This is a genomic window from Aestuariivirga sp., assembly GCF_020252395.1.
In the GTDB taxonomy this organism is placed as follows: domain Bacteria; phylum Pseudomonadota; class Alphaproteobacteria; order Rhizobiales; family Aestuariivirgaceae; genus Aestuariivirga.
In genome coordinates, this window is sequence record NZ_JADCDB010000014.1 from 1 (window position 1) to 55,372 (window position 55,372).

Consider the following 55,372-nt stretch of genomic DNA (forward strand, 5'->3'; position numbering starts at 1 on the left):
GTCGATCAGGGATCGGGCCTGATCCGGGCGCGCCGGCTGACGGGCGCCAAGACCTATGAGAGCGAAGTGACCGGCGATCTCATCATGGGCGGCGAGAAGGCGGTCTATGCCGGTAAGGCTTATCACAAGCGGACCCGCCGCGAGGCCCTCAAAGCCCGCGGCATCAAGGATCGCATCCAGCATCGCCGCAACAAGCATCAGAAGGTGCTGCCGCACTGGCAAACCGTGCGCAACAAGCTGATCGGCAAAGTCAGGTGCAGCGGCCGCGGGGTCGGCCGCCTCGCGCAGCTCGCGCATCGTCGGGAAGGTTGCGGTGACATTGACCAGCCGGTCGCCGTCGCGCTTCACCACGCAGGGTCCCCCACAACCGGGCTCCACATGCGCCCCGCCAGCAGGCCATCGGCCGGAAGGGAGGATGAGGAAAGATAGTTTGCAAGCGGCGGCATGGATCGAACCCCCGGCTTAAGTGAGGGGCGAAGTCTATCGCTCAGCTAAGCGCGCTGTCGAGGTCGCTGCGCTCCAGCGGCATCAGGAATTCCAGGGCGAAGCCGTCCGCGAAGTGGCGCACCACGCGGCCCTTCATCCGCCCCAGCGTGACGGGCGAGCCGATCGATGGCAGCATCCGGCTCCTGATGCCGGCGCCGGACAGCGAAATGTCGATCACCTCGCAGTGCTGCTCCCTCCTGCCGGGCAGCATGAAGCGGGCCTGCCGGTTGCGCGGCTCGAAGCGGGTATGGCGGCGCTCGGCCGCGGCAAGGCCATGGTCGCGGCGGATCAGCCAGCGCAGGTGGCGGACGAAATGCGGCTGGCGGTTGCCGGCGAAGCTGAAATTGACCCAGAAGCCGTGCTCGGCGGCCTCGCCCGCCACGCCATCGACGCGGCCGATCTCCTCGATATAGGCGGCGAGCGGCGTACCCTCCGGCACCTGGTCCTCGCAAAGGAACAGGGCGCTGTCGGGGTCGATGGCCGTCACCGCGCAGTGGCGCTCGCTGCCGTCTGTCAGCAGCAGCCTGGCGGGGAAGCTCTGTGGCATAAGGGCGGCGGATTCGGCTGCGCTGGCCAGCCTTTTGCCGAACTGTGTCACGCGTGGTCTCCGGCGCGGGAAGTGTCAGGGTCGATCAAGTCCACCCGATATCAGGCGGAACTTGCGGGGGGCCTGCGCAGCGTTTGCCACCTCCATTTCGCCGGTGTCGCCCGCGAACAATCGGATACCGGCGAGGCCGGAAGGCGCCAGCTGGTCATAGTTCCAGAGTTCCGGGCTGCCATGCGGGAAGAGTCCGCCCAGCACATGCACGGCCTGGCCGTCGCGTGCCGTTATCGGCAGGGCCATCATGTCGGCGCTGATCTTCTGCCCCCGGTCCGTCAGATAATGGATACGGAAATGCGCCGGCTGAAACCTGCCCGTCACTCCGCCCAGCGCGCGTGCGATGGCGCCGCGCTCGAAGTGCCCCCAGCCGGCGAGAAAGCCGGTGCCGGTGATCTCGTGCCGCATGAATCCGCAAATGCCCGTCCCCGCCAGGCGATAGGTGTAGCGATCGGCCTCGCCCCCGAGGGACAGGATGAACAGCCACGGCGCCTGCCGGCGTAACTGTCTCAAATCAAGATCGCCGCGCGACGGCGCGGGGCGTCCGCCCTTCAGCGCCAGCCAATGGCCCAGAAGCAGGCGGGCGCCCGGATGTAGGATGAAATCCTCTTGGCTTGCCGGCGCCTCCCCGCTAACCCTCATGCTCAACCCTCTCCGGGCCGTCATGCCCCGGTGTCCCAAATTGATCTCACGAGGCTCGGATCTGCAGCCTTCGTGCCAGGAGAAAGAACCAGGCATGCCGGAGCAACTTCCCCCGCGCGGCAACTGGGCCAGGGCCAAGGCGCCGCCGGCCGTCAACGTTCCCGCCATCGTCGCCGCAGTCGTTGCGGTGCTGGTGGCCATGCATGTGGGCCTGTGGTTCCTCGGTGAGGACTGGCAGGTGTGGTCGCTTTATGCGCTCGCCCTGATTCCGGCACGTTTCACCACGGCGGACTATCCCATGCCATGGGGTGCGCAATACTGGTCGCTCGCGACCTATATGCTGCTCCACGGCAGCTGGACGCATCTCGTGCTCAACTGCGTCTGGCTCCTGATTTTCGGAACACCCGCAGCGCGTTACCTCGGCAATGCCAGGTTCCTGCTGCTCGCGCTCGTCTCCGGTGTCGCCGGCGGCCTGTGCAGCCTCGTCCTGCACTGGGGGCAAAATACGATCATCGTCGGCGCTTCGGGCGGGGTCATGGGGCTGATGGGGGCCGCCATCCCGCTGATGTATAGCGAGCGCCTGCCGCATGGCGGCTGGCGCCCCGCGCGTCTATCCGAACTTCTTCGCAACCGGCAGGCGCTGGTCTTCACCGCGGTTGTGCTGGCCATCACGCTGTTTTCAGGCGGCACCGGCTGGACGGGCAACAGCTTCCCCGCGGAAGGTTCCATCGCCTGGGAAGCCCATATCGGCGGTTTCATCGCCGGGATTATCGCCTTCTATGTGCTTGCGCCAAGGATGCACTCGGCCTGAAACCGTGGTAACCTTTCCGTCATTCACTTGCAGGAAGGAGACTCCAGAATGGCAGTAGCTCACATCCTCAGGCAGAAGGGCACCGCGGTGGTGACCGTTGCTCCCTCGGATAACGTCCAGTCCATCGTCGACACATTGGCCCGTCACCGCATCGGCGCGGTGGTGGTGCTCGATGCCGAAGACGCGATCGCTGGCATCGTGTCCGAGCGAGACATCGTTCGCGCCATGGCGGGCGATGCCGCTGGCGTCGTTCACAAGACCGCAAGGGACATCATGACGGCCAGGGTCCGCACCTGCACGCCGGCCGATTCCGAGACGGAGCTGATGCAGCTCATGACCGAGCACCGCATCCGCCACTTGCCCGTGGTGGCGCACGGCAAGCTCGCCGGCATGATCTCGATTGGCGACGTGGTCAAGCTCCGCATGGAATCAATGGAGGCGGAGGCCGATCAGATGAAGATTTACATTGCCTCGGCGGGCTGAGCGTCTCAGGCGCAGGTCACGGCGCAGGCGTCAGTAGACGTCGCCCGGATCGAACAGGCGTTGCGCGTCGATGAGGACGAGCGCATCGCCGTCGACGCGGCGATAAAAGCAGCTGCGCCGGCCCGTGTGGCAGGCCGCACCCTTGCCCTCGGGAATGGCCTTCAGCAGCAACACGTCCTGGTCGCAGTCGGTGAGGATATCGGTCACCTTGAGCGTCTCGCCGGACGTCTCGCCCTTCCTCCACAGCGCCTGGCGCGAACGGCTCCAGAAATGCGCGATGCCTGTTTCCTGCGTCAGGCGCAGGGCCTCGGCATTCATGTGGGCAACCATCAGCACCGTTCCGTCACGCACATCGCTGACGACGGCGGTGATCAGGCCTGATGAATCAAACCTCGGCTGAAACCCGCCGGTCTCGTCGGGGTCCGAGCTCATCTAGAGGGAGAACCCGTTGCCCGGCGCGCGCACGAGTTCCATGAAGCGCGCCTGCAGCACCGGGTTGGTCTTGAATTCGCCGGTGAACTGGGTGGTGATGGTGGCCACGTTGCGCTTGCCGATGCCGCGCATCGACATGCAGGTGTGCACCGCCTCCACCAGCACGGCCACGCCGCGCGGGGCGAGCGCATCCGAAATGGCGTTGGCGATCTGCGCCGTCATCGTCTCCTGCGTCTGCAGGCGGCGGGCGAAGATCTCCACCACGCGGGCAAGCTTCGAGATGCCGACGACCGAGACCTTCGGCAGATAGGCCACGTGAACGCGGCCGATGAAGGGGGCGATATGGTGCTCGCAATGCGAGTTGAACTCGATGTCGCGCAGCATGACGATGTCATCATAGCCGCCCACGTCGGTGAAGGTGCGCGACAGGGCTTCCGCCGGATCGTCCTCGTAGCCCGAGAAATATTCGCGGAAGGCCTTGGCCACGCGCTTCGGGGTGTCGAGCAGACCCTCGCGGTCCGGGTTGTCGCCGGCCCAGGCGAGCAGCGTGCGGACCGCCGCCTCCGCCTCTTCCTGCGTGGGGCGCTTCACGGGCTTTGCTGGGATCTTCTTGACGACGGCTTCCATGATCCAGACTTCGCTTTCCGCATGACAGGCCGGACTTGCGCCCGGGTGCAAGCCGCCCCCATATCATGGGGCAGGGTCTGCTGGCAAACCGCCAAACGGCGGTTTCGGGCCACAGGCGGATGGGCTAGGATGCCGGAATGATTAACGAGATTTACAACCGCCAGATCTTGGCCCTCGCGGCAGACATACCCCGGCTGCAACGCCTGGCCGCCCCGGATGCCACGGCCGTCGCCATTTCGAGGCTTTGCGGCTCCAAGGTGATGGTCGACGTCAACATGAAGGACGGGGTGGTCTCGGACTTCGGCCAGGAGGTCAAGGCCTGTGCCCTGGGGCAGGCATCCTCCTCGATCATGGCCCGCCACGTGGTCGGCTCGACGCCCGGCGAGCTCCGGAGCCTGCGCGACCAGATGTACAGGATGCTGAAGGAGGAGGGGCCGCCCCCCTCCGGCAAATGGGCCGACCTCGAAGCCCTGCTGCCGGTCCGTGACTTCAAGGCCCGCCATGCCTCCACACTTCTCGCCTTCGATGCGGTGGTCGACGCGGTGAACCAGATCGAGGCAAAGCAAAGGGAAGCCGCCCATGGCTGAGCCCATCAAGGCGCTGGACCTTCCGGCCCGGACGAAGACAATCTACCCGCCGCCCTATGCGGCAGCCCTCGAGGGCCGCGCCAAACGGGCGCTGGGCGACGCGTTCAACCTCACCCAGTTCGGCGTGAACCTCACCGTGCTGGCCCCCGGCTCGTCCTCCGCCCACCGCCACTGGCATGAGAGCGAGGACGAGTTCGTCTATGTGCTCGAGGGTGAGGTGACGCTGGTCGATGACGAGGGCGAGCATGTGCTCACCCCCGGCATGTGCGCCGGCTTCAAGGCCGCGGTGCCCAACGGCCACATGCTGGTCAACAGGTCGGCCGCTCCCGCCATGTACCTCGAAGTCGGAACAAGGTCGGAAGGCGACCGCGCGCATTACCCGGACGCCGACATGCTGGCGGTCAAGGAAGGCGGCAAGTACCGCCTGACGCACAAGGACGGCACACCATATTGATATTGATGTAGCTATGGCGTCTTCCCGGCGAAGGCCGGAGGGGAGCAGCGCCCCTCACGTCCGCCGCTTGTCTTCGATGTCCGGCGCCTGCGGATAGCGGGACTTCAGGTCCCGGTCCGTCACACTCATGTGGTTCCTCGTATACTGCTCGGAGGCATCGCGCAGCGGCTGGAAATCCCAGGGGAAGCGGCTGCCGTGCTTCAGCGCCTCGAACATCATGTGCCGAGCCTGCTGGCTTTCGAGCACTTGCGCGTTGATGCGCGCAATGTCGAATTTCGCCTCCACCTCGGCGCGGAACTGTTTCGCAATCGGATGAGACCCCGTGAGGTTCTTTACTTCGAGCGGATCGTCCTCGAGATTGTAGAGCTGGTCCGGGTCGGCCGGCGAATGGATGAATTTCCATGGGCCCCGCCGCAGCATGTGGATGGGCGCAATGGCGCCCTCGGCCAGATACTCGCCCCAGGCCGTGCCCTCCGGGGTTTCCGGAGCGCCCGTCAGCAGCGGATAGAGCGAACGTCCGTCCACCGGCCGCGCCAGCTTTGCCTTCCCGTCATTGCCGATATCCACCAGCGTCGGCAGGATGTCGGCGAGCGTCACCGGCTCCTTCACCCGCCGCGCCTTGAAGCGCTTGGGGTTCCACACCAGCATCGGCACGTGCGCCGAGGGTTCGAGATAGCTCATCTTGTACCAGAGCCCGCGCTCGCCGAGGAAGTCGCCGTGGTCGGAGGTGAACACGATCACCGTGTCATCGAGTTTTCTGGACGCCTCCAGCGCCGCGATCATCTGCCCAAGCAAGTCATCGACATAGGAGATATTGGCATAATAGCCATGGCGCGCCTTGCGCAAGTCATCCTCGGTGACGGTGTAGTCGTCTATCGCCGAGACGTCATAAAGCCGCTGGCTGTGGGCATCGAGCTGAGAGCGCTCCATGCGCGGCACGGCGGGCAGGTCGATGTCCTCGTCGCGGTAAAGGTCCCAGAACTTCTTGCGCGCTGCGTAAGGGTCATGTGGGTGCGTGAAGGAGGCCATCAGGCAGAAGGGCTTGTCCGGGTCGAAGCGCACATAGTCATAGATCTTGCGGATCGCCAGGAAGGCAACCTCGTCGTCGAATTCGAGCTGGTTGGTGATCTCGGCGATGCCGGGCTGCAGCACCGAGGTCATGTTGTGGTACCACCAGTCAATGCGCTCCTGCCGCAAGCGCCAGTCCGGCGTCCAGCCGAAGTCGGCGGGGTAGATGTCGGTGGTCAGCCGCTCCTCGAGGCCGTGGAGCTGGTCGGGGCCTACGAAATGCATCTTGCCCGACAGGCAGGTCTTGTAGCCCGCGAGCCGCAGGTAATGCGCCCAGGTGGGGATGGAGGAGGGGAATTCGGCCGCATTGTCATAGACCCCGGTGCGCGAGGGCAGCAGCCCGTTCATCACGGTCGCCCGCGCGGGCGAGCACAGCGGGCTCGTCGAATAGGCATTTTCGAAGACGACACCTTCCGCCGCCAGCCGCGACAGGTTCGGCGTCTGCACCAGCCTGTGCCCGTGGAAGGGCAGGAACTGCGCGGCCAGCTGGTCGGCCATGACGAAGAGGATATTGGGTTTTGTGTCTGACATGCGCAAAGCCTATAGTCCGGCCAGCACATGAAAACCATTCTCCTGGCACTGATCCGGTTCTACCAGCTGACACTATCGTCGCTGATCGGGCGCCGCTGCCGTTATCTGCCGACCTGTTCCGACTATACGAGTGACGCCATCGCCAAGCATGGCGTGAAACATGGCGTCGCGCTCGGCTTCGCCCGCATGTGCCGCTGCCACCCCTGGGGCCAGTCGGGCTTCGATCCAGTGCCGGAGGTGTATGAAGGCCCGGTCTGGCGGATGGCTCCCGATGCATCTTCTCCCGCTCCTTCAGCAGGAGAGGACGATGACCTTGACCCCGCCGCTGCGCGCCCCTAAACCCGCACCGCACTTCAACATTTCGCTTACCCGCTTCGTTGGCGGGAGTGAGCAGGAGGACAGAGATGATTTCCTTGACCTTCCCGGATGGCGCCGGGCGCCAGGTCGAAGCCGGGGTCTCCGCCCGCGATGTGGCGGCAGGAATTTCCAAGTCGCTCGAGAAGAAGGCGGTGGCCGCGGTCGTCAACGGCCAGCTGGTCGACCTCGCCGATCCCATCACCACCGATGCGACACTCCGCATCGTCACGCGCGATGACCCGGAAGCGCTTGAGCTCATCCGCCATGACTGCGCCCATGTGCTGGCTGAGGCCGTGCAGGAGCTCTTCCCCGGCACGCAGGTGACGATCGGCCCCGTCATCGAGAACGGCTTCTACTACGACTTCTTCCGCAACGAGCCCTTCACCACCGAGGACTTCGCGGCGATCGAGAAGAAGATGCGCGAGATCATCCAGCGCGACAAACCCTTCACCAAGACCACCAAGACGCGCGAGGAAGCCAAGCAGTTCTTCCGCAACAAGGGCGAGCTGTTCAAGGTCGAACTCATCGATGCGATCCCGCAGGGCCAGGACATCAAGTTCTACGACCAGGGCGGCTGGACCGACCTGTGCCGCGGTCCGCATATGACGTCGACCGGCAAGATCGGCAATGCCTTCAAGCTCATGAAGGTGGCAGGCGCCTATTGGCGCGGCGATTCGAAGAACCCGATGCTCACGCGCATCTACGGCACCGCCTGGGCCAACGAGGCCGACCTCAAGGCCTATCTCCACGCGCTGGAGGAGGCCGAGAAACGCGACCACCGCAAGCTCGGCCGCGAGATGGACCTGTTCCATTTTCAGGAAGAGGGCCCGGGCGTCGTGTTCTGGCACGCCAAGGGCTGGACAATGTTCCAGCAGTTGATCGCCTACATGCGCCGCCGCCTCGCCAAGCTCGGCTATGACGAGGTGAACGCGCCGCAGCTCCTCGACAAGTCGCTGTGGGAAACCTCTGGCCACTGGGGCTGGTACAAGGAGGCGATGTTCGCCGCCACCTCCGCCGGCGACACGACCGAGGACGACCAGGTCTTCGCCATCAAGCCGATGAACTGCCCCGGCCACGTGCAGATTTTCAAGCATGGGCTCCGCTCCTACCGCGAGCTTCCGCTGCGCTTCGCCGAATTCGGCAATGTCCACCGCTACGAGCCGTCCGGCGCCTTGCACGGCCTGATGCGGGTGCGCGGATTCACGCAGGATGACGCGCATATCTTCTGCACCGAAGACCAGATGGCGGATGAATGCCTCGCCATCAATGATCTGATCCTCTCCACCTACAAGGACTTCGGCTTCGACCAGATCGTGGTGAAGCTCTCGACGCGCCCCGAAAAGCGCGTGGGCTCGGACGAGGCCTGGGACCGGGCCGAAAGCATCATGTCGAAGGTGCTGGAGCAGATCGCGGCCTCCTCCGGGGGCAAGATCAAGACGGCGGTGAACCCGGGCGAGGGCGCCTTCTACGGCCCCAAATTCGAATATGTGCTGCGCGACGCGATCGGCCGTGACTGGCAGTGCGGCACAACGCAGGTGGACTTCAACCTGCCCGAACGCTTCGGCGCCTTCTATATTGGAGCCGACGGCGAGAAGAGGGCGCCGGTGATGATCCACCGCGCCATCTGCGGCTCGATGGAACGCTTCCTCGGCATCCTGATCGAGCATTTCGCCGGCCACTTCCCGCTGTGGCTCGCGCCCACCCAGGTGGTTGTGGCGACGATCACGTCCGACAGCAACGCCTATGCGCAAGAGGTACGCGGCATGCTGCGCAAGGCGGGCTTGCGAGCCGAGGCCGATCTCCGCAACGAAAAGATCAACTACAAGGTCCGCGAACACTCGGTCGGCAAGGTTCCGGTCATCCTCGTCGTCGGCAAGCGCGAGATGGAAGAACGCGCCGTCAACGTCCGCCGCCTCGGATCACAGGACCAGACCCAGATGACACTCGACGCGGTGATCGCCGCGCTGAAGGACGAGGCGGCCCCGCCGGACCTGAAGCGGGATTAGTTTCCGACTTGTTCTCCCGCCATTCGCGTGCTTGGGCATTGAGGCGGACTGGGAGGTTGTGGGCGATGGCGGCGGCAGGTCCGGAGGCGCGCTGGCAGTCTCTCCCAAATACCACACCCGGACCGTCAGCCCCACCATCGGGACGCTAAGCGAAAGCCGGGGCGACGGCAATAAAGAGGGCCTGACTATAAGGATGAACTTTCCCCCGACTTCCTTCATCATGGCCCCACACGAATTGGACCTATTATGACCCTTCCTTCGCATGCGCAATATGTGGTGATCGGCGGCGGCATCATCGGCTGCTCGACGGCCTATCATCTGGCACGGGACCACAAGGCTGACGTCGTGTTGCTGGAGCAGAACAAGCTCACCTCCGGTTCCACCTGGCATGCGGCGGGCCTCGTGGGCCAGCTGCGCTCCTCGGCCTCGATTACCCAGGTACTGAAATACTCGGTCGATCTCTACAAGCGGCTCGACGGGGAGACGGGACTTGCCACCGGCTGGAAGATGACCGGCTGTCTCAGGCTCGCGACCACCGAGGATCGCTGGACGGAGTTCAAGCGGCTGGCAACAACCGCCCAGAGCTTCGGCATGGAGATGCACCTCGTCTCAGCCGAAGAGGTCAAGAAGATGTGGCCGCTGATGGATGTGTCGGATCTCGCCGGCGCCTCGTGGCTGCCGACGGACGGGCAGGCCTCACCCTCGGACATTGCGCAGTCGCTGGCCAAGGGTGCCCGCATGCATGGCGCGAAAATCGTCGAGGGCTGCCGCGTCGAGGGCTTCGACATCGCGCAAGGCCGGGTGACGGCGATCCGCACCAATCGGGGGACCATCGCCTGCGAGACGGTCATCAACTGCGGCGGCCAGTGGGCCCGCCAGATCGGCGCCATGGCGGGCGTGTCCGTGCCGCTGCAGCCGGTGAAGCACCAATATGTCATCACCGAAAAGGTGGAGGGCCTCAGCCCCGATGCCGCGACGCTGCGCGACCCCGACCGCCGCACCTATTTCAAGGAGGAGGTGGGCGGCCTCGTCTTCGGCGGCTACGAGCCGGACCCCATTGCCTGGACCACAGGTGACGTGCCGGGCGACTTCGAATTTCAGCTCTTCGAGGATGACTGGGACCATTTCGAGCAGCATATGGCGCAAGCGCTGGTGCGCGTGCCCGCACTTGCCAAGACCGGCGTCAAGAAGATGATCAATGGCCCGGAGAGCTTCACGCCTGACGGCAACTTCATCCTTGGCCGCGCGCCGGAGCTGAAGAACTTCTATGTCGGAGCGGGCTTCAACGCCTTCGGCATCGCCTCGGGCGGTGGTGCGGGCTGGGTGCTGGCGGAATGGGCGGCGAAGGGCGAGGCGCCGATGGACCTCTGGGCCGTCGACATCCGCCGCTTCTCCGGCCTGCACAAGGACCGCGCCTGGACCTGCGAAAGGACACTCGAGGCCTACGGCAAGCATTACACGGTGGCTTTCCCGCATGAGGAATACCAGAGCGGCCGCCCGCGCATCGTCTCGCCGCTTTATGAGCGGCTGAAGGGCCTCAACGCCTGTTTCGGCTCCAAGCTTGGCTGGGAGCGGCCCAACTGGTTCGCGCCGCCGGATGTCGAACCCAAGGACGTTTACTCGATGGGCCGCCAGAACTGGTTCCCGCATGTGGGCGAGGAGCACCGGGCGGTGCGCGAGCGCGCCGGGCTGTTCGACCAGTCGTCCTTCGCCAAGTATGAGTTGAAGGGCCGGGACGCGGCGGAGGCCATCACCTTCATCGCGGCCAACCGCGTGGCGCGCGGGCCTGGCAAGCTTACCTATACCCAGATGCTCAACAGCCGCGGCGGCATCGAATGCGACCTCACGGTGGCGCAACTCGCCGAGGATCACTTTTATATCGTCACCGGCACCGGCTTCCGCACTCATGATTTCGCGTGGATCAGGGAGCATCTCCGGCCGGGCCTCGATGCGAGCCTCACCGACGTCACCGAGCAATGGGGCACGCTCTCGCTCATGGGCCCGGCGTCACGCACCATTCTCGCCAAGGTGACCGAAGCGGATGTGAGCAACGCCGGCTTCCCCTTCGGCACGGTGCGCGAGATCGCCATTGCCGGGGCGCGAGTTCGGGCGCTGCGTGTCACCTATGTGGGCGAGCTCGGCTGGGAGCTGCATGTGCCGATCGCCGCAACCGGAAGTTTATTCGATGCGCTGATGGCGGCCGGCGGCCCTCACGGCATTGTGCCCGCCGGTTACCGCGCCATCGAATCGCTCCGCCTTGAGAAGGGCTACCGCGCCTGGGGGGCGGACATCACGCCCAACGACTCGCCCTTCCATGCCGGGCTCGGCTGGGCGGTGAAGTTGCGGACGAACGAGGACTTCTTAGGCCGCGCGGCGAGCGAGACCATCGCCTCCAAACCGTTGGTGAAGATGCTGGCGGGCTTCACCGCGGAGCGGGATGACGTGGTGCTGGCGGGGCGCGAAACCATCCTCCGCGACGGCCAGTTTGCGGGCTATCTCACCAGCGGCGGCTATGGCTACACGGTGGGGCGGCCCGTGGGGTATGGCTATGTGCGCCGCGCCGAGGGGGTGGACGACGCCTATCTCCGGTCAGGCCGCTATGAGCTGGTGGTGGCAAAGCAGGTGGTGGCGGCCCGCATCCACCTGGCGGCGCTGCATGATCCGGCGAGTCTGAGGGTCAAGGGCTGACGAGAGCTTGCGGACCGGGAGTGCAATCGATAAATCTGCGGTAGCATTAATTCGAGTTCAATTGCTTTCTGTCAGACAATCCCTCACAAGCTGCGAGCTATCGTTAATCTGTGCTTACCGTTTGCCCGGCAATTTGGTACGACACAACAGTGATTTCCACACCCGACGAGAGGACCATGATGCTTTCCCGCCGCGCAGTCCTGACTGGAGCGTCCGCAGCCCTGCTGTCGGTTCCCCTGTCCACTGCGGCCCTTCCGCAGGCTGCCGATGACGATCCCTATCCGCTGCCCCCCTTCGACTACAGCAAGATTCCCGCCCCCTTCCGTCCGGCGGCGGTGGCCTACACTGGCCGCCAGTGGCCGGGCACCATCATCGTCGACACGCCCAACCGCCAGATCTACCTGGTGCAGGAGGGCGGCCAGGCGCTGCGTTGGGGCTGTGCTGTCGGCAAGGATGGGTTCCGCTGGGCTGGCCTTGCCGACATCGGCCGCAAGGTCATGTGGCCGCGCTGGACTCCCCCTAAGGAAATGATCGCACGCGTGCCGGAGAAGGCAAAATGGGCTAACGGCATGCCGGGCGGCCCGGATAATCCGCTGGGCGCGCGCGCTCTCTATCTCTTCCAGAACGGCCAGGACACGCTCTACCGCATCCATGGCACCACCGACCCGATGTCGATCGGCCACAACGCTTCATCCGGCTGCATCCGCATGATCAACCAGGACGTGGAGGAACTCTATCGCCGCGTTCCTATCGGCACCCGCGTCGTGGTGTTGGCGGAAGGAGTTTGACGCAATGCGATTCGCCCGCGGCCTTTCCGGCCTGATGCTTGCGGCGGCAGCCGTGGGGCTTGCCGCCTGCGCATCGGGCAAGACGACGCCCGATCTTGCGCCCGTCACCACGGCGCCGGTTGCGCCCGCTCCGGGGCCGCTGCCGGTAGGCAACGCGCTCACCGCCGCCCAGATCACCAATGCGCTGGCGGAGCGCAAATTCACTTATGCCGCGCCCAGCATGAAAGGCACTGTGACCTTTTATAAGGACGGCACCTTCGAATATGACCAGGCGGGCAGGGGCACCGGAACCGGCATCTGGCAAGCCGCCGACGGCAAGCTGTGTCAGGCCCGCAACCCCACGAGCTGGCTGCCCAAGGGCACACCCTCGACCTGCCAGCCCATCACGTCCGACGGCATGAGGCTGACGGCAGGTCCGGTCCAGTTTACGCCTCTTTAACGGCGGCTCCACCTGGCTGACCACTCCGCTCTGTGTAAGGACCTTCGCGCGCGGAGAGTCTACTCGCCGCCTGTCCGGGCGGACGCGGTTTCCACGAACAATGCGCCGGATTCATCTTTCGTAAGCCATTTCCTGCGATGCTCGGTTTTGAAATCGCTAATTTCATCGCCGGAGACTCACCATGAAGACGTTGCTTCTCGCATCCTGCGCCACTCTGATGCTCGCCGGTTGGGCAGGGGGCGCGCGGGCGGGCGATCTCGGCCTTGCAGGCTCGACCTATGATTGGTCGGGCGGCTATCTGGGCGTCAACGCCGGCGCGGCCATCAACAGCAGCGAGTTCAGCTCCAACTACGTCTATACCGGTTCGGCCGAAATTGACGACGAAACGCGCGCGCTGATCGACAACTTCGACTTCAGCGACACCGCAGATGACCTGCGGTTCACCGGCGGCTTTCTGGCAGGCTATAACTGGCAGTATTCCAACTTCGTGCTGGGCGCCGAGGCTGACGTCAACTACATCGGCTTCAACAGCAGCGTGAGCCACAACGTCGGCGACGCCATCAGCCAGGTGATGACGCCCGAGACCGCATCGGGCACGGACAAGATCGACTATAGCGCAGACTGGTTCGGAACGGTGCGTGCGCGGTTAGGCTATGCCATGAGTGACGTGCTGATCTATGGCACCGGCGGCCTTGCCTGGGGCCATATGAAAATCAAGCAGTCGCTGGAAGCCAGCAACAACGACGGCGAATCGCTCAGTTGGTCAGGCGAGGAAGACGGCTACAGGGCCGGCTGGACGCTGGGCGGCGGCATCGAATATGGCGCCGGCCGCTGGCTGCTCGGTGCCGAATATCTCTACGTCAATCTTGGCAGCTACAATTGGGGCGATTCGGGCGACGTCTTCCTCGCCGACGAGACGCTCAATGATGACTTCAACAATGTGAGGCAGAAGGGCAACGCCGACTATGCCTTCAGCGTGGTGCGCGCCACCCTTAAGTACCGGTTCTGAACAAACGGGTGACGGCTCGGTAGATGAGAGAAACGGTCCCACTTTCACAAAGACTCCGGCGGGCAGCGTCTGCTGCGGCCGGATGCGGATCGCGGAGTTGAAAGCGGTTCTCATGAAATTGCAATCAGAACTCGCGTGAGATCAAGGGAACGCAGTTTGCCCTTCTCTGATTCTTGAGCAAATCCCGTTTAGTTGGAAGAGCGGCAGTCTTGGGCGTATGCGGCGCACTCTGTGGGGGAGAGCAGAGTACTTCGTTGGCGATTTCGTTCTACAGTGTGCTGCCGCTATGGGCGGCGTTTTGAACTTGGCATCGCTATCGGCGGTTCACGGTCCGGGCGGGCCAGTTTCATGCATCTCGTCATCGCTAACGGCCCAGCAGTTCGAGCACTATCATCTTGAACTGGTCGATCGAGGCCGATGTCCGGTCGACCTTTGCGCGCAGCATCGCGCCCTGCAGTCCGTTCTGGATAAAGTCGGCCATGGCGGCGGGTTCGATAGTCATCGCGATCTCGCCCCGCGCTTGCGCCCGGGCAAGCGCTCCCGCCAGAGGTGCACGCCAGCGGCGGAAGGCTTCGGATAGTTGCTGGCGCAGGGGTTCGCTTGCTCCCGTCACCTCGATGCCAAGATTGCCGACCAGGCAGCCATCGCGCGCCCCTGCTGCCATTACGCGGTTGCTTACCGCATCAATCAGAAGCGTGACCCGCTGCAGGATCGGCAGGCCGTCGTTGTCCATCAGACCGGCAAGTCCGGCCTCCCGCGCGCTTACATAGCGTTCGAGCGCAAGGGCTGCAAAGGCCTCCTTGGTGCCGAAATGGTTGAAGAATGAGCCCTTTGGCACGCCCGCCACAGCCGCGATGTCCTGCACCGTAGTGGCTGCATAGCCGCGTTCGTGCAGGACCTTCTGGCCTGCCTCGATCAGCACATCCCGCATGGAAACCCTTGGCATCGCTTTCTCCGCACCAGCTCTTGACAAACTTAAAGTGTTCGGTCACTTTAATTTCCGAAACAATACATCTTCTTTCCAAAAACGCAAGAAAGGTTATACCGATGCATACCACTTTGCCTGTTCTCAACCGCCGCACCGTGTTGCGGACCAGCGGGGCCCTTGCGCTGGCAGCCGGTGCCGCAACCGTTTCGAATATCCTGCCGGGCGTGGCAGGCGGGGCTGCCGCCGAGGCCTCGCCGGCCACCCCGGCGGTCGGGGTCTACCCGTTCAGGATCGGCGCATTCCAGGCCTATTCGGTTTCCGATGGCGGCGGGCCGGCCCCGAACTTCCCGGTCTACCCGGTCTTCACCGGTCCGGCTGCGCCGAAGGAAGAGGTCGAAGCCCTTCTGGAAAGCCACTTCCTGCCACGCGACCTGGCGCGGGGTGACATCAACAACCTGTTGGTCGATACCGGCAAGAACAGGGTGCTTTTCGACACCGGAGCCGCGGGCCTGATGGGGCCGCTTGGCGGGCATTTGCCATCTCGCCTCGCTGCGGCGGGGCTTGATCCCTCGACCATCGATACGGTTGTTCTGAGCCACGGCCATTTCGACCACATCGGCGGCATCCTTTCGGCGGAGGGCAAGCTGAACTACCCCAACGCCACGTTCGTCATGGCCGAAGACGAATGGGCGTTCTGGACTGCCGACGACGTCGAAGCCAAGCTGGTCGCGGCGGGTGTACCCGACGGGCTGCGGTCGGCGCTGCTTCCGGCGGTAAAAGCCAACCTTGCGGCAATCAAGGACAAGATTACCTTGATCAAGGCCGGGGCTGATGTGGTCCCGGGCGTTTCGACCATCGCCACGCACGGGCATACGCCGGGGCACGTTGCCTTCCGGGTTTCGTCGGGCGATGCAGATCTGATCAACATCGTCGATGTGGTCCACAACTATGTGACCGGAATGGCTCATCCGGAATGGACGCCGATCGTCGATCAGGATCCGGGGCAGGCCGCCGCGACGCGCGCAAAGCTTCCGGACCAGTTGGCGACAGACCGCACGCTGACCATGGCCTATCACTTCCCCTTTCCGGGGCTGGGCCATGTGGCCCGCAAGGACGGCGCCTATGAATGGGTGCCGGCACCCTGGGTCTGGTGATCTGACCCATAACTGAAAGTCCGGCTCCGCGCGGGGGCCGGACCCATCCAATAGTCATCCAAAAGGGACATCGAAAATGGAAAGCAAGGTGTGGTTCATCACCGGGGCATCCAGCGGCTTTGGCCGGGGAGTGCTGGAACGAATCCTCGACAACGGCGACCGCGCTGTAGCGGTGGCGCGCAACACGGGGCCGCTCGACGCCCTCGCGAAGCGCCACGTCGACAGGCTTCTGGTCCTCACGGCGGACGTGCGGGTAACGGCGGATGTTGAGGCGGCGGTCGCAAAGGCGGGACAACGTTTCGGGCGGATCGATATCCTCCTGAACAACGCGGGCCACGGCCTGTTCGGCGGAATCGAAGAGGTCACCGAGGCCGATCTGCAGAATGTGTTCGAAACCAATGTCTTCGGCGCTATGCGGCTCGTCCGGGCGGTCCTGCCGGTAATGCGGGCGCAAGGGGCGGGCCATATCATCAACATCAGTTCGGCCGTGGGACACGCCTCATGGCCGTTCGGCGGCGCTTATGCCGCGACGAAACACGCCATCGAAGCCCCGAGCGAGGCTTTGCAGGCCGAGGTCGCCCCGCTCGGGATCAGGGTGACTGTCATCAACCCGGGTTATTTCGCCACCGGCTTCGCGGGGTCCATGCCGATGGCCATGGCGAACCCGGCCTATCAGGCAATGCGCGACCAGGTTCTATCCGGGTTCGGCGCGATGGCGGCTGGTAATCCGGACAAGGTTGTCGATGCGATCCTCGATGGCGCGCGTGACGCTGGCGCGCCATTTCGCCACTTCGTGGGCGATGATGGCAAGGCCTGGGCCAGACAGTCGCTCGCTGCCCGGCTGCAGGCGGTGGGGGCTTAGAGCATGATCCGCAAGAGTGGAACCACTTTTGCGGATCATGCTCAAGCTTTTGATACTGGTGCATCTTTCGCTTCGCAAGCGATTCCACTTGCCCGCAAGATGCCCTGACACGTCAGGTGCGGCCCCGCTCCGGTGCGGGTGGAGATGCCAGTGACGGGCGCCCCAGCCTCACCAATGGCCAGAAGGTTGAGAGATAGGCGAGGAAAGCCATAATGACGATCACTTCGGTGATGCTGAGAACGGCCCCGTGCCAGAAGTCGAACCGATCCGGCAACATCTTGCCCCCAAAATAGACCACGCCATAGAAGGCGCTGAGCAGCGCGACGGCGAGCGCGCGCCGTGGGTTGCGGCTCACCGGTTCGAGACAGTTTCGGGCGATGGACTGCGCGGGCGCTGCCTCCAACATGCGCCGGATGAGCCATCCCGAAAGGCTGATGCCGATGGCGTGGCCGAAGAAAAGCATGTAGCTTCCAACGTCATGGAGGTGGGAATTGATGCTGCCGGTGTACTGGCTGAGCACAATCATGCCCGCCACGGCCACGGCCTCGCAGACGCTGATGACGGCGAGCAGAACGATATTGGCGGGCCTGCCCGCCGGCTCAAGGCGGATGATGCGGTGGAGCGCCAGCATCACCTGGCCGATGGCCAGCGACAGGAAGACGGCCGACACGATCATGGCGATGGCGAAGGGACCCGCGATCGAAGGATCGTGCAGGGCGTGGCTGATGGTGGGGGGCGCCTCGGCATAGCTGCCGGCATGGCGGGCGATGTTGTCGCCATGCACCCAAAAGATGGCTCCGGCCGACGTCAGCGGTCCGGCGCGGAACATGGCCGCCGCGACGGGGCCCGAAAACGTTTTGTTCTGAGTCAAAGCCGGTGGTCCGAACCAATCCAGAGTGCGTTGCGTCAACCGCGGCGCCGGATCGGCGCCCGAGGGCGGTCTGGCGGAGGGGGAGGGATTCGAACCCCCGGAGGGCGTGAACCCTCAACGGTTTTCAAGACCGCCGCAATCGACCGCTCTGCCACCCCTCCATGTGCCGGAGACGGAGTTTCTCCTAGCAGCCTTCGCCGGGCTTCTCAATGGCGGGCGTCACTCGGCATAGGAGGGATCCTCGGCGTCGAGGATTTCCTTCATTTCGGCGAAGTGCGACTTGAACTGTTCGCGATCGGCCTCCCATTCCTGGGCGGTTTTTTCGGCCACGGCGGGACTCATGACGTGGAGCTTCTGGCCGGTCGAATAGGCCAGCGCCAAGTTGCGGCAGGCGCGTTCGAAGTAATAGGTGAGGTCGAAGGCCTCGGCCACGGTCTCGGCGCAGACCAGAACGCCGTGATTGCCCATCATCATCATCTGCTTGTTGCCGAGGAGGCGGCCCAGACGGTCGCCTTCCTCATCGGTGTTGGCCATGCCGCCATAATCCATGTCGAAGGCCACGCGGTTATAGAAGCGCGCGGTGTTCTGGTCGATGGGCAGGATTTCGGGGTTGGCGAGCGAGGCGATGGCGGTGGCATAGGGCGGGTGCAGGTGGATAATGCAGCGCGCCTGCGGCACGCTCGCATGCATGCGGCCATGGATGCACCAGGCGGTGAGGTCCGGCGCGCCGGGCCGGTCCATGGTGGTGGGATCGCCGGAGTCCAGAAGCAGCAGTTCGGACGCCTTGATGCGGGAGAAATGCTTCCAGCGCGGGTTCATAAGGAACTTCTTGCCATCGGTCGAGACGGCGAGGCTCAGATGGTTGGCCACCGCCTCATGCCAGTCGTAGCGGGCGGCGAGCCTGAAAGCCGCCGCAAGGTCGACACGCAATTGCCATTCGTCAGTTTCAAGAGTTTTTGCGGTCTTCAACGTCGCAAGGTGCCCCATCATGATCTCCTGTTCTGAGAGTTGCGACGATATCCCTTCCCATAAATCCCGGCAATCGGGCATGATCGGGGCGGGGCGCATGGCAGGCGTGCTTTGCAAGCCCCTGAAGTTTATCCGAGTCGAGTAACGTGAAAAATCTCCCCATGCGCCAACCGGTCCTTGCCCTTGCCGCCCTTCTCCTGCTCGCCGCGCCCGCCGCCGCCCAGTCGCTGGAGGAGCTTCCCTTCGACAAGCAGCTGACGCTCGCCAAGGTCGGCGACGTCGATGCGCAGTATCAGGTGGGCCTTGCCTATGAGACGGGCAGGAACGTTGCCGCCGACGAGGCGGAGGCAGCGCGCTGGTTCCGCCAGGCGGCGCTGCAGGGCAGTGTCGAGGCGCAATACCATCTGGCCCGGCTCGTGTCGCGCGGCACGAAGGGCCTGAAACAGGACTATCCGACCGCCCTCAAGCTCTACCGGGACGCCGCCGCCAAGGGTTATGCGCCCGCCATGGATGCGCTGGGGCAGGCCTATCAGCAGGGCCGCGGCACCGAGGTTGATTTCGCTAGGGCCGCCGAATGGTACCAGAAGGCCGCCGACCAGAAGCTGGCCGACGCCCAGAACAACCTCGGCATGCTCTATCTCGAGGGCAAGGGCGTGGCGCGCGATCTCGACAAGGCCTTCAGCCTCTTCGAGCAGGCTGCCGCGCAGCGCGACCCGTGGGGCCTCAACAATCTCGGCGGCATGTATGAAATGGGCTGGGGCGCCACAGCCGACAAGACCAAGGCGCTTGACCTTTATCAGCAGGCGCTCGCAGCCGGAAACGACAAGGCCCAGGCCAATATCGAGCGCCTGCAGGGCAAGAGTGCGGCTGCCGAATAGGGGCCACGTCACCGCTTGTTAACCACGTTTCCCAACGCCCCGTTTACGCTGCGGGGGCAAACTGCTCGACCATCGGAACTGAATGCGCCACGCGTGCGCAGGGGCCTTGCGGTCGGAGTGGTTGGTATGCTGCGTTTCGCGCGGAACGGCGTTGTTCTTGTCATCATGGGTCTCGCCATTGCGGGCTGCGCATCGCACAAGCATTCGGCCAAGCGCGATCCCTTCGCCGGACAGGGAAGCCCAATCTATCCCGGCAAGGGCCCTGTGCCGTGGGGCGGCGGCCGCCATCATGTCGGAAAGCCCTATCAGGTTGCGGGAGAGTGGTTCACGCCCAGAGACCAGCCTGGCTATGACAAGAAGGGCACTGCCTCCTGGTATGGCGAGGCCTTCAACCGCCGCAAGACGTCAAACGGCGAGTGGTTCGACATGAACCGCCTCACCGCCGCCCATGCCACATTGCCGTTGCCGAGCTACGCCAAGGTCACCAATCTTGAAAACGGCCGCGAGATCGTGGTGCGCATCAACGACCGCGGCCCCTTCGTCGACACCCGCGTGATAGACATCTCGAAAGCCGCCGCGGCGGAACTGGGCTATCTCAACCAGGGCACCGCCAGGGTGCGCGTGCAGTATCTCGGCCCCGCGCCGCTCAATGACAATGGCGGCCGTCACCTGATGGCGATGAACACTGAGCTTGAGCGCGGCACGCCGGCCCGCACCCTCATCGCCGCCGCCGGCCGCCGCAAGGACAAGTCCGCCGCCGGCAGCGCGATTGTGGCGCAGGCGAAACCCGGGAAAAGGGTTGCCGCACCCGCCGTCGAAACCGTCGCCTATCAGCCGCCGCCGGAGCCTGAGGTTCCCGCACCGGCGGAGGCCGCGCCCACCGGCGACATCAGCTATTTCATCCAGCTCGGCTCCTTCGCTGACGGCGGCAATGCGGCGCGCGTGCGCGACCGGTTCTCCGCCGTCTGGCCGGTGCAGTTCATCGAACTCTCCGGAGCCGCGGGCCCTATCTATCGCGTCCGCCTCGGTCCCATCTCCGGTTCTGAGGATGCCCAGACTGCCTTGTCGGATGCCCAGTCCGCCGGTTTCACCGATGCCCGCCTGATCAAGACGGAAGCAGTGCAGGCTTCGTTGCAGTAACGGGGCAGGGGCAGCGGGTACTCCGCCTGAATTGATTTCTACTCCGAAGCCCTCTAGCCTTCGGAGTATGATGTCAGTCCAGCGTTTCCGCAACGTCGCCTTCATTCTCCTGGCCGCCTGCCTGCTGCTGGCCCTGCCGGGGACGCACCAGCTCTTCGCCCAGGGCAAGGCGGACGTGCCCTATGAGTCGCGCGCTGAGAAGGCGATCTTGATCGATGCCCGCAGCGGCCGCGTGCTTTTCGAGAAAAACGCCGACCTCGCCGTGCCGCCCGCCTCGATGAGCAAGCTGATGACGATGATCATGGTGTTCGAGGCGCTGAAGGCCGGAAAGCTCAAGCTCGACCAGAAATTCAGGGTCAGCGAGGATGCCTGGCGGCGCGGCGGCGCCTCCTCGGGCGGCTCCACCATGTATGCCGAACTCAATTCGGAAGTGGCGCTGGAGAACCTGATCAAGGGCGTCGTCGTGCAGTCGGCCAACGATGCCTGCATTGTGATTGCCGAGAACATGGCCGGCAGCGAGCAGGCCTTCGCCGGGCAGATGACCAAGCGCGCCCATGAGCTGGGCGCCGCCAACGCCACCTTCAAGAACGCCACGGGCCTGCCCGAACCCGGGCACGCGATGAGCGTGCGCGACCTTGCCATCCTGGCGCGCTACATCGCCAACACCTTCCCCGAATACTATGAGTACTACTCGATCCCAGAATTCACCTGGAACAAGATCAGGCAGCAGAACCGCAACCCGCTGCTCAAGGACTATCCGGGAGCTGACGGCATGAAGACGGGCTATACCAGGGAGGCGGGCTATGGCCTCATCGGCTCGGCCCTGCGAGATGGGCGCCGCCTCATCATGGTCATCGCCGGCCTCCGCAGCATCAATGACCGCAAGCAGGAGGCACGTGGCCTGCTCGACTGGGGCTTCAACCAGTTCCGCACGGTGGAGGTTTATGCCAAGGGCGACCGTGTGGGGCAGGCCCGGGTCTGGGGCGGTTCTGCGCGCAACGTGCCGCTGCTGGTGCAAGAGGATGTCAAGGTGGCGCTCACCCCGCAGGAAACGGAACGGGCGGAGATGAAGCTCAGCTACACCGGGCCGCTGCTGGCGCCGGTTGGGAACGGCCAGAAGGTGGGCGAGGTGCGATTCATTGTCGACGGCGTCACGGTGGCCGAAGTGCCTGTGGTGACGGGAGGCGCGGTGCCGGCGGAAAACTCCATGTGGTCCCGCGCGGTCGACTCGCTTTTCATCATGGTCTTCGGCAGCTAAGCCGATGACGGCAAAGTTTTCTAAGGCTTTCCTCGCTCTGGCGTTCTCCTCGTCTTTACTCTCCCCCGGCGGGGAAGAGGAATATGTTTTGGTCGCTTTCTGAATGTCTTCTATCTTTATCACCTTCGAGGGCGGCGAAGGCTCCGGCAAATCCACCCAAATCCACCGCCTTGCCGCGCAGCTGAAGGAGCAGGGCAGGGATGTGCTCATCACCCGCGAGCCCGGCGGCACGGCGGAAGCCGAGGCGATCCGCACCCTTCTCGTCTCGGGCGACGTCGCCCGCTGGACGGCGAAATCCGAGGCGCTCCTCAACTACGCCGCGCGCGAGCAGCATCTCGAACAGGTCATCCGCCCTGCGCTCGCTGGCGGCAAGACCGTGCTCTGCGACCGCTTCATGGATTCGACCCGCGCCTATCAGGGCTATGCCGGTGGCTGCGACTTAGGGTTCATCGACGCGCTGGAGAAGGCCATCGTCGGCATCACGCGGCCGGACCTCACACTGGTATTCGATCTCAACCCCGCGATTGGCCTTGCCCGCGCCAGGTCGCGCGGCGATGCCCATGCCGAGGACCGTTACGAGCGCAAAGGCCTCGCATTCCACCAGCAGCTCCGCGAGGGCTTCCTCGACATTCTCCGCAAAGAGCCGAAGCGTTGCCGTCTCGTCGATGCCGCGCAGGATATCGAGGCGGTGGCGGAGGACGTCTGGTCCATCGTTAAGGGCGCGCTCTGATGGCCGAGGAGTTCAAGGACCCGCGCAACGTTCCATGGCACCCGCGATCTGCAACGGAACTGGCCGGCCACAACACCGCGGAATCCAGACTCCTCCAGGCTGCTCAGACAGGAAAGTTACATCATGCCTGGCTGATTTCGGGGCCGAGGGGAATCGGAAAGGCCACGCTTGCCTACAGGTTTGCGAAATTCCTCCTGCAGGCTCCAACAGCGGAGAAAGCGCGCAAGCACTCTTCGCTTTACGTTCCGCCAGACAGTCATGTGTTCCGCCAAATCTCCGCCGGAGCCCATCCCGACCTCCTGGTCATCGAGCGCGGCGTGGACCAGCGGAACAAGCGTCTGAAGACGGAAATTGCGGTCGATGACGCCCGATGGGCACAGAATTTCTTCGGTCAAACCGCGGCTACCGGCGGTTGGAGGGTGGCGATTGTCGATCCGGCGGACGATCTCAACGCCGCATCGGCGAACGCGCTGCTGAAGATCATCGAAGAGCCGCCGAAACAATCCATTTTCTTGATCGTCGCGCACCAGCCGGGGCGGCTTCTTCCAACCATCCGGTCCCGGTGCTTGCACCTGCCGCTCGACAGCCTGAGCGAGGACGATACCCTCAGGGTCTTGCGCGCGCAGGGCCATGAGGCCGTAGGACCGGAAGAGGGCGCGATCCGCGAGGCGGCGGAGCTCTCCCGCGGCAGCCCCGGCAGGGCCATGGACCTGATCGGCTCGCGCGGGGCTGCTGCTTTCGGGGAATTCCTCAAGCGCTCCAAGCTCTCCCCCGCCACGGCGGTGGAGATCGCCGCGGCCTTCTCGGGCCGCGAGACGGCAGAGGATTATTTCATCTTCTGCGAACTCCTGGTGGGCTGGGTGGCGGAGCAGGCCCGGGCCGCCGGGCTGCAGGGCCATGGCGAGGCGCTGGCGCGCGCCCATGACGACATCAATGCTTCCCTCCGCCAGGCGGATGCCCTAAACCTCGACCGCCGCCAGACGGTCACCGATGCGCTGATGCGCCTCGAAGAGGCTCTGAAGGCCTCCTGAATTCAATTAGATCGAAGAACATGTCGAAACCGAAATTCTACATCACCACGGCCATTCCCTATGCCAACGGCGCGCCGCATATCGGCCACGCCTATGAGCGCATCGCCACCGATGCCATCGCCCGCTTCAAGCGGCTTGATGGCTACGACGTGCTCTTCGTCACCGGCATGGACGAGCATGGCCAGAAGATGCAGCAGACGGCCGCGCGCGAGGGGATCACCCCGCAGCAACTGGCCGACCGCACCGCCGCCCAGTTCGAGGCCATGGGCGAGGAGCTGAACGCCCGCGCCGACGACATCCTGCGTACCACGCAACAACGCCACAAGATATCGGTGCAGGAAATCTGGCGCCGCATGGCCGCCAATGGCGACATCTATCTCTCCAAATATTCCGGCTGGTACTCGGTCCGCGACGAGGCCTATTACGGCGAGGACGAGATCGAGGAGCGCGATGGCCGCCGCTTCGCCATCAAGACCGGCACCCCGGTCGAATGGGTGGAGGAGGAGAGTTATTTCTTCAAGCTCTCGGCCTATGCGCCCAAGCTCCTCGAACTCTACGAAAAGCGTCCCGATTTCATCGTGCCGGAGAATTACCGAAACGAGATCGTGGCCTTCGTGAAGCGCGGCCTCAACGACCTCTCGATCTCGCGCACCACCTTCGACTGGGGCGTGCCGGTGCCGGATGACCCGAAGCACGTCATGTATGTCTGGGTCGATGCGCTGACCAACTATCTCTCCGCCACCGGCTTCCCCGACACCAACGCCCCGCGGGCCCATTTCTGGCCGGCCTCGGCGCATGTCATCGGCAAGGACATCACCCGCTTCCACGCCATCTACTGGCCGGCCTTTCTGCTTTCCGCCGGCCTCCCCGTCCCGGACCAGGTGGTGGTCCACGGATTCCTGTTCAGCCGCGGCGAGAAGATGTCGAAGTCGGTCGGCAACGTCGTGTCCCCGTCCGATTTCGTCAGAAACTACGGCGTTGACCAGACCCGCTATTTCTTCCTGCGCGAGGTGCCCTTCGGCCAGGACGGCAACTACAGTCACGAGGCGATCGTCAACCGCATCAACGCCGACCTCGCCAACGACCTCGGCAACCTCGCGCAGCGCTCGCTGTCGATGATCGCCAAGAACTTCGGTGGTATCGTACCGATACCTGGGGCGCTCACCGAGGCCGACCGGGAGATCCTCGCCAGTGCGGACTCGATACATGCCGAGGCGCGGGCGGCGCATGAAACGCATTCCATTAACAAAGCACTCGATGCCATTTGGCGGGTTGTGGCGGAGGCAAACCGCTACTTTGCCGGGCAGGAGCCCTGGGCCTTGAAGAAGACCGACCCGGCCCGGATGGGCACCGTGCTCTACGTGACGGCCGATGTGCTACGCATCATCGGCATCATGGCGCAGCCCTACATGCCGTCTACGGCAGCAACACTTTTGCAACTTTTGGGCATCGAAAACAACGCCAGAAGCTTCGCGGATCTGCGCATGCGATTGGTGCCCGGAACGCTGCTTCCGGTGCCGGTGCCGATCTTCCCGCGCTATGTCGAGGACGAGGCGGCGAAGACGTAATGCGTGTTGTTGACAGCCATTGCCACCTCGATTTCGAGGGGATGGAGGAGAACCTCCCGGGCGTGCTGCAGCGCGCTGCGGAGGCGGGGGTGGAGCGGATGGTTTCCATCTCCTCGCGCGTTGCAAGGTTCGACAATCTGCTGCGTATTTCAAATGAAAACACAAATGTTTTCTGTACGGTAGGAACGCATCCTCATAATGCGCACGAGGAGCTGGATGTGACCTCCGACGAGCTCGTGCGGCTGGCCGAGGCCAATCCGAAATGCGTCGGCATCGGCGAGGTGGGGCTCGACTACCATTATGACCTGAGCCCCCGTGCCGCTCAGACCCAGGGCTTCCGCACCCATATCGACGCGGCGCGGCGCACCGGACTGCCGCTGGTCATCCACAGCCGCGAGGCGGAAGACGATACGTCATTGATTTTACAGGAGGAAATGGACAAAGGGAGGTTCACCCCACTGCTCCATTGCTTCACCTCGCACCGCCGCCTGGCGGATGCGGCGGTGGCCATGGGAGGCTATGTCTCGTTCTCTGGCATCCTCACCTACAAGTCGGCCGAGGACCTGCGGCAGACGGCAGCGGCGCTGCCTTTGGACCGCATCCTCGTCGAAACCGACTCGCCCTACCTCGCGCCCACCCCCTACCGCGGCCAATCCAATGAGCCAGCTTTCGTCGTCAAAACACTGGAAACGCTTGCGAAAATTCGCAGGCTGCCGATCGAGGAGATGGCCCGCATCACCACCGGAAACTTCTTCCGGCTGTTCGCCAAGGCCTCATGACGCGCCGGATCACCATCCTCGGTTCTGGCTCTTCCGCCGGCGTTCCGCGCATCGGCAACGACTGGGGCCAGTGCGACCCGGCAGAACCCAGGAACCGCCGCCGCCGCTGCTCGGCGCTCGTTACACAGTCAGGACCAGGCGGAGAAACACGTGTACTTATTGATACTTCACCTGATCTCCGCGAGCAGTTTCTGAGCTCCGGAACGCGGGACATCGACGCCGTTCTCTACACCCATGAACACGCCGACCACACCCATGGCATCGATGACCTGCGCGCCGTCTTCCTGATGAAGCGCAAGCGCGTCGAAATCTGGGCCGACGACGCGACGGGCCGCATGCTAACCACACGATTTGCCTACTGTTTCTACGCCGCACCGGGCAGTGACTATCCGCCGATCCTCAACCTGAATGCCATGGAAGCCGGAACGCCCGTGACCATCGGCGGAGCAGGGGGTGCCATCACCGCCCTGCCTTTCCGGGTTCACCACGGCACCATCGATGCCTTGGGATTCCGCTTTAATGGAGTGGCCTATACCCCTGATATCGATGGCGTTCCTGACGACAGCCTGCATCAACTCGAAGGCCTTGATCTGTGGATTGTCGATGCACTCCGCCGCACGCCGCACCCCAGCCACTGGAGCCTGCAGCAGACGCTGGCTTGGATCGCCCGGATGAAACCGAAGCGCGCCATCATCACCAACCTGCACATCGACATGGACTATGCCACGCTGATGAAGGAATTGCCCGCCGGTGTGGAACCGGCCTACGACGGTCTTGACCTGGTCTTCTAATCGTTCAAGTGGCCTATGAGCATATCAAATCAAACTATTGATATCGCGAGAAATATAACACCGGTCTCCATCCAGAAAATATTCCATAATATATATTATGCGAATGATAGGCATAAGCATTCGGAGTGCGGACCCGGTTATCGGTGATCCTCCCCGCCTGGGTTATGCGGCCGCGCCCGTTCACGCCAGGCCCCCCAGCGGAATAATCTCCGGCGAGGTCTCCGTGCAGGGTCCGCCGGACCAGTTGCCCATCCACCGCTCAACCCTCAATCCAGCCTCGGCAATGCGTTGCGCAATGTCGTTTCGTGTTGCAAAACGGATGCGGGAAGTTGCTTTTTGGATGCTGCCCGATGCGTTCCGGTAGCATGTTTCGTAGCTCACGATCTGCGTCGACTCATCCATGCTCACATCGTTCCAGGCAGTCACACGGCCAATCTCAGGTTGATCGAAGTGCCGTAGCGTCATTTCTGGCGCCCATTCCCGCCACTCTTCCCGCGCCGGGTTACGGCTGTCGAAGATGAAACGGCCCCCGGGCGCCAGATGCGCGGCAATCGTTTCACACAGCGCGCGCTGGTCAGCATCCGTCAACAGGCATTGGAAGGCGTGCCCGGTCATGATCACCAGGTCGAAGCGGCGGCCCAGCCGGACGCTGCGGCCGTCCGCCACGACCCAGCTGACGCTCCCGCCGCCGGGGCGGCCTCGGGCGATGTCCAGCATGGATGGTGCCGAGTCGACACCGAAGACCTGCCGCCGCCCGTCCGCCAGCGCCGCCGCGAGGAGCCCGGTGCCGCAGCCGAGATCGAGCACGCTGGCGGCCCCTTCCCCCATGGCGCGGCAGAAGCGCGTGTCATCGCCCCAGCCATTGTCGGCATCATAGAAGGCGGCGAGGCGGGGGTCGTGATAGAGCTTGTCCTGCATCATCTCCAGCTAGCCCTTTTGCGGCGGATCGGATAGGTCCTGCGTATGAGCCAGAACCCCGCCGATATGGACGCCCGCAAGATCGAAACCCTGCGCGCCATCATGAAGGCGCTGCGGACGCCGGTTACCGGCTGCCCCTGGGACCTCGAGCAGAGCTTCGAGACGATCGCGCCCTATACCATCGAGGAAGCCTATGAGGTGGCCGACGCCATCGAGACAGGCTCGCGCGCAGAGCTATGCGAGGAGCTGGGCGACCTGCTGCTGCAGGCGGTTTACCACGCGCAGATGGCGGATGAGGAAGGGAGCTTCACTTTCGATGATGTGATCGAGGCGGTTACACGTAAGATGATCCGGCGCCACCCGCATGTCTTCGGCGATGAAGAGGCGCGCTCGGCAACGCTCGCCAAGGGCTTCTGGGAGGAGCGCAAGGCGGAGGAGAAGAAGGACAAGCCAAAACAAGGGACGCTTGCCGGCATCCCGCTCGCCCTGCCCGGTTTGACACGCGCGGTGAAGCTGCAGGCCAAGGCGGCCAAGGTGGGTTTCGACTGGCCGTCGGTCGAGAATGTCTATGACAAGATCGCCGAGGAGATCGCGGAATTCCGGGCCGCGCCGGAGGCAAAGAAGCCCGAGGAATTCGGCGACCTGCTGTTCGCCATGGCCAATGTGGCGCGGCACTTAGGCATCGACCCCGAGGCGGCGCTGCGCGGCGCCAATGCCAAGTTCGAACGCCGCTTCGGCCACGTGGAAGCGCGGCTTGCGGAGATGGGTAAGAAACCGAGGCAGTCGACGCTCGAAGAGATGGACGGGCTGTGGGACGAGGCCAAGGCGAAGGGGCTGTGAAACACCGTCGGCCGTCATCGCGGCTTTCGCCGGGATGACGGGAAATAGGGAAGCGCATTACAGAAATGATCATTCGAAGTGCACTTCCACTCACCGGCCCCAACTGCGTTGGGGCGTCCTCCTCCTCTGAAGCGGGAGAGGCTGCCGGTGGCGGGTGATTCGGCTCCTACTCCGCCGCGACCTTCCTCTGCCCCAGTCGCTTCATCGCCGTTCCAAACCTGGCGTGTGCCTGGCCGGCCTTGTCGGTGGTGAGGCGGACCCTCATGAGGACGCGGCCGTCCTCGTAGTTCCTCCGGCTGAGCACCTCGCCGCGGTCGTGGAGCCAAGCCTGGCCCTGGCCGTCCTCCGGGGCGAGCAGCACCTCGTAGACCGTATCCTCGGCGCCGAGGCGGCCTTCGATCAGTTCGAGCAAGGGGCCGAGCCCCTCGCCCGTCGCGGCCGAGACCAGCACGGTGCCGGGCTTGCGCAGCGCCTGGGCCTCGCGGCCGGCGCGTTCGGCGGGGGGCAGCAGGTCGAGCTTGTTCCAGACCTCGATGATGGAGCCCCGGCGCAGCTCGTCAATGCCCAGTTCTTCCAGCACGCGGTTGACGTCTTCGGCCTGGGCTTCCGAGTCGTCATGCGCGATGTCGCGGACGTGCAGGATGACGTCGGCCGAGAGCACCTCCTCCAGCGTCGCGCGGAAGGCGGCGATGAGGGAGGTGGGCAGATCGGAAATAAATCCTACCGTGTCGGAGATGATGATTTTCCGGCCACGCGGCAGCTCGATCACCCGCATGGTGGGATCGAGTGTCGCGAAGAGCAGGTCCTTGGCCAGCACATTCGCGCCGCTCAGCCGGTTGAACAGGGTGGACTTGCCGGCATTGGTATAGCCCACCAGCGCCACCACCGGATAGGGCACGCGCGCCCTGCCCTTGCGGTGCAGGGCGCGGGTTTTCTTGACGCTTTCGAGCTGGCCTTCGATGCGGCCGATGCGTTCCTGGATCAGACGCCGGTCAGCTTCCAGCTGGCTTTCACCCGGGCCACCGAGGAAGCCGAAGCCGCCGCGCTGGCGTTCGAGATGGGTCCAGGACCGGACCAGGCGGCTCTTCTGGTATTGCAGATGAGCCAGTTCGACCTGCAGCGAGCCCTCACGCGTCGAGGCCCGTCTGCCGAAGATTTCGAGGATGAGTCCGGTGCGGTCCAGCACCTTGGCGCTCCATTCCTTCTCGAGGTTCCTCTGCTGGATGGGCGAGAGGTGGGCGTTAACGACGACGAGCTCGGCCTCCGTCTCTTTCACCACACCGGCGATTTCGGCGACCTTGCCGGAGCCCAGCAATGTGGCGGGCTTCGGCGCCGTGACGGGGGCGATGATCGCGGCTTCGACCTCGAGGCCGATGGCAAGCGCCAGTCCCACGGCCTCCTCCAGCCGCGCCTCGACAGCGCGTTCGGAGCTTGGCGGTGCGTTGCGGTCACGCCGGTCGACATGGAGGACGATGGCGCGGGTTGCGGCCTTGCCTTCGATCTGGAAGTCGACGCCGCCGCCCTCTCCCCTTTTGCCCTTGGTGGTCAACCGCCTGCCTGCTCTTCGTCAAACAGGCTGATCGGACCGCCCGGCATGATGGTCGAAATGGCGTGTTTGTAGACCAGCTGGGACATGCCATCCCGGCGGAGCAGAACGCAGAAGTTGTCGAACCAGGTGATCACGCCCTGCAGTTTTACGCCGTTAACGAGGAACACCGTCACCGGAATCTTCTGCTTGCGGACGTGGTTGAGAAAGGTGTCCTGCAGGTTTTGCTGCTTTTCTTGGGCCATCTTTTTTATCCTGTTCTCTATTGGGCCGTGAAGGCGGCGGAGGTGAGCCTAACACGAAACCGCCGCTTGGAAAATTTCACAGTTCCGTGTCTTCCTCGCTTCGGCCAGCGAGGCCGAGGAGCTTGATCTTGCGGTGAAGGGCCGAGCGTTCCATGCCGATGAACTGGGCAGTGCGCGAAATATTGCCTCCGAAGCGGCCGAGCTGGGCGGTGATGTAATCGCGCTCGAAGGCCTCGCGCGCCTCGCGCAGCGGATAGACGAGCAGGTGCTCGATGCCGAAGGAGGCGGCGGCCGCCCCCGGCCCGCCGGTGTCGGAGGGCAGCATGGTTGCGGTGATCTCGGAAGTGCCCTCGCCGCTCGCCAGGATCAGGATGCGCTCCACATTGTTGCGGAGCTCACGCACGTTGCCCGCCCACTCGCGCGTCTGCAGCACGGCAATGGCATCCTCGGCGAACTTGCGCATGGGCTGGCCGGAGGCGGCGGAATAGCTCTTGGTGAAATGGTGGATGAGGTCCGGAATATCCTCCCGGCGTTCGGCCAGGCCCGGCACCTCGATGGGGACGACGCCGAGACGGTGGTAGAGATCCTCGCGGAAGCGGCCGGCCTGGATAAGTCCCGGCAGGTCGCGGCTGGTGGAGGAGACGACGCGGATGTCGACCTTCACCTTCTTGGCGCCGCCGACGCGCAGGAATGTCTGGTCGACCAGCACGCGCAGCACCTTGCCCTGGGTTTCGAGCGGCATGTCGGCCAGCTCGTCAATATAGAGCGTGCCGCCATGGGCCTCCTCCAGTGCGCCCACACGCCGGGTGGCGCCGGCGCCGTCCTCGACGCCGAAGAGTTCCTCCTCCATGCGCTCGGGCGCCATGGCGGCGGCGCTCAGCGTGACGAAGGGGCCGGCGGCGCGGAGCGACAACGCGTGCAGCGTGCGCGCGGCCAGTTCCTTGCCCGCCCCCATGGGGCCGGCGATCAGCACGCGGCTGTTGGAGGGTGCGATCTTCTTGAGGAGCTGGCGCAGCTGGCGCATGGCGGCGGAGCTTCCGAGAAGTTCGGTCTCAGCACCCGAGCGGCCCTTCAGCTCCTCGTTCTCGCGCTTCAGCCGCGAGGTTTCCAGTGCGCGGCCGACCACCAGCAGCAGGCGGTCCGCCTTGAAGGGCTTCTCGATGTATTCATAGGCCCCGCGCTTAATGGCGGCGACCGCCGTTTCGATGTTGCCGTGGCCGGAGATGATGATGACCGGCACCTCCGGGTGCTTCTCCTTGATGATGTTGAGGAGATCGAGGCCGTCGAGCTTCGATCCCATCAGCCATATATCAAGGATGATGAGGGACGGGCGGCGTTGCGCCACTTCCGCCAGGGCCGCATCGGAATTATGCGCCAGGCGGGTCTCGTAGCCCTCGTCCTCCAGGATGCCGGCGATGAGTTCCCGGATGTCGGCCTCGTCATCGATGATGAGGATGTCAGCTGCCATTCAAAGTCCCTGCACTTTCATTCCGCCGCGTTCGACTGGGCGGCGATCTTGTCGAAGAGGAGCGTGACGCGCGCCCCCTGTATGCCGTCCGCCATGGGCGCATCCTCGAGCACGAGGCGGCCGCCGTGCTCTTCCATGATGCGCTTGACGATGGCCAGGCCGAGGCCGGTGCCCTTCTCACGCGTGGTCATGTAGGGTTCAGCAAGGCGGTGGCGGTTTTCACGCGGCAGACCGATGCCATTGTCGGTGACGCGGATGTAGGGTTGCCCGTCGCGCAGGCCGGCAACCACCTCGATGTGGCCGCGCGGCTCCGCCTGGCTCTGCAGCCTGGTTTCGATCGATTCGCGCGCGTTCTTGACGAGGTTGGTGATGGCCTGGGTGATGAGGCGGCGGTCGAAGGGAAAGACGAATTCGCCCCGGCTGACATCGAGTTCGATGTCGATGTCGGAGGAGGAGACGCGCTGCAGCACGGTGGCCTCGCGCACGATGGCGGCGAGCTCCTGCGGCTCCGGCACGGCCTTGGGCATGCGGGCGAAGGAGGAGAACTCGTCCACCATGCGGCCTATGTCGCCGACCTGGCGGATGATGGTGTCCGTGCACTGGTCGAAGACGTGCTTGTCGGTGTGGATCTGGCCGCCGTATTTGCGCTTCAGCCGCTCGGCGGAGAGCTGGATGGGTGTAAGCGGATTCTTGATCTCATGCGCGATGCGGCGCGCGATGTCGGCCCAGGCGGAGTTGCGCTGGGCGGAGACGAGGTCGGTGATGTCGTCGAAGGTGAGAACGTGGCCGTGGTCGGCGTCTTCCGAGCTTTCCGTGGTGACGCGGGCGAAGAGGCTGCGGCTCTCCCCCTTGCGCTCGATATCGACCTGGCCTTCAGCGAAGCCCGAGGGCCTGGTAAGCGCCTGCTCGAAGATCGGCAGGAAGGGCTCGAGCGCCACTTCCGCCGGCTCGCCGATGAGATCGCTTTCGCTGCGGCCCAGCAGGTTGAGGCCCGAGCGGTTGACCAGCGAGATGCGCCCCGACGGATCGATGCCGATAACGCCGGCGCTGACACCCGCCAGCATGGCCTCGGTGAAGCGGCGGCGCACATCGATGGCGTCGCTCGCGGCAACCAGGTCGTCGCGCTGCTGCTTCAGGTGATCGGTCATCAGGTTGAAAGTGTTGGAGAGTGTCTGGAGATCGTCCGGCCCCTCGACCACGGTGACCTTGGCATCGAGCTCGCCGCCCGAGACGCGCCGCGCCGCATCAAGCAGACGGACAATGGGGGCCACCACCTTGTCGGAAAACCACAGGCCCACCCAGATGGCGGCAAGCAGCAGGATGAAGCCCACCAGCGCGAACATCATGCCGAAGGTCAGCTGCACGCCGAGGCGCTGCGACATCAGCCGGTCATATTCCTTCTTGGCCTCCTGCGCGTCGCGCAGCTGCTTCTGCACCGACGGATTGATGATGCGATAGACCATCAGATAGGCATTGCTGAAGTTCGGCAGCCTGATGAGGCCGCGCACCACGTTGCCACCCTCGCCCGGCTGTATCACCACGAGTTCGCCCTTGTCGGCCTGCTCGAGATAGTTCTTGTTGGGCGGGAAGAACGAAAATGTCTCGCGCGCCACGATGCGGGCGATGAACTCCTGCTTGCCGTCCGTCTGCTTCGCCGGATCGAAGATGAAGATGGCGGGAAGCCCGTGCAGCAGCGCGTGGTTGGCAACGCGGCGGATGAAGTTGGCGGGGTCCTTGTCGTAGAGTTCGCGGTGCTGGGAGAGGTCGGCCGAGATCTGCGCGACGTCGTTGCGCACGGCCTCGCCATGGTCGTGCACGTAGGTCTCGGCAACGTAGACGGCGGAATCGACGATGGCGCGGGTGCGCTGCGAGAACCACGCATCCAGGCCGCGATTGAGCGTGACCGTGGCGAACACGGCGACCACGATGGCGGGCACAACGGCGATGACGCTGAACAGCGACACGAGGCGCAGCTGCAGCGAGGCGCCGGGCGTGCCGTTTCGCCGCTCGATAAGAAGGAACAGGATCTGGCCGAGGATCAGCAGCGCCAGCACCAGCAGCACCGCGCCGTTGACGAGCATCAGCAGCAGGGTGTTTTCGCTGGTGGGCTTGACCGGCGTCATACCGGTGAGGATGGCGAAGGTCGCAAGGCCGCAGGCCACGCCCGCCAGCACGAGCACGAACCCCGTCACGCCGGTGAAGCGCCGGACCCGGTCGAGCAGCCTGACTTGCGCGCCTTCGATCATGCAACCTGTTCAGCAGAACCTGTTGCCGGAAATCAACAGTAAATGTGTCCTATTTGCGACAGTTCCCTTGCGTCAACCAAGACCGCGGACCGCCTTCACCCGCCTGTCGCGCAGCTTCACGCGCAGGGTGTTGCGGTTGATGCCCAGAAGCCCGGCGGCGCGCAGCTGGTTTCCGGCGGTTGCCGCCAGCACCGCGCGCAGGAGGGCGGGCTCGATATCGGCCATGATACGCTCATAGAGGCCGGCGGGCGGCAGGCCGGCGCCGAAGCTGGCGAAATAGCGCGAGAGATAGTTCTCCATGAAGTCCGGCAGACTGGCGCCGGAGAAATCGACGGGCTCCGGCCCCTGCTGGACGGGCATCGCCGTGAGCTCCCGTTCGATGGCGGACGCGGAGATGGTGTCCTCGATTTCGATGGCGAGCATGCGGCGCAGCAGGTTTTCGAGCTCGCGCACATTGCCGGGCCAGCGATAGGCCTGCATGCGCTCGATCGCCTCACGCGACAGCTCCTTGCGCGGCAGGCCCTCCTTGACGGCTTGCGCGAGGAAATGGCGCACGAGGTCCGGAATGTCTTGCGTGCGCTCGCGCAGTGGCGGCAGGCGCAGCGGCACGACGTTGAGGCGGTAGAACAGGTCCTCGCGGAAGCTGCCCCGGTTGATGAGCTGGCGCAGGTCGCGGTGGGTGGCCGTAATGATGCGCACATTGGTCTTGATCGGTGCATTGCCGCCCACCGTCGTGTATTCGCCCTGCTGGAGGACGCGCAAAAGCCGTGTCTGGGCCTCGAGTGGCATGTCGCCGATCTCATCCAGAAACAGCGTGCCGCCTTCCGCCTGCTCGAAGCGGCCGGCCATGCGCGAGGTGGCGCCGGTGAAGGCGCCCTTCTCGTGGCCGAAGAGCTCTGACTCGATCAGCTCACGCGGGATCGCCGCCATGTTGACGGCAACGAAGGGGCCCTTGCGGCGGCGGCCGTAGTCATGGAGCGCGCGGGCCACGAGTTCCTTGCCGGTGCCGGACTCGCCCACGATCATCACCGTGAGGTCAGTCTGGGTGAGTCTGGCGATAATGCGGTAGATCTCCTGCATGGCTGGCGAGCGGCCGACGATGGGAAGCTGCTCCGGTTGGCCAGCGCCATTCGGCGGCGCGGGCTTCTGCGATTGTTCCAGTGCGCGGCCCACCGTCTGGACCAGGGCATTGAGGTCGAAGGGCTTGGGGAGATAGTCATAGGCGCCGCGCTCTGCCGCGGTGATGGCCGTCATGATGGTGTTCTTGGCGCTCATCACGATGATGGGCAGCGTGGGGCGCAGCTTCTTGATGCGGGGAATGACGTCGAAGGCGTTCCCGTCGGGCAGCACCACGTCGGTGACGACGGCATCGCCCTGCCCCTCGGTGACCCAGCGCCAGAGCGCGCCCGCCGTGGCGGTGGAGCGCACGGAATAGCCCGCGCGGCTCAGCGCCTGGCTTAGCACGGTGCGAATGGCGCTGTCGTCATCCGCGATCAGGACCGTCTTGCCGCTCATGCGCTGTCTCCATCAAAGTCTCTCGGGAGGGCCGTGCCGCGCAGCATGGGCAGCAGCACGCGGAAGGTGGCGCCGCGCTCGCGGCCCACGCATTCGATGATGCCGCCATGGTCGCGCACGATCTTGGCGACGAGCGCCAGGCCCAGACCCTTGCCGCCGGGCTTGGTGGTTACGAAGGGATCGAAGATGTTGGGGCGGAGCTCCTCGGGAACACCCGGCCCCGTGTCATGCACGCAGACTTCGAGGGGTAGCGTGATCCGCTCCTGCGTGCCTGGCACGGTGAGGCGGATGCCGGGGCGGAAGGCGGTGGTGAGAAGGATCTCGCCCGCTTGACCGTTGTTCTGGATCGCTTCCGCCGCATTCTTGGCGAGGTTGAGAAAGACCTGCACAAGCTGGTCCTTGTTGCCCAGCACGGGCGGCAGGGACGGATCGTAATCCTCGCGCACGCTGACGCCCTGGCCCATGCTGGCGGTGGTGAGGCGCTTCACGCGCTCCAGCACGGCGTGGATGTTGACGGGGCTCTTCTCCAGCGGGCGCTCGTCGGAGAACACCTCCATCTGGTCCACGAGATCGCGGATGCGGTCGGTTTCCTCGCAGATCAAACGGGCCAGCGCGCGGTCATCGGAGTTGAGAGCGGGTTCAAGCAGTTGCGCAGCGCCACGGATGCCGGCGAGCGGGTTCTTGATTTCATGCGCCAGCATGGTGGCCATGCCGGAGACCGAGCGCGCCGCCCCGCGCGAGGTTAATTGCCGGTCGATCTTGTGCGCCATGGAGCGCTCGAGCAGCATGAGGATCACATAGCGCGGATCGTCATGCATCGGGGTGGCCTGCACGTCGACGAGGCGCTCGCCGCCGAGCCGCGGCGTGCCGACGGCGACGGAATACTCGTTGACGACGCCGGCACTGGCGCGGGCCTGCGCGATCGAGCCGAAGACCGGGCTCGAGAAGGGCACGAGGTCGGAGAGCTTGCTGCGTAGGAGCAGGTTACTGGAGGCCTGGAAGTAATCTTCCGCCGCGACATTGGCGAGGCAGATGCGCTCCTCCGCGTCGAGCACGATGAGCGGATTGGGCAGTGCATCGACCACCGCCTTGGGTATGGGCGCATCGGGCGCGGGGGGACGGTCCTTCAGAGGAGCAGTCATGCCGCAGCCCTTTCCTGGACGATGCCGTAGAGCTGGCGCAGACCGCTGCGCACCGCGCCGTTGTCATTGGTGCGGAGCAGCGCCGCGCGCCATTCGGAGGCCTGTTCGGGTGTAAGGTGATTGCGCTCGGCGAGCCTGGTGATGGCCCAGCCGATGTGCTTGCGGGCCACACGGTTGCCATGGTGCGCGCCATGCGCCACGAGGATGCGTTCGTGGTGCTCCGCCAAGATGCAGGCTTCTTCTCCGAGCGAGGGCTCGCCGCGGCCCGTGCCTTCGTCCAAACCTCCGGCGATGACGCCTGGCCACCACGGGCGGCCATAGGCGCCGCGGCCGATCATCACGCCGTCAGCCCCGGACTTCGCCAGCATTTCGCGCGCGTCCTCCACCGAAGCGCCGTCGCCATTGGCGATGAGCGGGATGGAAATGGCCTCACGCACATGCCGGATCGCTGCCCAGTCCGCCTTGCCGCCATAGAACTGGCAGCGGGTGCGGCCATGCACGGTGACCAGCGCCACGCCCTGCCCTTCGGCACGCCGCGCGAGTTCGGGCGCGTTCAGCGAATTGTGGTCCCAGCCAAGTCGCATCTTGAGGGTTACCGGCACGGAAGCAGCCTGCACGGTCGCCTCGATCAGTTTTTCGGCATGGTCGAGATTGCGCATGAGTGCGGAGCCCGAAAGGCCACCCGTCACCTCGCGCGCCGGGCAGCCCATGTTGATGTCGATGATCTGGGCGCCCATGTCCTGCGCCACGCGCGCCCCTTCGGCCATCCAGTGCGGCTCGCGGCCGGCAAGCTGGATGACGAAGGGTGAGAGCTTCTCGGCACCCAGTGCCCGGCGCAGCATGTCCGGCCTCGCATTCACCAGCTCTTCGCTCGCCACCATCTCGCTCACGACGAGGCCGGAGCCATGTTCATGCGCAACCGTGCGGAAGGGTTCGTCGGTGACGCCCGACATCGGCGCGAGGAAGACCCGGTTGCGGGTCTCTATGGGGCCGATCTTGATGCCCATTTTTTGATCAACGGCTTATGCTGTATAATTTAGCGGCAGAATAGAGCGATGCTGCATTGCGTCAAGGGCCTTTGTTGCAGGGGTGTCAACTGCTTGCTACAGCAGGCGCATGACAGTTGCGGCAGTGATCGTGGCCGGTGGCTCCGGCCTGCGCGCAGGGGGCGAACGCCCAAAGCAATACCAGCTGATCGGCGGCCGCCCGGTGATCTGGTGGACCTGCCGGGTTTTTCTCGCGCACCCTGCCGTCGATATCGTGCAGCCGGTCATCGGCGAGGGCCATGAAGCCATGTTCGCCGAGGCGACCAAGGGTCTCGATCTGCCACTGGCCGTGATCGGCGGCTCGACCCGCCAGGACTCCTGTCGCATCGGCATCGAGGCGGTGGCGCGCCACAAGCCCTCCAAGGTGCTAATCCATGATGCGGCGCGGCCCTTCGTGTCGGCGGGGCTGATCGACAATGTGATCTCGTGGCTCGACCGCTTCCCCGCCGCCATCCCAGGCATGCCGGTGGCGGAGACGCTGAAATTCGCGCCCGGCGGCATGGTGAGCCGCACGGTGGACCGCGCCTCGATCTGGACGGCGCAGACGCCGCAGGGCTTCACCTATGACGGTATCCTCGCAGCCTATCGCAAGGCCGAGGCCGAGCAGACGCAGGGGCTGACGGACGATGCCTCTGTTGCCGAACATGCCGGGATTGCCATATCCATGATCATGGGCGAGCTGGAGAACCGAAAGCTGACGACCGCCGACGATATCGTGATCGCCAACCGTGACATGACAGTCCGGCAGATCGCCGAACGCCCGGACGTGCGCGTGGGGCAAGGGATCGACGTTCACACCTTCGACGAGGGCGACGCGGTGATCCTGTGCGGCGTGTCAATTCCCCACACGCAGCGCCTCAAGGGCCATTCCGATGCCGACGTCGCCATGCATGCGCTGACGGACGCCATCCTCGGCACCGTCGGCGAAGGCGACATCGGCACGCATTTCCCGCCCAGCGATCAGCGGTGGAAGGGAGCGGCGTCGCGGATTTTTCTGGAGAAGGCGGTGGAGCTGCTGGAGGCCAGGCACGGCATCATCGCCAATGCCGATATCACCATTCTGGCGGAGGCGCCGAAGATCGCGCCACATGTGCCGGCGATGCGCGCCTACATGGCGCCGCTGCTGCATATCGACCCCTCGCGGATTGCTGTGAAGGCGACGACGATGGAAAAGCTCGGCGCCATCGGCCGCAAGGAAGGCATCATGGCTTATGCGACTGTGACGGTGAGGCTTCCGTGACGGCCCTTGTCTCAAACGGGAGACAATGTTAAATCTCTATTCGTTTGATGGGGTCTCCAAGAAGAGAGTCTGATGCTGTCCTGCCTGCTCAGCCGCCTGACCGCCTCGTGGAATGCCTGGCTCCGGATACTTGGGTTCCTTGCGGGCGTCCTTGGCGTGATCTGGGCGGTTGCCTTGGCCATCTTCCTTGCTGGCCTTGCGTCCGGCGCGACCGCGGTTGCTGCCGCCGCGATCTTCATCGAGGCGATCGCTCCATCGGTCGTCATTGCGGCAGGTGCCATCGCTTTGCTGCTGGCCTTCGTCCTTGCGGACATCATCGTCTGCTTCGTGTTCTCGCGCCTGCCGCAGCCCAATCCGCCGCCGCCGAACCAGTCTTCGGCTCTGCAGGGCGACATGGATTGCGAGGCGGCACGCCGTGAGGCGGAAACAGCGCGGCAGCGGGTAGATGCACTAACACGGGCGGTAATGGATCGGGCCAACGCTGTCAGGCAGGCTCAGGACAGGCTGAACACGTCGCGCATGGCGCTCGGCGCGGCATCGGCTGCGCTTATCGCCGCCGTCGTGCTGCCGTGGCTGCTGCCTGCAGCCATTGCGGCTGTTGCCGGCGCGGGACTCGCGGTGGGCCTTGCGGCGCGAGAGCTGGCGAGGGAAGAGGAAGCGCTGATGCGTGCATCTGCTGCGCTTGCACGGGCACAGGCAGACCTTGCTCGGGCGGAGGCGCAAGCGGAAATCAGCTGCCGGACCCCTGCCCCGCCGCCCGCCCTCTATCCGCTGGCCATTCCCATGACGGCGATGACGGTGATCGTCGGCATCTCCCCGCCGCTGCAGCCGCCTCAGCCGGCGGTGCCGCCTGGCATCGTGACCTGAGTTGATCGCGATCGGATCTCAATGATTGCCGTCACCCCAGCAGTGTAGCGTCCCGGATGGTTGGGATGACGGCGGAGTGGTCGGCAGTAGGCCGTGCGTGATGGGCGTGTTCGGGGATGAATTGACGGCGCGCGCAGGCGAACTGATCGCGCGTTGCCGGGCCAAGCACCTCATGCTCGCCACCGTGGAGAGCTGCACCGGCGGGCTGATCGCAGGGCTCATAACCTCCGTGCCCGGATCATCGGACGTGCTGGACTGCGGGTTCGTAACCTATTCCAATGTGGCGAAGACGCGGATGGTGGGGGTGCCGGCCGATCTCGTTACGCGGCATGGCGCTGTCAGCGAAGAGGTGGCGCGGGCGATGGCGGAGGGGGCGCTGTCGCACTGTCCGGCGGACATTGCGGTGGCAGTCACAGGTGTGGCCGGGCCTGGTGGCGGGACGGCGCTGAAGCCGGTGGGGCTGGTGCATTGCGCGGCGGCGCGGCGGGGGTTCGCGACTGTGCACCGCGAGCTGCGGCTTGACGACGTCGGGCGTGACGCTGTGCGGATCGGGACGGTGCGGGTGGCCGTCGAAATGGCCTACGAGATCGCGGGCCCATAGAGCGCCCGTGCGCGTTCCTCGAAGGCGGACATGATCTTGCGTACGGCCATGTCGAACATGCCGGACAGCACCATCTGGAGCATCTTGCTCCTGAGCGCATAATCGACGGTGAAATTGATGTCGCATCGGTTATCGCCCGTGGGCACGATCTTCCATTCGGAGACGAGGTGCTTGACCGGACCCTGATCCGAGCGCGCGGTGACGGTGAACGCCGCCGGATCGACGGTGACGCGGCTCGCCATCACCTCCTCGATGCGGAGCTTGTCATAGGCGACTGTCAGCTCGCCCTCGAAATGCTCGCAGCCCTGTTCGTCCGTCTTCGCCCCGCGCACGAGGGAGCGCTTCACCAGCGGCAGGAATTCCTTGTACTTCGCCACGTCGCGCGCGATGGCGAAGACCTGGTCTGCCGTGTAAGGAACGGAGCGGGAGACGCTGAACTTGGGCATCAGCCGCGCCGGGCCCGGGCGGCGCGGAGTCTGGCGAAATCATCGCCCGCATGATGCGAAGACCGCGTCAGCGGCGAGGCGGCGACCATCAGGAAGCCCTTGGCATAGGCGATGGTCTCGTAGCCCTTGAACTCGTCCGGCGTCACGAAGCGGTCAATCGCCGCGTGCTTGCGGGTGGGCTGGAGATACTGGCCGATGGTGATGAAGTCGATCTCCGCCGAGCGCATGTCGTCCATCACTTGCATCACCTGCTCGCGGGTTTCGCCCAAGCCCACCATGATGCCGGATTTGGTGAACATGGCGGGATCGAGCTCCTTCACGCGCTGGAGCAGCCGCAGCGAGTGGAAATAGCGCGCCCCGGGCCTGATCCTCAGATAGAGCGACGGCACGGTTTCGAGATTGTGGTTGAAGACGTCGGGCTTGGCCTCGACGACGATTTCGAGCGCGCCGTCCTTCTTGAGGAAGTCGGGCGTCAAGACTTCGATGGTGGTCTGGGGCGATGCGGCGCGGATGGCCCCGATGGTGCGCGCGAAGTGATTGGCGCCGCCGTCGGCCAGATCGTCACGGTCGACCGAGGTGATGACGGCATGCGACAGGCCCATGCGGGCAATGGCATCCGCCACCTTCTCCGGCTCGTCCGCCGTCAGCGCGTCCGGCATGCCGGTCTTCACGTTGCAGAAGGCGCAGGCCCTGGTGCAGGTGTCGCCCATGATCATGAAGGTGGCGTGCTTCTTCGACCAGCATTCGCCGATATTGGGGCAGCCTGCCTCCTCGCAAACGGTGACGAGTTTGTTCTCGCGCACGATCTTCTGCGTTTCCGCATAAACGGGCGAGCCCGGCGCCTTGACCCTGATCCATTCCGGCTTCTTGAGCACCGGCGTGTCTGGCTTGTGCGCCTTTTCGGGGTGGCGCGGCTTCGTCTTGCTGTCGAGGATGGTGACCATCAGGCTTGCCTAATTGCTCCTGCTCCTGACGAGCCGCAGCACATAGAGCAGCACGATGGCGCCCCCGGCTGCGACGATCAGATTGCCCCAGAACCAGCCCTGGAAGATCTCGCCCAGCCTGATCCCCAGAAGATTGGCGAGGAAGGCGCCGATATAGGAGCCGATCACGCCGATGATGATGTTCTTGATGAGGCCGTGCTCCTCCTTCATCACCCTTTCGGCGATCCAGCCGGCAATTGCGCCGATGAACAGCGTGCCGATCCAGCCTACGCCGCCGCCAAGATCCATCAGGTTGTTCGATTCCATGCGCTGTCCTCGCGTCTTGCCTCGGCGGAAGATAGGGGCCCGCGCCCGGCACATCAAGCTTACATGTGGATGACGCGGCCATAGGCGTCGAGCACGCTCTCATGCATCATTTCGGAAAGCGTCGGGTGCGGGAAGACGGTGTGCATCAGCTCTTCCTCCGTCGTTTCAAGCCCCATGGCGACGACGAAGCCCTGGATCAGCTCGGTGACCTCGGCGCCGACCATATGGGCGCCCAGAAGCCGCCCGGTCTTCGCGTCGAAGATGGTCTTGATCAGGCCCTGGTCCTCGCCCAGCGCGATGGCCTTGCCATTGGCGAGGAAGGGGAAGCGGCCGACCTTCAGCTCATAGCCCGCCGCCTTGGCCTTGGCCTCGGTGAGGCCGACGCTCGCCACCTGCGGATGGCAATAGGTGCAGCCGGGGATCTGCTCCTTCTTCATCGGGTGGACGTCGAGGCCCTTGATCTTCTCGACACAGATGACGCCCTCATGCTCCGCCTTGTGGGCGAGCATCGGCGGGCCGGCCACGTCGCCGATGGCATAGACGCCGGGGATGTTGGTGCGGCCATAGCCGTCGATGACGATGCAGCCACGCTCGGTCTTCACACCCAGCGCTTCAAGCCCCAAGCCCTCGATGTTGCCCTGCACGCCGACGGCCGAGATGACGCGGTCGACCGTGATCTGCTCCGACTTGCCGCCCGCCTCGATCGTCGCGGTGACGCTGTCGCCCGCCTTGTCGAGCTTGGTGACCTTGGCGCTCAAGCGGAACTTGATGCCCTGCTTTTCAAGCAGCTTCTGGGCGAGTTTGGAGATCTCGGTGTCCTCCACCGGCATGATCTGGTCCATGAGTTCGACTACGGTGACGTCCACGCCCATGGCATTGTAGAAGGAGGCGAACTCGATGCCGATGGCGCCGGAGCCCACGACCAGCAGCGACTTCGACATGGCCTTGGGCGCCATGGCCTCGAAATAGGTCCACACCAGCTTGCCATCGGGCTCGAGGCCCGGCAGCACGCGCGGGCGGGCACCCGTCGCCACGATGATATGCTTCGCCGTGTAGGCGCCGGGGCCAGCGGCACCCTTGGGTTCGGGTGGCTGCGGCTGGACGGCGGGCTTGGCCGGCTTCGTCACCACGATCTCGTTGGGCTTCGTCAGCTTCGCTTCGCCCCAGATGACGGTGACCTTGTTCTTCTTGAGCAGCATGGTGACGCCGCCGTTGAGGCGCCCCGCCACGCCGCGCGAGCGCTGCACGACGGCAGCCGGATCGAAGGAGATGTTATCCGCCGACAGGCCGTAATTCTTGGCGTGCTTCATGTAGTGGTAGATCTCGGCGGACCTCAGCAGCGCCTTGGTGGGGATGCAACCCCAGTTGAGGCAGATGCCGCCCAGATGCTCACGCTCGACGAGCGCGGTCTTGAGGCCGAGCTGTGCCGCGCGGATCGCCGCCACATAGCCGCCGGGGCCGCCGCCGATGATGATGATGTCGAAGCTGGTGTCGGCCATGTCGCGTTCCTTATCCATCGCGGTCCGTCACCCCAAGCCGGGATGACGGAATTATAAATCGAGTATCCTCGTCACCACCGGCGCCAGCGCGGTGCCGATGGCCTTGGTGTTCGCGGCGTCGAGATGGCCGCCGTCGGTCTTGTCGGCTCTGGCCACCGTGCCTGCATCGAAGAAATGCACACCCATCTCCTCCGCCACGCGGGCGTAGTGTTTGCCGAACAGCTGCGACTCCGCGATGGCGTGGCCCCAGAGGTCGTTGAACCATTCATCCTCCGTCGGCACGAGCGCGGGCGGCGCGACGATCAGCACCTGCGGGCGCGGCGCCCAGTCGAGGAAGGGGAAGGTCTGGACGATCTGGACAAGCCGCGACATGCCCAGCGAGGCATCGAAGGCGCGGCAGCGCTGCGCGAACTTCAGATCGTTGGTGCCCAGCATGATGATGACAAGGTCGAGCGGCTGGTGTGTGGCGAGCAGCATGGGCAGCGCGTGCGCGCCGTTGCGGTCATCCAGCGTGGTCGGATCGTCGAACACCGTGGTGCGGCCGTTGTGGCCCTCCTCGATGACGCGCGCCTTGCCGTCGAGACCCGCCGCCAGCACGTTGGGCCAGCGCACGTCGTGAGGGTGGCGCTCGAAGCTGCCGGCAATGAAGCCCCAGGTGAGGCTGTCGCCGAAGGCGAGGATGTGTTTCATCGCGGGCCTCACACCAGCATCAGGCCGGGTTCTTCGAGATGGGACTTGATGGCGCCGATGAATTCCGCGCCCAGCGCGCCGTCGATGCAGCGGTGGTCGGTGGAGAGCGTGATGGTCATCTGTTGTTCGATGACGATGCCGTTGCCACGCACCACGGGGCGGCGCTCGCCCGAGCCTACGGCGAGGATCGAGGCGTGAGGCGGGTTGACGATGGCCGCGAAGCTTTTCACGTTCAGCATGCCCATGTTGGAGATCGCCGCCGAGCCGCCGGTATATTCCTCGGGCTTGAGCTTGCGGTTGCGGGCGCGGGCGGCATAGTCCTTCATCTCGGTCGAGATCCGGGCGAGGCCCTTCAACTCGGCCGAGCGGACGATGGGTGTGATGAGGCCGCCGGGGATCGAGACCGCAACGCCGATGTCGGCGTGCTTGTGCTTCACCATGGCAGTCTCGGTCCAGGTGACATTGGCGTCCGGCACCTTGATCAGCGCCATGGCCATGGCCTTGATGATGAAGTCGTTGACCGAAATTTTCCAGAGGGGCTTGCCCTCCTTGTCCTTCGGCGCCTGCAGGTTCAGCCGCTCGCGCAGGTCGAGAAGATGGTCGATGGCGACGTCCACCGAGACATAAAAATGCGGGATCGTCTGCTTCGACTCGGTGAGCCGGCGCGCGATGACCTTGCGCAGGCCGTCATGCGGCACGAGTTCGTAGGAGCCCTCGGCGAAGAGCTTCAGCACCTGCTCGTCGGAAGGGGGCGGGGCGATGGCGGCCGCGGCGGGTTTTGCTGCAGGCTGGGCGGCAGGCTTTGCGCTGTCGACGTCCTTCACCACGATGCGGCCATGGGGGCCGGAGCCGAGCAGCGTGGCGATGTCGATGCCCTTCTGCTTGGCCACGCGCCGGGCAAGCGGCGAGGCGAAGATGCGCGCGCCCTCGGCCCGTGCGGGCGCGGGTGGCGCTGCCGGCGCAGGAGCAGGCGGAGGAGCCGCCGCTACGGCTGCGGGCGGGGGTGCGGTGGGCTTGGGGGCCGGGGCAGCCCCCTGCCCCATCTTCTCGCCCTCGCCGAGGATCACCGCGATGGGGGTGTTGACGAGGACGTCCTCCGTGCCCGCGGGGATCAGAAGCTTGCCGACGGTGCCCTCATCGACGGCCTCGACTTCCATGGTGGCCTTGTCGGTCTCGATCTCGGCCAGCACGTCGCCGGACTTTACGGCGTCGCCCTCCTTTTTGAGCCACTTGGCAAGCTTGCCCTTCTCCATGGTGGGCGACAGGGCGGGCATGAGCACATTCACGGGCATCGGCGGAGTTCCCTATTCGTCTGATAGGCGCGGGCGCCGTTCTGGCCCCCGCGCAGGGTCGCGCTTGCTTTACGGCTTGTTGGCGAGCGGCGAGAGCTGGGCGGCGACCTTGGTCAAGTCCTCGTTCAGCACCTTGCGGATGGCGGCGAAATTGTCGGACGGGTTGCCGTGGCCCATCTCGGCGCAGGCGGCAGCGACCTGCTGCGCCATGCCGGCCAGCACATGGCCCCAGACCTCGGGCGTGCCGAAAGCCATGGCATGGAGCGAAAGGCTCAAGCCCCCGCCGGTGATCCAGGCGCGGGCCACTTCGCCGGCCTTGGGATCGTGGAACACCTCATGCGGCGGCTCCAGCTGGTGCGGGTGCATTTCGCCGTGGTGATTGTGGTGGTGGTGATCGTGGTCAGACATAGAGCACAGCCTTTGCTGCGGCGGCCACCTCATCGGCATTGGGCAGCGCCAGTTTCTCCAGATTGGCCGCATAGGGCATCGGAACGTCCTTGCCGGCGACGCGTGCGACGGGCGCGTCGAGGTAGTCGAAGGCATGGGTCATGATCTGGGCGGCAATCTCGCTCGTCACCGAGAATTGCGGGAAGCCCTCCTCCACGCACACACAGCGGTTGGTCTTCTTCACGCTCTCGATGACGGCCGCCAGGTCCATCGGGCGGATGGTGCGGAGGTCGATGACTTCGGCCTCAATGCCCTCCGCCGCCAGCTTCTCAGCCGCGGCCATGGCATGGGTCATGCCGATGCCGAAGGAGACGATGGTGACGTGGTGGCCAACGCGCGCGATGCGCGCCTTGCCGATCGGCACCAGCCAGTCCTCGACCTTCGGCACCTCGAAGCTCTTGCCGTAAAGAATTTCGTTTTCGAGGAAGACAACCGGGTTGGGGTCGCGGATCGCCGACTTCAGAAGGCCTTTCGCATCAGCGGCCGAGTAAGGCATCACAACTTTCAGGCCTGGGATGTGGCCATACCAGGCGGCATAGTCCTGGCTGTGCTGGGCGGCGACGCGCGCGGCGGCTCCGCTCGCGCCGCGGAACACGATCGGGCAATTGAGCTGGCCGCCTGACATGTAATGCGTCTTGGCGGCGGAGTTGATGATCTGGTCGATGGCCTGCATGGCGAAATTGAAGGTCATGAACTCGACGATGGGCTTGAGGCCCGCGAAGGCCGCACCCACCGCAAGGCCGGTGAAGCCATGTTCGGTGATCGGCGTATCGATGACGCGCTTGTCGCCGAACTCGTCCAGCATACCTTGCGAAATCTTGTAGGCGCCCTGGTACTGGCCCACCTCCTCGCCCATGAGAAAGACCTCCGGGTCGCGGCGCATCTCCTCCGACATGGCCTCGCGCAGGGCCTCGCGCACCGTCATGGTGACCATTTCGGCGCCGGCGGGGATGCCCGCATCCGCGGGGGCGCCGGAGGTGATGACAGCGGGAGCGGCGACGGGTGCTGCCCCGGCCCTGGGCGTTTCCGCCTTCGGCGCATCGGCCTTGGGTGCGGGGGCCGCATCGGCCTCGCCGATGACGGCAATGGGCGTGTTGACTTTCACGTTCTCGGCGCCGGCGGGCACGAGGATGGCGGTGAGCGGGCCCTCGTCAACGGCTTCCACTTCCATGGTGGCCTTGTCGGTTTCGATCTCCGCGATGACATCGCCGGGCTTCACCACGTCGCCGACGTTCTTGAGCCACTTGGCGAGCTTGCCCTCTTCCATGGTGGGAGAAAGGGCGGGCATGAGGATGGATGGCATTGGCGTCCCCGGCTCAGGCGTTCACGTAGATGTCGGTGTAGAGCTCGGATACATCGGGCTCCGGATCGTTCTGGGCGAATTCCGCGGCCTCGGTTACGATGGCGCGAATCTCGGCGTCGATCTTCTTGAGGTCGTCCTCGGTGGCGAGCTTTCCGTTGAGGATGCGGGCCTTTACCTGTTCGATCGGGTCATGCTCCTCGCGCATTTTCTGAACTTCTTCCTTGGAGCGGTATTTCGCGGGGTCCGACATGGAGTGGCCGCGGTAGCGGTAGGTGAGCATCTCGAGGATGTAGGGGCCCTCGCCCGAGCGGCAGTGATCCAGCGCGCGCTCGGCGGCGTCGCGCACGGCGCGCACGTCCATGCCATCGACCTGCTCATAAGGAATGCCGAAGGCCGCGCCGCGCGCGCCCAGTTGCTCGGCCTGCGCCGTCGAGCGGGTGGCGGCGGTGCCCATGGCATAGCGGTTGTTCTCGATCACGAAGATGACGGGCAGCTTCCAGATCGAGGCCATGTTGAAGGTCTCGTAGACCTGGCCCTGGTTGGCCGCACCGTCGCCGAAATAGGCGACCGACACCTGGCCGTTGCCGCGATACTTGTTGGCAAAGGCGAGGCCTGCCCCCAGCGGCACCTGGGCGCCGACGATGCCGTGGCCGCCATAAAACTGCTTCTCCTTGGAGAACATGTGCATGGAGCCGCCCTTGCCCTTGGATAGGCCGCCGCGGCGGCCGGTGAGCTCCGCCATGACGCCCTTGGGGTCCATGCCGGCGGCAAGCATATGGCCATGGTCGCGATAGGAGGTGATGACGGCGTCACCCTCCTTCTGGGCCATTTCCATGCCGACGACGACCGCTTCCTGGCCGATATAGAGGTGGCAGAAGCCGCCGATGAAGCCCATGCCATAGAGCTGGCCCGCCTTCTCCTCGAAGCGGCGGATCAGCAGCATCTCGCGATAGGCGTAGAGTTCCTCTTCCGTCGTGAAGCCGCTGTTGGTGAGGTTGGGCTTGTCACCCTTCCCGGACTTCTTGGAGATATAGGCTGACTTGACCGCCATGAATGCTTCCTCCAGCCATGAGCACTTCCGAGTTTCATAGCATTAAACGATTGAGAAAGAAGGCTGTTTTATGAATTAACCGGATTTCGGTTTACGCTAAGGATTTCACTCGGAGATTTGCCGCGACGTGAAGGCCACCACGTCGGTGGGCTTGGCGAGTTCAAGGTTGCCTCGGGCCAGTTCGTCGAGGAGGTCGGGGTCGATGCTTTCCGGGCGCAGCAGGGAGACCTTGCTTTCGAGCTTCTCGCGCCGAGCCTGCATGTCCTCATACTTGTTCTTGAGCGAGGCGACCTTCATGACGAGATTGTCGCGATAGGGAAAGCCGCGCGGGCCCTTGTAGGCGTGCCAGCCGAAATAGCCGAGCAGCGCGCAGCAGACGCAGGTGACAACGATGTCGAAGCGGCGCATAGACCCGGCTCCCTTGATCTCCCTCGCAGGTTTCGGCGGACTCGGTTAACAATCCCCTCACCTTGCCGCGATTTATTCGCTTGACCTTTGGGGTTACCGTGACGATGTAACTCTTGGAGTTACGAATATGTTGAGCAGCAGCCGTTTCGTCGTCGCCGTCCATGCCTTAAGCGTCCTCGCCCGGTTCAGGGGCAAGGGTCCCGTGTGCTCGGCCCTCGTCGCCGAGAGCGTGCACACCAATCCGGTGGTGATCCGCCGGCTGATGACGGAGCTCGAAAGGGCGCGGTTGGTGAAATCGGTGGCAGGCCGCGCGGGCGGTTTCGAGATCGGCAGAGACCCCGCCGAGATCAGTCTGGCGGACGTCTATTTCGCGGTGGAGGACGAGAACGTCTTCCGCATGCATAAGACGGACCCGCAGTCGAGCTGCCCGGTGGCGGCGCAACTGGGCAAGGTGCTGTCAGGCCCCTTGCGGACGGCGGAGTGCGCGCTGCATTCCTCCCTCGCCAAGACGTCAATCCGCGACGTCGCCTTCGCCATCGTCTGATGCGCGGTCCGATCAGGCCGCCAGCGCCTGCCTGAGGTCGCCCACGAGATCGTCCGTATCCTCGAGTCCGACTGACAGGCGCACCATGCCTTCGGTGATGCCCATGCTGGCGCGGGCTTCGGCCCCGATGTTGCGGTGGGTGGTGGAGGCCGGATGCGTCATCAGCGACTTGGCGTCGCCCAGATTGTTCGAGATGTCGATGATGCCCAAGTGGCGCAGCAGGTCGAAGGCCTGGTTCTTGCCGCCCTCCACTTCGAACGTCACCATGGTGCCGCCGAGCTTCATCTGCTTGCGGCAGAGGGCGGCCTGCGGGTGCGTGTCGAGATGCGGGTAGAGCACGCGGGCCACGCCCTTCATGCCCTGGAGCGCTTCGGCAACCTTGCGGGCCGAATGGCTCTGCGCTTCGACGCGGAGTTTGAGCGTTTCGAGGCCCTTGAGCAGAACCCAGGCGTTAAAGGGCGAGATCGACGGGCCGGTATGGCGCAGGAAGGGCTTCAGCAGCTCGTCCTTGAAGGCCTTGGTCGAGAGTACGGCGCCGCCCAGCACCCGCCCCTGCCCGTCCATGTGCTTGGTGCCCGAATAGACGATGACGTCCGCGCCGTAGTTCAGCGGGCGCTGCAGGATGGGCGTGGCGAAGATATTGTCGACCACCACATTGGCGCCCCTGGCCTTGGCGATGGCGCAGACGGCCTCGAGATCCAGCACTTCGAGCGTCGGGTTGGACGGGGTTTCAAGGAAGACGCACTTGGTCTCGGAGGTGATGGCCTTTTTCCAGGCATCGAGGTCCTTGCCGTCGACCAGCGTGGTCCTGATGCCGAAGCGCGGCAGAATGGCGGTGACGACCTGGTAGCAGGAGCCGAACAGCGCCTTCGACGCCACAAGATGATCGCCCGCCTTCAGCTGGCAGGCCAGCGCGCCGAAGACGGCGGACATGCCGGAGGCGAGCGCATAACAGGCCTCCGCCCCTTCGAGCAGTGCTAACCGCTCCTCGAACATCGAGACGGTGGGATTGCCATAGCGGCCATAGACATAGCCGTCATCCTCGCCGGCGAAACGGCGTTCGGCGGTTTCCGGCTCGTCATAGACGAAGCCCGAATTGAGGAAGAGGGCTTCCGAGGTCTCTCCATGTTCGGTGCGGTGCAGGCCGCCGCGCACCAGCTTGGTCGAGTCGCCCCAGCTCTTCGGATCGGACTTGTGCTTCTTCATCGCCCTCGATCCCCTAGCTTTGCACCCAGGGGAGGCCGGCCGCCTTCCAGCCGCCCAGCTTGCCGCGATGGCCGGACCCGTCCTTGTCGCCCTCGAAGCCTTCGGCCACGTTCCAGGCGTTGGAATAGCCGGCCTGCGTCAGTGCCGAGGCGGCCGAGGCCGAGCGCGCACCCGAACGGCAGATGCACAGGATCTCGGTGTCCTTGGGCAGGCCCATCTGCTCCACTTCGGTGACGAAACTGCCGTTGACCTGCATCGACGGAAAAACCTGCCAGGACAGCCGGATCAGCCGCTCCACAGCGGGCACGCCCACGAACACCCATTCCGGCTGGGTGCGCACGTCGATGAGCACGGCGGCAGGGTTGTTCTGGAGCCGCTGATAGGCCTCGGCCGGGGAAATGTCACCCTGATGCATGGAACGATCCGTTCGTTGTTTCGAACGATTTAGTCCAAACCGATTTCCCCTGCAAAGGAATTTGGCCGCTGGCCCCGTCGGCGGGTGAAAGGCTGGTCCGCGCCCGTGAGGCGGTTTGGCGCTTCCGGATGCAGGACCGCGCCTGTTAGAAGACCTCCTCAGCTGATCCGGAGTCTTCCATCCATGTCCAAGTCCCTGCCCGCCCGCACCGACGTCCTCATCATCGGCGGCGGCATTGTCGGTTGTTCGATCGCCTATCACCTGACGAAGGAGGGGATTACCGACGTGGTGTTGCTGGAGCGCAAGCAGCTGACCTCCGGCACGACTTGGCATGCGGCGGGCCTCGTGGGCCAGCTGCGCGCCACGCGCAACCTGACCGAACTCGCCAAGTATACGACAACGCTCTTCGAGGGGCTGGAGAAGGAGACCGGACAGGCCACCGGCTTCAAGCAGAACGGATCGATCTCGGTGGCCTTGACCGACGGGCGGCTGGAGGAGTTGGTCCGCGGCGCGTCCATGGCCAAGAACTTCGGCCTCGACGTGCAGGTGATTTCGGTGGGCGAAATCCACGCGCGGCTGCCGCATTACAACATGGAGAACGTCAAGGGCGGCGTGTTCCTGCCCAAGGACGGACAGGTGAACCCCATCGACGTGACCCAGGCGCTGGCCCAGGGCGCGCGCTCGCGCGGGGCGAAGGTGCTGGAGAACGTCAAGGTCACCCGCATCCTGACCAAGGATGGCGCAGCCTATGGCGTCGAGACCACCGACGGCACGATCATGGCCGACAAGGTGGTGGTGGCGTCGGGCATGTGGTCGCGCGATCTTGGCCGGTCGATCGGCGTCAACATTCCGCTGCATGCCTGCGAGCATTTCTACATCGTGTCGGAGCCCATCGCGGAGCTGCCGCGCAACATGCCGGTGGTGCGCGTTCCCGACGAGTGCACCTATTACAAGGAGGATGCGGGCAAGCTGATGGTGGGCGCCTTCGAGCCCAAGGCCAAGCCCTGGGGCGGCGGCGGCATCGACGAGGACCATGCCTTCGTGACGCTGCCCGAAGACATGGACCATTTTGAGCCTATTCTCGCCAATGCCATCAACCGCGTGCCGCTGCTCGAGACGGCGGGCATCCAGCTGTTCTTCAATGGCCCCGAGAGCTTCACGCCGGACGTGAAATATTACCTGGGCGAGGCGCCGGAGGTGAGGAACGTCTATGTGGCGGCGGGCTTCAACTCGATCGGTATCCAGTCCTCGGGCGGCGCGGGCCTCGTGCTGTCCAAGTGGATCAAGAACGGCCATCCGCCGATGGACGTCACGGGCATGGACATCCGCCGCATTCATCCCTTCCAGTCGGTGAAATCTTACGTGCGCGAGCGCGTGTCGGAATCTCTCGGCCTGCTCTATGCCATGCACTGGCCCTACCGCCAGGCGGAGACGGCGCGCGGCGTGCGCCGTTCGCCGCTCTATCATTACGAGAAGGAGCTGGGCGCGGTCTTCGGCGAGGTCAATGGCTGGGAGCGGCCCAACTGGTATGCCCGCGGCGGCGTGAAGCCTGAATATGAATATTCCTATGGCCGCCAGAACTGGTTCCCCTGTGCGGACTACGAGGCCAAGCAACTGATGGCCAACTGCGCCTTCTTCGACCAGTCGAGCTTCGCGAAGTATTCGGTCGAGGGCCGCGACGCATGCAAGGTGCTGAACCGCGTCTCCGCCGCCAATGTCGACGTGGAGCCGGGCCGCATCGTCTATACCCAGTGGCTCAACGAGCGCGGCGGCATCGAGGCGGACCTCACGGTCACGCGGATCGAGGAGAACCGCTTCCTCGTCGTCACCGGTGCGGCCCCGCAGACGCGCGACATGGCCTGGCTCAAGCGCCACACCCCGGCGGACGCGCAGTGCGTGTCGATCGACATCACTTCTGGCCTTCCCATGATCGCGGTGATGGGCCCGAAGTCGCGCGCGCTGCTGGAGAAGGTGTCGGGCGCGGACCTCTCCAACGCCGCCTTCCCCTTCGGCACGTCGAAGGAACTCGAGATCGGCTATGCCCGCGTGCGGGCGAGCCGCATCACCTATGTGGGCGAGCTGGGCTGGGAGCTCTATATCCCCACGGAATTCACGGCGCATGTCTTCGAGGTGCTGCAGGCCGCGGGCACGGAGTTCGGCCTCACGCCGGCCGGCATGCATACCATGAACAACTGCCGCACCGAGAAGGCCTACCGCCACTGGGGCCATGACATCGCGGATGAGGATACGCCGCTGGAAGCAGGCCTCGGCTTCGCGGTCGCATGGGACAAGCCGGGCGGCTTCATCGGCCGCGAGGCGCTGCTGAGGCAGAAGGCGCTGCCGGTGCTGGCAAGGCGCTTCGTCTGCCTGGCGCTGGAGGACAATTCGGAGAAGGCCCCGATGATCTATCACGAGGAGCCGATCTACCGGAACGGCGTGATCGTCGGCTCGACCACGTCGGGCGCCTGGGGGCACCGCGTGAACCTGTCTCTGGGGCTGGGCTATGTCCACAACAAGGACGGGGTGACCAAGGACTGGATCGCGAACGGCACATGGGAAGTGGAACTGGCCTGGAAGCGCTATCCGGCGAGCGTGCAGTTCCAGGCCTTCTATGACCCGAAGGGAGAGCGCATCAAGGCCTGAGCACTCACCGCATCGTGGCCTCGACGGCAGCTCGGATCTTCAGCGTGCGGAAATAGGCTTCTGCCGCAAGCGGATCGCCCAGCACCTGAACGTCGAAGATGCACTGCTCGCGGGCCTGCTTGTCGGTCAGGCTGGCGCAGACCTGCTTGGCGACATCGAGTGACGCGGGCTCCTTCACCAGCGGCGCGCCGCCCAGCGCACTGACCTGGCACTTATTGTTGGTGGCGGGCCAGTTGGGGTCGACGAAGCTCTTCGCGGTCTGACCGGCTGCATAATCGAAGAGGCTGGTGTTGTCGGTCACCCGCCAGGTCCGCGCGAACTTGCCGTAGAGCACCGCGAAGCGATTTGCCACCGATGCCGGCATGGGGCCGAAATTCTCGCGGCCCCCACCACGCGGCAGCCATTCGCCGCCGGCCACATGGCCCATGATGCCGGCGCGCGCCGAGGTGCCCAGCACCTCGACGTCGATGTACCAATAGCCTTGCGAGTCCCAGTAACGGGGCGTCGCAATGACGCGCGTGCCATCGGCCGCCGCGAAGGTGAGGCTGCCGCCGCCATTGGCAGTGATGGCATTGCCATTGCCGAGGTCGAGGCGCCCGCTCTCGAGCGTGGTGGCGTGGCCATCGATGCGCAATTGCACGCGCTGCTCTTTTCCCGCGACGCCGGTCTGCTGGTAGGTGACGCGCTGCTTGCCAAGCTTCAGCGCCACCGCGGTGTTGAGGCTCACGCAGCTGGCGATGCCGTGATAGCGATCCGGCCCCGGAACGAAGTTGGTGAGCACCGGGCTCTGCCGCGTCTGCAGTTCGAAAATGCCGTCCTGGTCGCGCAGCGCCACGAATTCACCCGCCGCCTGGAAGTCATAAGCGATGCCGTTGGTGGTGACGATGTGAGGGTCGCCGCGGTCCGACGGGCCCGCCGTGGGGCCAATGCCGCAGAAGGGCGTGGGGTTGGTGGTTGTGGGCGTAAGGTCGGCAATGGCCTTCACGTCCGCGTCGCCCGCAGCACTGCCGGGGGTGAACTGCGGCATGGAATGCGGAACACCCACCTGGATCGCCTGGCGCAGCACGCGGCCGCAATAGCCCGGGATTGCCGTCGAGAGATGCGGCAGCTGGCCGCCCGTGCCGCCCGCGGCATGGCAGCCGGCACAAGCATTCGGCAGATAGGCATCGTTCAGGCGCTTGGTGTTCTGCGGCCAGGAGGCGAGCACGATCGGGTCATACCAGGTGTCGCCGAACATCGGCATGCTGAAGGGTGGCTTGCCGAGCTTGCCCAGCACCGTTTCGGCGGGGGCGAACTGCGGCAGGTTGGCGGCGCGCGGCGGAACCGGGTTCATCGGATGGACGATGAAGGGGTTTTGCCCGGCGTGGCAATCGGTGCACATGCCCGCCAAGGGACTGGTGAGCTGGGCGCCGCCGCTCATGAAGCGTCCGGTGGGATTGGGGCTGACCTGCGCAGGGTCGTTCCAGCCAATGGGAATGCGCGTGCCCTTCGTGAAGGCGAATGACAAGCCGTTCATCTGGTTGTCCCAGAAGCAGGTGG

General features: G+C 64.7%; 55 protein-coding genes, 1 tRNA gene and 1 pseudogene (1 of these 57 cut by a window edge). 27 read left to right on the forward strand and 30 right to left on the reverse strand.

Annotated elements, in window-relative coordinates:
- Positions 1-429, forward strand: a pseudogene (locus tag IOC82_RS07690) (hypothetical protein); the annotation flags it as partial.
- Between the two features lie 58 nt (positions 430-487).
- Here the strand turns inward: IOC82_RS07690 and IOC82_RS07695 are convergent.
- Both IOC82_RS07695 and IOC82_RS07700 read right to left on the reverse strand, forming a co-directional pair.
- On the reverse strand, positions 488-1,084 hold the full coding sequence (locus tag IOC82_RS07695; RefSeq protein WP_290545598.1) for a PilZ domain-containing protein: 597 nt from the start codon (positions 1,082-1,084) through the stop codon (positions 488-490).
- Positions 1,085-1,108: 24 nt separating this feature from the next.
- Positions 1,109-1,750 (reverse strand): PAS domain-containing protein, encoded by a 642-nt coding sequence (locus tag IOC82_RS07700; protein WP_290545599.1) that lies wholly within the window; start codon positions 1,748-1,750, stop codon positions 1,109-1,111.
- 70 nt (positions 1,751-1,820) lie between these two features.
- Between IOC82_RS07700 and IOC82_RS07705 the strand changes: the two genes are divergently transcribed.
- Positions 1,821-2,537, forward strand: a complete 717-nt coding sequence (locus tag IOC82_RS07705; protein ID WP_290545600.1) for a rhomboid family intramembrane serine protease — start codon at positions 1,821-1,823, stop codon at positions 2,535-2,537.
- 48 nt (positions 2,538-2,585) lie between these two features.
- Positions 2,586-3,020, forward strand: a complete 435-nt coding sequence (locus IOC82_RS07710; RefSeq protein WP_290545601.1) for a CBS domain-containing protein — start codon at positions 2,586-2,588, stop codon at positions 3,018-3,020.
- A gap of 30 nt (positions 3,021-3,050) precedes the next feature.
- On the opposite strand, the gene hisI is transcribed toward IOC82_RS07710, so the two are convergent.
- Together hisI and folE are read right to left on the reverse strand one after the other, a co-directional pair.
- The gene (gene hisI / locus IOC82_RS07715) at positions 3,051-3,452 is read right to left on the reverse strand and encodes a phosphoribosyl-AMP cyclohydrolase (RefSeq protein ID WP_290545602.1); all 402 of its coding nucleotides are present in this window, start codon (positions 3,450-3,452) and stop codon (positions 3,051-3,053) included.
- Entirely contained in the window at positions 3,453-4,079 is a 627-nt protein-coding gene (gene folE, locus IOC82_RS07720) for a GTP cyclohydrolase I FolE (protein WP_290545603.1), read from the reverse strand.
- 137 nt (positions 4,080-4,216) lie between these two features.
- On the opposite strand from folE, the gene IOC82_RS07725 reads away from it, so the two are divergent.
- Positions 4,217-4,666 (forward strand): iron-sulfur cluster assembly scaffold protein, encoded by a 450-nt coding sequence (locus IOC82_RS07725; protein ID WP_290545604.1) that lies wholly within the window; start codon positions 4,217-4,219, stop codon positions 4,664-4,666.
- Positions 4,659-5,120, forward strand: coding sequence for a cupin domain-containing protein (locus tag IOC82_RS07730; protein ID WP_290545605.1), 462 nt, complete (start codon positions 4,659-4,661; stop codon positions 5,118-5,120). The genes IOC82_RS07725 and IOC82_RS07730 overlap by 8 nt, the downstream gene beginning before the upstream one ends.
- A gap of 54 nt (positions 5,121-5,174) precedes the next feature.
- On the opposite strand, the gene betC is transcribed toward IOC82_RS07730, so the two are convergent.
- Entirely contained in the window at positions 5,175-6,719 is a 1,545-nt protein-coding gene (gene betC, locus IOC82_RS07735) for a choline-sulfatase (RefSeq protein WP_290545606.1), read from the reverse strand.
- 27 nt (positions 6,720-6,746) lie between these two features.
- Between betC and yidD the strand changes: the two genes are divergently transcribed.
- The 6 genes from yidD (at position 6,747) to IOC82_RS07765 (ending at position 14,006) form a co-directional block, all read left to right on the forward strand.
- Complete coding sequence (yidD, locus tag IOC82_RS07740) at positions 6,747-7,058, forward strand: membrane protein insertion efficiency factor YidD (protein WP_366935657.1); 312 nt, start codon at positions 6,747-6,749, stop codon at positions 7,056-7,058.
- Between the two features lie 65 nt (positions 7,059-7,123).
- Positions 7,124-9,082, forward strand: a complete 1,959-nt coding sequence (gene thrS, locus IOC82_RS07745; protein WP_290545607.1) for a threonine--tRNA ligase — start codon at positions 7,124-7,126, stop codon at positions 9,080-9,082.
- A gap of 246 nt (positions 9,083-9,328) precedes the next feature.
- Positions 9,329-11,770, forward strand: coding sequence for an FAD-dependent oxidoreductase (locus IOC82_RS07750; protein ID WP_290545608.1), 2,442 nt, complete (start codon positions 9,329-9,331; stop codon positions 11,768-11,770).
- Positions 11,771-11,946: 176 nt separating this feature from the next.
- The gene (locus IOC82_RS07755) at positions 11,947-12,558 is read left to right on the forward strand and encodes a L,D-transpeptidase (RefSeq protein WP_290545609.1); all 612 of its coding nucleotides are present in this window, start codon (positions 11,947-11,949) and stop codon (positions 12,556-12,558) included.
- Positions 12,559-12,562: 4 nt separating this feature from the next.
- Positions 12,563-12,997, forward strand: a complete 435-nt coding sequence (locus IOC82_RS07760) for a hypothetical protein (protein WP_290545610.1) — start codon at positions 12,563-12,565, stop codon at positions 12,995-12,997.
- 181 nt (positions 12,998-13,178) lie between these two features.
- The gene (locus IOC82_RS07765; protein WP_290545611.1) at positions 13,179-14,006 is read left to right on the forward strand and encodes a hypothetical protein; all 828 of its coding nucleotides are present in this window, start codon (positions 13,179-13,181) and stop codon (positions 14,004-14,006) included.
- A gap of 364 nt (positions 14,007-14,370) precedes the next feature.
- Here IOC82_RS07765 and IOC82_RS07770 read toward each other — a convergent pair whose 3' ends face one another.
- Entirely contained in the window at positions 14,371-14,952 is a 582-nt protein-coding gene (locus tag IOC82_RS07770) for a TetR/AcrR family transcriptional regulator (RefSeq protein WP_290545612.1), read from the reverse strand.
- 101 nt (positions 14,953-15,053) lie between these two features.
- Between IOC82_RS07770 and IOC82_RS07775 the strand changes: the two genes are divergently transcribed.
- Entirely contained in the window at positions 15,054-16,088 is a 1,035-nt protein-coding gene (locus IOC82_RS07775; protein WP_290545613.1) for an MBL fold metallo-hydrolase, read from the forward strand.
- 88 nt (positions 16,089-16,176) lie between these two features.
- Positions 16,177-16,950 (forward strand): SDR family oxidoreductase, encoded by a 774-nt coding sequence (locus IOC82_RS07780; RefSeq protein ID WP_290545614.1) that lies wholly within the window; start codon positions 16,177-16,179, stop codon positions 16,948-16,950.
- 112 nt (positions 16,951-17,062) lie between these two features.
- On the opposite strand, the gene IOC82_RS07785 is transcribed toward IOC82_RS07780, so the two are convergent.
- The 3 genes from IOC82_RS07785 to IOC82_RS07795 all read right to left on the reverse strand — a co-directional run bounded on the left by IOC82_RS07785 (position 17,063) and on the right by IOC82_RS07795 (position 18,811).
- Complete coding sequence (locus IOC82_RS07785; protein ID WP_290545615.1) at positions 17,063-17,821, reverse strand: hypothetical protein; 759 nt, start codon at positions 17,819-17,821, stop codon at positions 17,063-17,065.
- A gap of 71 nt (positions 17,822-17,892) precedes the next feature.
- Positions 17,893-17,982 (reverse strand) — tRNA-Ser (locus IOC82_RS07790).
- Positions 17,983-18,040: 58 nt separating this feature from the next.
- Complete coding sequence (locus IOC82_RS07795) at positions 18,041-18,811, reverse strand: class II aldolase/adducin family protein (RefSeq protein ID WP_290545616.1); 771 nt, start codon at positions 18,809-18,811, stop codon at positions 18,041-18,043.
- A 140-nt stretch (positions 18,812-18,951) separates the two neighbouring features.
- Here IOC82_RS07795 and IOC82_RS07800 point away from each other — a divergent pair, with 140 nt between their 5' ends.
- The 8 genes from IOC82_RS07800 to IOC82_RS07835 all read left to right on the forward strand — a co-directional run bounded on the left by IOC82_RS07800 (position 18,952) and on the right by IOC82_RS07835 (position 26,965).
- Positions 18,952-19,668: a tetratricopeptide repeat protein gene (locus IOC82_RS07800; protein WP_290545617.1), complete on the forward strand. Its 717-nt coding sequence runs from the start codon at positions 18,952-18,954 to the stop codon at positions 19,666-19,668.
- Positions 19,669-19,794: 126 nt separating this feature from the next.
- Entirely contained in the window at positions 19,795-20,808 is a 1,014-nt protein-coding gene (locus IOC82_RS07805; protein ID WP_290545618.1) for a septal ring lytic transglycosylase RlpA family protein, read from the forward strand.
- Between the two features lie 70 nt (positions 20,809-20,878).
- Positions 20,879-22,066 (forward strand): D-alanyl-D-alanine carboxypeptidase family protein, encoded by a 1,188-nt coding sequence (locus IOC82_RS07810; RefSeq protein ID WP_290545619.1) that lies wholly within the window; start codon positions 20,879-20,881, stop codon positions 22,064-22,066.
- Between the two features lie 103 nt (positions 22,067-22,169).
- Positions 22,170-22,796 (forward strand): dTMP kinase, encoded by a 627-nt coding sequence (gene tmk / locus IOC82_RS07815; protein WP_290545620.1) that lies wholly within the window; start codon positions 22,170-22,172, stop codon positions 22,794-22,796.
- A complete protein-coding gene (locus IOC82_RS07820; RefSeq protein ID WP_290545621.1) occupies positions 22,796-23,827 on the forward strand; it encodes a DNA polymerase III subunit delta' in 1,032 nt (343 codons plus the stop codon). Before tmk ends, IOC82_RS07820 begins: the two co-directional genes overlap by 1 nt.
- 5 nt (positions 23,828-23,832) lie before the next feature.
- Positions 23,833-25,395: a methionine--tRNA ligase gene (gene metG, locus IOC82_RS07825; RefSeq protein WP_290545718.1), complete on the forward strand. Its 1,563-nt coding sequence runs from the start codon at positions 23,833-23,835 to the stop codon at positions 25,393-25,395.
- Complete coding sequence (locus IOC82_RS07830) at positions 25,395-26,174, forward strand: TatD family hydrolase (RefSeq protein ID WP_290545622.1); 780 nt, start codon at positions 25,395-25,397, stop codon at positions 26,172-26,174. Before metG ends, IOC82_RS07830 begins: the two co-directional genes overlap by 1 nt.
- On the forward strand, positions 26,171-26,965 hold the full coding sequence (locus IOC82_RS07835) for an MBL fold metallo-hydrolase (protein ID WP_290545623.1): 795 nt from the start codon (positions 26,171-26,173) through the stop codon (positions 26,963-26,965). The genes IOC82_RS07830 and IOC82_RS07835 overlap by 4 nt, the downstream gene beginning before the upstream one ends.
- A gap of 180 nt (positions 26,966-27,145) precedes the next feature.
- On the opposite strand, the gene IOC82_RS07840 is transcribed toward IOC82_RS07835, so the two are convergent.
- Entirely contained in the window at positions 27,146-27,886 is a 741-nt protein-coding gene (locus IOC82_RS07840) for a methyltransferase domain-containing protein (protein WP_366935658.1), read from the reverse strand.
- Between the two features lie 42 nt (positions 27,887-27,928).
- Here IOC82_RS07840 and mazG point away from each other — a divergent pair, with 42 nt between their 5' ends.
- Positions 27,929-28,723: a nucleoside triphosphate pyrophosphohydrolase gene (gene mazG / locus IOC82_RS07845; protein ID WP_290545624.1), complete on the forward strand. Its 795-nt coding sequence runs from the start codon at positions 27,929-27,931 to the stop codon at positions 28,721-28,723.
- Between the two features lie 166 nt (positions 28,724-28,889).
- On the opposite strand, the gene hflX is transcribed toward mazG, so the two are convergent.
- From hflX to dusB, 7 genes are all read right to left on the reverse strand, one after another.
- Positions 28,890-30,272 (reverse strand): GTPase HflX, encoded by a 1,383-nt coding sequence (gene hflX, locus IOC82_RS07850; protein WP_290545625.1) that lies wholly within the window; start codon positions 30,270-30,272, stop codon positions 28,890-28,892.
- Entirely contained in the window at positions 30,269-30,514 is a 246-nt protein-coding gene (hfq, locus tag IOC82_RS07855) for an RNA chaperone Hfq (RefSeq protein ID WP_111198540.1), read from the reverse strand. Before hfq ends, hflX begins: the two co-directional genes overlap by 4 nt.
- A gap of 76 nt (positions 30,515-30,590) precedes the next feature.
- Entirely contained in the window at positions 30,591-31,982 is a 1,392-nt protein-coding gene (locus IOC82_RS07860; RefSeq protein ID WP_290545626.1) for a sigma-54 dependent transcriptional regulator, read from the reverse strand.
- 17 nt (positions 31,983-31,999) lie between these two features.
- Positions 32,000-34,228: a PAS domain-containing sensor histidine kinase gene (locus tag IOC82_RS07865; protein ID WP_290545627.1), complete on the reverse strand. Its 2,229-nt coding sequence runs from the start codon at positions 34,226-34,228 to the stop codon at positions 32,000-32,002.
- Between the two features lie 72 nt (positions 34,229-34,300).
- On the reverse strand, positions 34,301-35,743 hold the full coding sequence (gene ntrC / locus IOC82_RS07870; RefSeq protein ID WP_290545628.1) for a nitrogen regulation protein NR(I): 1,443 nt from the start codon (positions 35,741-35,743) through the stop codon (positions 34,301-34,303).
- Complete coding sequence (locus IOC82_RS07875) at positions 35,740-36,885, reverse strand: ATP-binding protein (RefSeq protein WP_290545629.1); 1,146 nt, start codon at positions 36,883-36,885, stop codon at positions 35,740-35,742. Before IOC82_RS07875 ends, ntrC begins: the two co-directional genes overlap by 4 nt.
- Positions 36,882-37,892: a tRNA dihydrouridine synthase DusB gene (gene dusB, locus IOC82_RS07880; protein ID WP_290545630.1), complete on the reverse strand. Its 1,011-nt coding sequence runs from the start codon at positions 37,890-37,892 to the stop codon at positions 36,882-36,884. The genes IOC82_RS07875 and dusB overlap by 4 nt, the downstream gene beginning before the upstream one ends.
- Before the next feature lie 109 nt (positions 37,893-38,001).
- On the opposite strand from dusB, the gene IOC82_RS07885 reads away from it, so the two are divergent.
- The 3 genes from IOC82_RS07885 (at position 38,002) to IOC82_RS07895 (ending at position 40,639) form a co-directional block, all read left to right on the forward strand.
- Positions 38,002-39,171, forward strand: a complete 1,170-nt coding sequence (locus IOC82_RS07885; RefSeq protein WP_290545631.1) for a bifunctional 2-C-methyl-D-erythritol 4-phosphate cytidylyltransferase/2-C-methyl-D-erythritol 2,4-cyclodiphosphate synthase — start codon at positions 38,002-38,004, stop codon at positions 39,169-39,171.
- Positions 39,172-39,243: 72 nt separating this feature from the next.
- Positions 39,244-40,038, forward strand: coding sequence for a hypothetical protein (locus tag IOC82_RS07890; protein ID WP_290545632.1), 795 nt, complete (start codon positions 39,244-39,246; stop codon positions 40,036-40,038).
- A 100-nt stretch (positions 40,039-40,138) separates the two neighbouring features.
- Complete coding sequence (locus IOC82_RS07895; RefSeq protein WP_290545633.1) at positions 40,139-40,639, forward strand: CinA family protein; 501 nt, start codon at positions 40,139-40,141, stop codon at positions 40,637-40,639.
- Here IOC82_RS07895 and IOC82_RS07900 read toward each other — a convergent pair.
- The 10 genes from IOC82_RS07900 to IOC82_RS07945 all read right to left on the reverse strand — a co-directional run bounded on the left by IOC82_RS07900 (position 40,618) and on the right by IOC82_RS07945 (position 49,025).
- The gene (locus IOC82_RS07900) at positions 40,618-41,085 is read right to left on the reverse strand and encodes a type II toxin-antitoxin system RatA family toxin (protein WP_290545634.1); all 468 of its coding nucleotides are present in this window, start codon (positions 41,083-41,085) and stop codon (positions 40,618-40,620) included. The two genes, IOC82_RS07895 and IOC82_RS07900, sit on opposite strands and share 22 nt — an antisense overlap.
- Positions 41,085-42,029, reverse strand: coding sequence for a lipoyl synthase (lipA, locus tag IOC82_RS07905; RefSeq protein ID WP_290545635.1), 945 nt, complete (start codon positions 42,027-42,029; stop codon positions 41,085-41,087). Before lipA ends, IOC82_RS07900 begins: the two co-directional genes overlap by 1 nt.
- A gap of 9 nt (positions 42,030-42,038) precedes the next feature.
- Complete coding sequence (locus tag IOC82_RS07910; protein ID WP_290545636.1) at positions 42,039-42,335, reverse strand: GlsB/YeaQ/YmgE family stress response membrane protein; 297 nt, start codon at positions 42,333-42,335, stop codon at positions 42,039-42,041.
- Positions 42,336-42,394: 59 nt separating this feature from the next.
- Positions 42,395-43,834, reverse strand: coding sequence for a dihydrolipoyl dehydrogenase (gene lpdA, locus IOC82_RS07915; protein WP_290545637.1), 1,440 nt, complete (start codon positions 43,832-43,834; stop codon positions 42,395-42,397).
- A 51-nt stretch (positions 43,835-43,885) separates the two neighbouring features.
- On the reverse strand, positions 43,886-44,524 hold the full coding sequence (locus tag IOC82_RS07920) for an SGNH/GDSL hydrolase family protein (protein ID WP_290545638.1): 639 nt from the start codon (positions 44,522-44,524) through the stop codon (positions 43,886-43,888).
- Positions 44,525-44,532: 8 nt separating this feature from the next.
- Complete coding sequence (locus tag IOC82_RS07925) at positions 44,533-45,816, reverse strand: pyruvate dehydrogenase complex dihydrolipoamide acetyltransferase (protein WP_290545639.1); 1,284 nt, start codon at positions 45,814-45,816, stop codon at positions 44,533-44,535.
- A 69-nt stretch (positions 45,817-45,885) separates the two neighbouring features.
- Positions 45,886-46,224, reverse strand: a complete 339-nt coding sequence (locus IOC82_RS07930; RefSeq protein WP_290545640.1) for a DUF5076 domain-containing protein — start codon at positions 46,222-46,224, stop codon at positions 45,886-45,888.
- Positions 46,217-47,566, reverse strand: a complete 1,350-nt coding sequence (locus IOC82_RS07935; protein ID WP_290545641.1) for a pyruvate dehydrogenase complex E1 component subunit beta — start codon at positions 47,564-47,566, stop codon at positions 46,217-46,219. The genes IOC82_RS07930 and IOC82_RS07935 overlap by 8 nt, the downstream gene beginning before the upstream one ends.
- A gap of 13 nt (positions 47,567-47,579) precedes the next feature.
- Positions 47,580-48,617, reverse strand: coding sequence for a pyruvate dehydrogenase (acetyl-transferring) E1 component subunit alpha (gene pdhA / locus IOC82_RS07940; RefSeq protein ID WP_290545642.1), 1,038 nt, complete (start codon positions 48,615-48,617; stop codon positions 47,580-47,582).
- 105 nt (positions 48,618-48,722) lie between these two features.
- A complete protein-coding gene (locus IOC82_RS07945) occupies positions 48,723-49,025 on the reverse strand; it encodes a septum formation initiator family protein (RefSeq protein WP_290545643.1) in 303 nt (100 codons plus the stop codon).
- Between the two features lie 127 nt (positions 49,026-49,152).
- Between IOC82_RS07945 and IOC82_RS07950 the strand changes: the two genes are divergently transcribed.
- Positions 49,153-49,569, forward strand: a complete 417-nt coding sequence (locus tag IOC82_RS07950; RefSeq protein ID WP_290545644.1) for an Rrf2 family transcriptional regulator — start codon at positions 49,153-49,155, stop codon at positions 49,567-49,569.
- Positions 49,570-49,581: 12 nt separating this feature from the next.
- On the opposite strand, the gene metZ is transcribed toward IOC82_RS07950, so the two are convergent.
- Positions 49,582-50,775 carry an O-succinylhomoserine sulfhydrylase gene (gene metZ / locus IOC82_RS07955; RefSeq protein WP_290545645.1) on the reverse strand — a complete coding sequence of 398 codons (1,194 nt, stop codon included), beginning with the start codon at positions 50,773-50,775 and terminating at the stop codon, positions 49,582-49,584.
- Between the two features lie 13 nt (positions 50,776-50,788).
- Positions 50,789-51,190 (reverse strand): rhodanese-like domain-containing protein, encoded by a 402-nt coding sequence (locus IOC82_RS07960; protein WP_290545646.1) that lies wholly within the window; start codon positions 51,188-51,190, stop codon positions 50,789-50,791.
- A 183-nt stretch (positions 51,191-51,373) separates the two neighbouring features.
- Here IOC82_RS07960 and IOC82_RS07965 point away from each other — a divergent pair, with 183 nt between their 5' ends.
- On the forward strand, positions 51,374-53,833 hold the full coding sequence (locus IOC82_RS07965) for an FAD-dependent oxidoreductase (protein WP_290545647.1): 2,460 nt from the start codon (positions 51,374-51,376) through the stop codon (positions 53,831-53,833).
- Positions 53,834-53,837: 4 nt separating this feature from the next.
- Here the strand turns inward: IOC82_RS07965 and IOC82_RS07970 are convergent, their stop codons facing one another.
- Positions 53,838-55,372, reverse strand: the 3' portion of a protein-coding gene (locus IOC82_RS07970; protein ID WP_290545648.1) for a c-type cytochrome. It continues 820 nt past the right edge of the window; 1,535 of the gene's 2,355 nt are visible here — the last part of the coding sequence; the start codon falls outside the window, past its right edge; the stop codon is at positions 53,838-53,840.

Bases quoted from the DNA above. Each gene is read 5' to 3' on its own strand.
- IOC82_RS07920 (WP_290545638.1), bottom strand. From the start codon at position 44,524: ATGAAACACATCCTCGCCTTCGGCGACAGCCTCACCTGGGGCTTCATT.
- IOC82_RS07820 (WP_290545621.1), top strand. From the start codon at position 22,796: ATGGCCGAGGAGTTCAAGGACCCGCGCAACGTTCCATGGCACCCGCGA.
- IOC82_RS07700 (WP_290545599.1), bottom strand. From the start codon at position 1,750: ATGACGGCCCGGAGAGGGTTGAGCATGAGGGTTAGCGGGGAGGCGCCG.
- IOC82_RS07805 (WP_290545618.1), top strand. From the start codon at position 19,795: ATGCTGCGTTTCGCGCGGAACGGCGTTGTTCTTGTCATCATGGGTCTC.
- IOC82_RS07835 (WP_290545623.1), top strand. From the start codon at position 26,171: ATGACGCGCCGGATCACCATCCTCGGTTCTGGCTCTTCCGCCGGCGTT.
- IOC82_RS07810 (WP_290545619.1), top strand. From the start codon at position 20,879: ATGTCAGTCCAGCGTTTCCGCAACGTCGCCTTCATTCTCCTGGCCGCC.
- IOC82_RS07950 (WP_290545644.1), top strand. From the start codon at position 49,153: ATGTTGAGCAGCAGCCGTTTCGTCGTCGCCGTCCATGCCTTAAGCGTC.
- IOC82_RS07895 (WP_290545633.1), top strand. From the start codon at position 40,139: ATGGGCGTGTTCGGGGATGAATTGACGGCGCGCGCAGGCGAACTGATC.
- IOC82_RS07725 (WP_290545604.1), top strand. From the start codon at position 4,217: ATGATTAACGAGATTTACAACCGCCAGATCTTGGCCCTCGCGGCAGAC.
- mazG (WP_290545624.1), top strand. From the start codon at position 27,929: ATGAGCCAGAACCCCGCCGATATGGACGCCCGCAAGATCGAAACCCTG.
- tmk (WP_290545620.1), top strand. From the start codon at position 22,170: ATGTCTTCTATCTTTATCACCTTCGAGGGCGGCGAAGGCTCCGGCAAA.
- IOC82_RS07865 (WP_290545627.1), bottom strand. From the start codon at position 34,228: ATGATCGAAGGCGCGCAAGTCAGGCTGCTCGACCGGGTCCGGCGCTTC.
- IOC82_RS07795 (WP_290545616.1), bottom strand. From the start codon at position 18,811: ATGATGGGGCACCTTGCGACGTTGAAGACCGCAAAAACTCTTGAAACT.
- IOC82_RS07770 (WP_290545612.1), bottom strand. From the start codon at position 14,952: ATGCCAAGGGTTTCCATGCGGGATGTGCTGATCGAGGCAGGCCAGAAG.
- IOC82_RS07860 (WP_290545626.1), bottom strand. From the start codon at position 31,982: ATGGCAGCTGACATCCTCATCATCGATGACGAGGCCGACATCCGGGAA.
- yidD (WP_366935657.1), top strand. From the start codon at position 6,747: ATGAAAACCATTCTCCTGGCACTGATCCGGTTCTACCAGCTGACACTA.
- IOC82_RS07705 (WP_290545600.1), top strand. From the start codon at position 1,821: ATGCCGGAGCAACTTCCCCCGCGCGGCAACTGGGCCAGGGCCAAGGCG.
- pdhA (WP_290545642.1), bottom strand. From the start codon at position 48,617: ATGGCGGTCAAGTCAGCCTATATCTCCAAGAAGTCCGGGAAGGGTGAC.
- lipA (WP_290545635.1), bottom strand. From the start codon at position 42,029: ATGGTCACCATCCTCGACAGCAAGACGAAGCCGCGCCACCCCGAAAAG.
- IOC82_RS07890 (WP_290545632.1), top strand. From the start codon at position 39,244: ATGCTGTCCTGCCTGCTCAGCCGCCTGACCGCCTCGTGGAATGCCTGG.
- IOC82_RS07965 (WP_290545647.1), top strand. From the start codon at position 51,374: ATGTCCAAGTCCCTGCCCGCCCGCACCGACGTCCTCATCATCGGCGGC.
- lpdA (WP_290545637.1), bottom strand. From the start codon at position 43,834: ATGGCCGACACCAGCTTCGACATCATCATCATCGGCGGCGGCCCCGGC.
- betC (WP_290545606.1), bottom strand. From the start codon at position 6,719: ATGTCAGACACAAAACCCAATATCCTCTTCGTCATGGCCGACCAGCTG.
- IOC82_RS07945 (WP_290545643.1), bottom strand. From the start codon at position 49,025: ATGCGCCGCTTCGACATCGTTGTCACCTGCGTCTGCTGCGCGCTGCTC.
- IOC82_RS07900 (WP_290545634.1), bottom strand. From the start codon at position 41,085: ATGCCCAAGTTCAGCGTCTCCCGCTCCGTTCCTTACACGGCAGACCAG.
- IOC82_RS07935 (WP_290545641.1), bottom strand. From the start codon at position 47,566: ATGCCATCCATCCTCATGCCCGCCCTTTCTCCCACCATGGAAGAGGGC.
- IOC82_RS07710 (WP_290545601.1), top strand. From the start codon at position 2,586: ATGGCAGTAGCTCACATCCTCAGGCAGAAGGGCACCGCGGTGGTGACC.
- folE (WP_290545603.1), bottom strand. From the start codon at position 4,079: ATGGAAGCCGTCGTCAAGAAGATCCCAGCAAAGCCCGTGAAGCGCCCC.
- IOC82_RS07875 (WP_290545629.1), bottom strand. From the start codon at position 36,885: ATGACTGCTCCTCTGAAGGACCGTCCCCCCGCGCCCGATGCGCCCATA.
- IOC82_RS07800 (WP_290545617.1), top strand. From the start codon at position 18,952: ATGCGCCAACCGGTCCTTGCCCTTGCCGCCCTTCTCCTGCTCGCCGCG.
- hisI (WP_290545602.1), bottom strand. From the start codon at position 3,452: ATGAGCTCGGACCCCGACGAGACCGGCGGGTTTCAGCCGAGGTTTGAT.
- IOC82_RS07885 (WP_290545631.1), top strand. From the start codon at position 38,002: ATGACAGTTGCGGCAGTGATCGTGGCCGGTGGCTCCGGCCTGCGCGCA.
- IOC82_RS07910 (WP_290545636.1), bottom strand. From the start codon at position 42,335: ATGGAATCGAACAACCTGATGGATCTTGGCGGCGGCGTAGGCTGGATC.
- IOC82_RS07830 (WP_290545622.1), top strand. From the start codon at position 25,395: ATGCGTGTTGTTGACAGCCATTGCCACCTCGATTTCGAGGGGATGGAG.
- IOC82_RS07760 (WP_290545610.1), top strand. From the start codon at position 12,563: ATGCGATTCGCCCGCGGCCTTTCCGGCCTGATGCTTGCGGCGGCAGCC.
- thrS (WP_290545607.1), top strand. From the start codon at position 7,124: ATGATTTCCTTGACCTTCCCGGATGGCGCCGGGCGCCAGGTCGAAGCC.
- IOC82_RS07960 (WP_290545646.1), bottom strand. From the start codon at position 51,190: ATGCATCAGGGTGACATTTCCCCGGCCGAGGCCTATCAGCGGCTCCAG.
- IOC82_RS07930 (WP_290545640.1), bottom strand. From the start codon at position 46,224: ATGTCTGACCACGATCACCACCACCACAATCACCACGGCGAAATGCAC.
- hfq (WP_111198540.1), bottom strand. From the start codon at position 30,514: ATGGCCCAAGAAAAGCAGCAAAACCTGCAGGACACCTTTCTCAACCAC.
- IOC82_RS07840 (WP_366935658.1), bottom strand. From the start codon at position 27,886: ATGATGCAGGACAAGCTCTATCACGACCCCCGCCTCGCCGCCTTCTAT.
- IOC82_RS07925 (WP_290545639.1), bottom strand. From the start codon at position 45,816: ATGCCCGTGAATGTGCTCATGCCCGCCCTGTCGCCCACCATGGAGAAG.
- IOC82_RS07730 (WP_290545605.1), top strand. From the start codon at position 4,659: ATGGCTGAGCCCATCAAGGCGCTGGACCTTCCGGCCCGGACGAAGACA.
- IOC82_RS07765 (WP_290545611.1), top strand. From the start codon at position 13,179: ATGAAGACGTTGCTTCTCGCATCCTGCGCCACTCTGATGCTCGCCGGT.
- IOC82_RS07750 (WP_290545608.1), top strand. From the start codon at position 9,329: ATGACCCTTCCTTCGCATGCGCAATATGTGGTGATCGGCGGCGGCATC.
- metZ (WP_290545645.1), bottom strand. From the start codon at position 50,775: ATGAAGAAGCACAAGTCCGATCCGAAGAGCTGGGGCGACTCGACCAAG.
- dusB (WP_290545630.1), bottom strand. From the start codon at position 37,892: ATGGGCATCAAGATCGGCCCCATAGAGACCCGCAACCGGGTCTTCCTC.
- ntrC (WP_290545628.1), bottom strand. From the start codon at position 35,743: ATGAGCGGCAAGACGGTCCTGATCGCGGATGACGACAGCGCCATTCGC.
- IOC82_RS07775 (WP_290545613.1), top strand. From the start codon at position 15,054: ATGCATACCACTTTGCCTGTTCTCAACCGCCGCACCGTGTTGCGGACC.
- IOC82_RS07755 (WP_290545609.1), top strand. From the start codon at position 11,947: ATGATGCTTTCCCGCCGCGCAGTCCTGACTGGAGCGTCCGCAGCCCTG.